We start from the raw sequence: 57671 nt of genomic DNA on the forward strand, positions 1-57671 counted from the left end.
TTTATTACAAGAAAGTTTATATAAAATTAAAAGGGATTAATTTTATTGAAAAAAGAGAATTTCTATTATGAGTAAAAAAATTCGAACTCCAACATTATTAGAAGCATCTTTACCAATCATAATTATGTTGTTTTTATTAGGTATAGGATACGCATTATTTAATTTACCTCCTGAACCACTGATGGTTATTTCCTGTATTTTTGCAGGAGGTCTAGTAAAATATTTGGGGCATAGTTACCAAGATATGCTAAATTCTATTTCTGCAAAAATTGCTAAAACAATGCCGGCTTTACTAATATTAATTACAGTAGGCTTATTAATCGGAACTTGGATTGCTGGCGGAACAATTCCAATGATGATTTATTATGGATTAAAGGTTATTAATCCTAAATTTGTTTATATTACAGCCTTGGTATTAACTTCTATAGTCTCTATTTGTACAGGTACATCTTGGGGATCTGCCGGGACAGTTGGCGTTGCTTTTATGGGCGTTGCTATTGGACTGGAGGCAAATCTTGCAGCTACAGCCGGAGCAGTCGTTGCAGGTGCTTACTTTGGAGATAAACTATCTCCATTATCTGATACAACAAATATTGCCTCTGCGGCGGCCGGAGTAGATTTATATGAACATATTACACACTTACTCTATACAACATTACCTTCTTTTATATTAGCTGCTATTGTATATACTGTATATGGAACAACAGGTAATCTTCAAGATGTTACAACTCCTGAAAAAGTGCTATCTATGATAAATGGATTAGAAAATATTTATCATTTTAACGTCCTAATGTTACTTCTTCCCGTCGTTATTATTTTGTGGGGTTCAATCACAAAAAAACCAACAATCCCCGTTATGCTATTATCTGCTGCAGTCGCAATATTTAACGCAATTATCATCCAAAATTTTTCATTACATGATGTAATTAATAGTGCTGTTAATGGATTTAACGTATCAATGTTGTCTGACAATACAGTGATAAGTAAAGATCTCGCGCGTTTATTAAATCGTGGCGGAATGAATTCAATGATGGGAACATTGTTAATCTGTTTCTGTGCATTATCCTTTGCCGGAATTCTCTCACTTAGCGGTGCATTGGAAGTAATTATTAATCACTTACTTAAATTCGTACAATCAACATTTTCTTTAATCTTCACTACTATTTTTTGTGGTTTAACAATGATTGGGGTAACTTGTAACGGTCAAATCTCAAATCTTATTCCCGGAGAAATGTTGAAAGAGGCTTACACTGAAAGAGGCTTACATCCTAAGAATTTAAGTCGAACAGTAGAAGATTCCGCAACAATTGTTGAACCCATCTTACCTTGGACTGCCGCCGGTGCATATATGGCAGGTACATTAGGAGTAGAAACTTTATCCTACTTACCTTGGGCTATTCTATGTTGGAGTGGTATCGTATTTGCAATGCTCTGGGGAGCAACAGGCTTTGGTATTGCTAAAATAAAAAAACGCCCTAAAAGGGCGTTACAGACCGCTGACAAACCTCTAGAGTTTGAGCGGTCTGAGGCTGAGTAATCAGTCTTTTTTTATTGGGTTATTTGGCGTTTGGAGTGCCGATAGGCAGTATGGCTTTTCCGTAGCTTTCGTTAATCACTTCCGCTGCGGCTAAGTAAAAGGCGCAAAGTGCGGTGATTAATCCTAAATATCCGCCGATGTTTACTATGCTGTGGTTGCCTGTGCTGTCGCCGATAGCGAGGGCATAGAAAGTTAAGGTGAGGAAGAAAAAGACTGCTTGTAATGCTTTTGGTTTATTGAAGGTTGCCAAAAACATCATTAAGGTGAATGTTCCCCAAATGGCTAAATACCAACCGATAAATTGCGGCGGCGTTTGACCTTTGAAAAAGAGGCTAAATAACGCCCAAGACCACCAAAATGAACCGTAGCTGATAAACGCGGTGAAACCGAAGGTGTTTCCTTTTTGAAATTCAAATATACCGGCGATAATTTGTGCGGTACCGCCAAATGCAAATGCCATTGCAAATACCATGCCAAGGCTTTGGGCGTCGAAAACGCCACCGTTAATTAACGATAGCAACCATGTAGTTAATGCAAATCCGCATAAGCCTAACGGAGCAGGATTGGCGAAGTTTTCTTTTCCTATTGACATAGTCCCTCCTTAATTTGAGATGAAAAGACGATGATATTATGTACGATTTTGCTTTGTAAATAAAGTAAATTGTTTGTTTTGTTTTTGTAAAAAAAATTGCATTTATTGGTAATGCCTTGTTAAGGCGGGTTTGGTTCCTTGTAATTAAAATAAAAGAGGATTTTTTTCTTTTGATCAAAATCATTCTTTTGCATTTTAAAAATGTAAATTTTAGGGGCTTTGGGCGGCTGTCTGAGTATAATTAATAGTCGTGGGAGGCAAGGCACACAGGGGATAGGAAAAAAAAAAAAAAATTTGGGCGGCTGTCTGAGTATAATTAATTTAGTTAAAAAAATTATTATTTTTGAAAAATTAGGAGAAATTATGATGAGTAACACTGTTGAAAATGCCGTCAGCCCTGCTCAAGCGGAAGTGAATGCACTGGTGGAAAACGGTTTAGTGGCGTTAGAGGCGTTTCGCCAATTAGACCAAAAGCAGGTGGATTATATTGTGGCGAAAGCCTCGGTTGCCGCCCTTGATCAGCACGGCGTTTTAGCAATGCACGCCTACGAGGAAACGGGGCGCGGTGTGTTTGAAGATAAAGCCACGAAAAACCTGTTTGCTTGTGAGTATGTGGTCAATAATATGCGCAATTTGAAGACGGTTGGGGTGATTAGTGAAGATGATGTCACCGGGATTACCGAAATAGCCGATCCGGTCGGTGTGATATGTGGGATTACTCCGACAACCAATCCCACTTCAACTGCCATTTTCAAAGCCCTCATTTCTTTAAAAACCCGTAACCCCATTATTTTTGCTTTTCACCCTTCTGCACAACAATCTTCCGTACATGCGGCGCGCGTGGTTTATGACGCTGCGGTTGCCGCCGGTGCGCCGAAAAATTGTATTCAATGGATTGAAAACCCATCCATGGAAGGGACGTCGGCATTAATGAAACATTCTGGCATTGCGACTATTCTTGCCACCGGCGGGAACGCTATGGTGGAAGCGGCTTATTCTTGCGGAAAACCGGCGCTTGGCGTGGGGGCGGGCAATGTGCCGGCGTATGTAGAACGCACCGCGGATATTAAACAAGCGGTTCATGATATTGTGATGTCAAAATCGTTCGATAATGGGATGATTTGTGCCTCCGAGCAAGCGGCGATTGTGGATGTGCAAGTGTATGACGAATTTGTGGACGAGATGAAATCTTATGGGGTTTATTTCGTGAACAAAAAAGAAAAAGCTTTGTTGGAAGCTTTTATTTTCGGCGCAAAAGCCAATAGTGCAAATTGCGCCGGTGCTAAATTAAATCCGAATGTTGTGGGTAAACCGGCGATGTGGATTGCGGAACAAGCGGGCTTTAGCGTACCGTCAAAAACCAATATTTTGGCAGCGGAATGTAACGAAGTTGGGGTGAAAGAGCCGCTTACACGTGAAAAATTGTCACCGGTATTGGCGATTTTAAAATCCAATTCTATCGAAGAGGGCTTTACTCTGTCCGAAGCAATGGTGAATTTCCACGGTTTGGGGCACTCCGCCGCAATTCATACGAAAGATGTTAACTTGGCTAAACAATATGGCGAACGGGTGAAAGCTATTCGTGTCATTTGGAATTCGCCATCTACATTCGGCGGTATTGGGGATGTTTATAACGCCTTTCTTCCTTCCTTGACCTTAGGTTGCGGTTCTTATGGTAAAAACGCTGTAGGCAATAACGTAAGTGCGGTCAATTTATTAAATATTAAACGTGTGGGAAGACGGAGAAACAATATGCAATGGTTTAAAGTACCTTCAAAAATCTATTTTGAGCGCGACTCAATTCAATATTTACAATCCATGAAGGGGATGGAACGCGTTGTGATTGTCACTGATCGTACTATGGTAGATTTAGGTTTTGTAGAAAAGGTGGCGAAACAAATTACCGCACGTGGCAATCATGTGACTTATCAATTATTTGCGGATGTGGAGCCGGATCCGAGTATCGAAACTGTGCGCCGCGGAGTTGATTTAATTCGTAACTACAAACCAGATACGATTATTGCGTTGGGCGGCGGTTCTTCAATGGATGCAGCAAAAGTGATGTGGTTGTTTTATGAACAGCCGGAAGTGGATTTTCGCGATTTAGTACAAAAATTTATGGATATTCGTAAACGTGCGTTCAAATTCCCGCAATTAGGGCGTAAAGCGCGTTTTGTCGGAATTCCAACAACCTCCGGAACCGGTTCTGAAGTAACACCTTTTGCGGTGATCACTGAGGGCGATAAAAAATACCCGATTGCCGACTATTCTTTAACGCCGACGGTGGCGATTGTAGATCCGGCGTTGGTTATGACCGTGCCTGCACAGGTGGCGGCGGATACGGGGCTTGATGTCTTGACCCATGCGACGGAAGCCTATGTGTCCGTTTTGGCGAACGATTTTACCGACGGTTTGGCGCTACAGGCGATTAAATTGGTATTTGAAAATTTGGAACGTTCGGTGAAAGAAAAAGACGAGTATGCGCGCGAAAAAATGCACAATGCTTCAACTATGGCAGGTATGGCGTTTGCGAATGCGTTCTTAGGTATGAACCACTCGTTAGCGCACAAAATCGGCGGGCGTTTCCATACGCCGCACGGTCGCACCAATGCGATTTTAATGCCACATGTGATTCGTTATAACGGAACGCGTCCGCAAAAAACTGCCACTTGGCCGAAATATAATTACTACAAAGCGGATGTGAAATATCAAGAAATTGCGCGAATGCTGGGCTTGCCTTGCGCTACGCCTGAGGAAGGTGTGAAATCTTTTGCGCAGGCTTGTTATGATTTGGCGCTCAAAGTGGGTATCAAAATGTCTTTTAAAGAGCAAAATATTGATGAGAAAACGTGGATGGAGGCTCGTCGTGATGTGGCGTTACTTGCTTTTGAAGACCAATGTTCGCCGGCAAATCCGCGGTTACCGTTGGTGGAAGATATGCAAACTATCTTGACCAATGCGTATTACGGCTATGATGCAAGTAAATATTAATGTATTGAAAACGTTGTAATAATTGACCGCACTTTGATCCTTTTATGACTTAAAGTGATCTGCTCCCATAAATTTGGACAGTTCATTAATTAACTTAAATATTGAGCTCTGTATTGCACAGGGCTCAAATTTTTTAAACTTGGTTTTATCCGTTTCTCATTATAGTAACGAATATGTTTATGTAATGCTTGTTCAAGTTCATCAACATTCGCATATTGATAGCCATAAAAACATTCTGATTTTAACACACTAAAAAAACTTTCAATCACCGCATTATCATAACAGTTCCCACGTCTGCTCATGCTTTGAATCGCATAAGGCGAGCCATCTTCTCTTATTAACATTTTTCGCCAACGCGCCAGTCCATACAAATACCCTTGCTCACTATGGATTATCGGTAAATCATCTTCGTTTAATTGGGAAAGTGTTTTCTTTAACATTGTGGCAACCAAAGCAAAATTAGGGCGACGGCTGATGTGATAAGCAATAATCTCTCGATTAGCTAAATCCATCATCGACGATAAATAAAGCTTTTCATTTCCTACTCTAAACTCCGTCACATCTGTTACAAGTTTTTGTTTAAGTTTTGTTGCAGTAAAATCACGTTCGAGTAAATTCGGTGCAATATGACTCGTTTTACCGTACTTTTTACGTCGTTTCACTTTCACACAAGAACGAATATTGAGGGCTTGCATATGAGCAAGAACCGTTTTTCCACTCATAAAAATCCCCTCAGCTTGCAATTTAGCACGAATAATTCGATAACCATCATGTCCCTCATTAGCTTGATGGAGAGCCAAAACCTTGGCTCTTATCGTTTGGTGAGCGACTTCTTTTGGAGAATAATAGAAAGTTGAACGTGGTAATGCCATGATTTTCAACAATAACGGTAATTTATGCTTTGATTTTAAGGCATTAACGATATCCCTTTTTTCCGCCTTTGTTTTTTCTCGTCCAACTCTTTGAGCTTTTTTAAGCAAGCATTTTCCGCTTCAAGATACTCAATTCGTCTTAGCAATTCATTGATATCATTTGGATTTCTCACCTTAAGTGAACCGTCAAATTTAGGTTTTGCCATTGTATGTTTCCGGTTAGGTTGTCGAATAAGCCCATTGATACCGCAATTTTTCGAATCGTTGCAACCACATCACGACTGAAGCGTGTGTTGGAATAGAGAAAAATTGTGCGACTTCACGACCCCCCATTTGGTGATTTAATACATATTGAATAACTTGAAATTTGAATTCTGTTGAATAATGTCTACCCATAAAAATCTGCACCTTATTTAGTTGATTTATTTGTCCAACTTTTGGGGGTGCAGATCAAAGTGCGGTTATTTTTGCTGAGATTTGTCATTATGTGGGGTGTGGCGCGATTTGTTTTCGGAAGTCTGTATGTCTAGATTGTTATTTTAGCCATTTTTCATTAAAATGTGTGCAAATTATTTAAGTGACTAAGGTAGTTAATATGGCGGAGTGGGACGGTAAATATATTAGCCCTTATGCGGAGCATGGGAAGAAAAGTGAGCAAGTCAAAAAAATTACGGTGTCGATTCCGATTAAAGTATTAGAAATTTTGACTAATGAGCGGACTCGTCGGCAAATTCGTAATTTGCGCCATGCGACGAATAGCGAGTTGTTGTGTGAAGCGTTTTTACATGCTTTTACCGGTCAACCTTTGCCAACAGATGAGGACTTGTTAAAAGAGCGTAGTGATGAAATTCCGGAGCAGGCGAAAGCCCTGATGCGCGAATTGGGTGTTAATCCGGAAACGTGGGAATATTAGACTGCACTTTTTGGTTTTTTTAAGAATTAATTGCGTGGAAAAGACTTGCGAGATGATAGAATTACTTGTATAATCTGCGAGCTTTTTATATGAAAGCCGTTTAATGTAATCATTTATTAAACGGGTGTTGCCACTCGGTAATACATAAACAATGTTCCCGATTTGGGAGCTAAAACAGGTTACTGCACTTCCCTTTCGATTTAATGTGTGAAAGGCGATGGTGTCAGTTTTATTATTAGCTAAATTTATTGGAGCTCTGGTCTAATGCAGAACCAAAGAATCCGTATCCGTTTAAAAGCATTTGATCATCGTTTAATTGATCAATCTACAGCGGAGATCGTAGAAACAGCTAAACGTACCGGCGCGCAAGTTCGTGGTCCGATTCCTTTACCGACTCGTAAAGAGCGTTTTACCGTGTTGATTTCTCCACACGTGAATAAGGATGCTCGTGACCAATACGAAATTCGTACTCACAAACGTTTAGTAGATATCGTAGAGCCAACAGAAAAAACTGTTGATGCATTAATGCGTTTAGATTTGGCTGCCGGCGTTGACGTGCAGATCAGCCTAGGTTAATTAAGAGGTTATAACAATGATTGGTTTAGTCGGTCGTAAAGTTGGTATGACTCGTATCTTCAATGAAGATGGCGTGTCTATTCCAGTTACCGTTATCGAAATCGAAGCCAACCGCGTCACTCAAGTTAAAACTCTTGAAAACGATGGCTATACTGCAATTCAAGTTACTACCGGCTCGAAAAAAGCAAGTCGTGTAACTAAGCCTGAAGCAGGTCATTTCGTGAAAGCAGGTGTTGAAGCTGGTCGCGGTTTATGGGAATTTCGTACTGAAGGTGAAGAGTTCACTTTAGGTCAAGAAATTAACGTTGACATCTTTACTGATGTTAAAAAAGTGGATGTTACCGGTACTTCTAAAGGTAAAGGTTTCCAAGGTGGTGTTAAACGTTGGAATTTCCGTACTCAAGATGCTACCCATGGTAACTCTTTATCACATCGTGTACTTGGTTCTATTGGTCAAAACCAAACTCCAGGTCGTGTGTTTAAAGGTAAAAAAATGGCAGGTCACTTAGGTGCTGAACGTGTAACTGTTCAATCCCTTGAAGTGGTTCGTGTAGATGCTGAGCGTAAATTATTATTAGTGAAAGGTTCTGTACCTGGTGCAACTAATAGTGATGTTATTGTTAAACCGGCAGTTAAAGCATAAGTCTAGGAGATAGAGATGGAATTACAAGTTGTAGGTGCAAACGCACTCACTGTTTCTGAAACTACCTTCGGACGTGAGTTTAATGAAGCGTTGATCCATCAAGTAGTTGTTGCTTATGCAGCAGGTGCTCGTCAAGGTTCTCGCGAGCAAAAAACTCGTGCTGAAGTGTCCGGTTCAGGCAAAAAACCTTGGCGTCAAAAAGGTACAGGTCGTGCGCGTTCCGGTGATATTAAATCACCAATCTGGCGTTCAGGTGGCGTAACTTTCGCAGCGAAACCACAAGATCACAGCCAAAAAGTGAACAAAAAAATGTACCGCGGTGCGATTAAAAGCATTCTTTCTGAATTAGTTCGTCAAGACCGTTTGGTTGTGGTGGAAAAATTCGAAATTGATGCACCAAAAACAAAAGTATTAGTACAAAAATTAAAAGATATGGCGTTAACTGACGCGCTTATCATCACTGCAAGTTTAGATGAGAATCTATTCTTAGCGGCACGTAACTTATATAAAGTTGATGTTCGTGATGTTCAAGGTATCGATCCGGTAAGCTTAATTGCTTTCGATAAAGTGGTTGTTACTGTTGATGCAGTGAAACAAATTGAGGAGATGTTAGCATGATTCAACAAGAACGTTTGCTAAAAGTGTTAAAAGCACCACATGTCTCTGAAAAAGCAACAAATAACGCTGAGAAGTCAAACACTATCGTTTTCAAAGTGGCTTTAGATGCAAATAAAGTTGAAGTTGCCAATGCGGTTGAGCAATTATTTGAAGTGAAAGTGGATTCTGTTCGTACTGTGGTTGTTAAGGGTAAAACTAAACGTCATGGTGCTAAAACAGGTCGTCGCAGTGACTGGAAAAAAGCTTATGTAACTCTTCAAGAAGGTCAATCACTTGACTTCGTTGAAGGTGCGGCAGAGTAATTACGGAGGAATAGAAAACTATGGCTATCGTTAAATGTAAGCCGACCTCCGCTGGTCGTCGTCACGTTGTTAAAATCGTAAACCCTGAATTACATAAGGGTAAACCTTACGCACCATTGCTGGATACTAAATCTAAAACTGGTGGTCGTAATAATTTAGGACGTATCACTACTCGTCATATCGGTGGTGGTCATAAACAACATTACCGTTTAATCGATTTCAAACGTAACAAGTTAGATATCCCAGCGGTAGTTGAGCGTCTTGAATATGATCCAAATCGTTCTGCAAATATCGCTTTAGTGCTTTATAAAGATGGTGAACGTCGTTATATTTTAGCACCTAAAGGTTTAAGCGCAGGCGATCAAATCCAAGCTGGTGTGAATGCGCCAATTAAAGTTGGTAACTCATTACCAATGCGTAATATCCCGGTTGGTACAACTGTGCATAACGTTGAATTAAAACCGGGTAAAGGCGGTCAAATCGCTCGTTCTGCCGGTGCGTATGTACAAATTATCGCTCGTGAAGGTAATTATGTGACTTTACGTCTTCGTTCCGGCGAAATGCGTAAAGTATTATCTGAGTGTGCTGCTACTATCGGAGAAGTAGGTAACTCAGAGCATATGCTTCGCGTACTTGGTAAAGCAGGTGCAAGCCGTTGGAGAGGTATTCGTCCAACTGTTCGTGGTACTGCAATGAACCCGGTTGACCACCCGCACGGTGGTGGTGAAGGTCGTAACTTCGGTAAACACCCTGTTACACCTTGGGGCGTTCAAACCAAAGGTAAGAAAACTCGTCACAACAAACGTACTGATAAATTTATCGTACGTCGTCGTGGCAAATAATATTCATTAATTAAGAGGAAAAGCCATGCCACGTTCTCTCAAGAAGGGTCCATTCCTTGACCTACACTTGTTGAAGAAGGTAGAGAAGGCGGTGGAAAGCGGGGATAAAAAACCAATTAAAACTTGGTCCCGTCGTTCAATGATCATTCCATCAATGATTGGATTGACCATCGCAGTCCATAATGGTCGTCAGCACGTTCCTGTTTATGTTTCTGATGAAATGATCGGTCATAAATTAGGTGAATTTGCACCGACTCGTACTTACCGCGGTCACGCTGCGGATAAGAAAGCTAAGAAGTAAGGGGTAAAAGATGGAAACTATTGCAAAACATCGTTACGCTCGCACTTCAGCACAAAAAGCTCGTTTAGTGGCGGATTTAGTCCGTGGTAAAAAAGTAGCTCAAGCGTTAGAAATTTTAACTTACACCAACAAAAAAGCAGCAGCTTTGGTGAAAAAAGTGCTTGAGTCTGCGATTGCTAATGCTGAGCATAATGACGGTGCAGATATCGATGATCTTAAAGTTGCGAAGATCTTTGTAGATGAAGGTCCAAGCATGAAACGTGTAATGCCACGTGCTAAAGGTCGCGCAGATCGTATTTTAAAACGTACAAGCCACATCACTGTGGTTGTGTCAGATCGTTAATCGTAGAGGAATAGCAAATGGGTCAAAAAGTACATCCACATGGTATTCGCCTAGGTATTGTTAAGCCTTGGAGCTCTACTTGGTTCGCGAATACACAAGATTTCGCTGATAATTTAGAGGGCGATTTCAAAGTACGTAAATTCTTAAATAAAGAATTGGCGAATGCTTCCGTGTCACGCATCACTATTGAGCGTCCGGCAAAAAGTATTCGTGTCACAATTCACACAGCTCGTCCCGGTATCGTTATCGGTAAAAAAGGCGAAGATGTTGAAAAATTACGTAACGCAGTAGCAAATATTGCAGGCGTTCCGGCTCAAATCAACATTGCTGAAGTGAAAAAACCTGAATTAGATGCAAAATTAGTTGCAGATAGTATCGCTTCTCAATTAGAGCGTCGTGTTATGTTCCGTCGTGCAATGAAACGCGCGGTACAAAATGCAATGCGCTTAGGTGCTAAAGGTATCAAAGTTGAAGTAAGCGGTCGTTTAGGTGGTGCAGAGATTGCACGTTCTGAGTGGTATCGTGAAGGTCGTGTACCTCTACATACATTACGTGCGGACATCGATTATAACACTGCTGAAGCTCATACTACTTACGGCGTTATCGGCGTTAAAGTATGGATCTTCAAAGGTGAGATTCTTGGTGGAATGGCTGCAATTGCACAACAACCGGAACAACAACCTGCCGCGCCTAAGAAGGCACCACGCGGTAAAGGTCGTAAATAAGGAGAATTGTTAAATGTTGCAACCAAAACGTACAAAATTCCGTAAAGTCCACAAAGGTCGTAACCGTGGTATTGCTGGTGGTACAGAAGTGAGCTTCGGTACTTTCGGTTTAAAAGCAGTTGGTCGTGGTCGTTTAACCGCACGTCAAATTGAATCTGCGCGTCGTGCGATGACTCGTGCAGTTAAACGTCAAGGTAAAATCTGGATCCGTGTATTCCCGGATAAACCAATTACTGAAAAACCATTAGAAGTTCGTATGGGTAAAGGGAAAGGTAACGTTGAGTACTGGGTAGCCTTAATCCAGCCGGGCAAAGTCCTTTATGAAATGGATGGTGTGTCTGAAGAAATCGCAAGAAACGCATTTGCATTAGCGGCGGCAAAATTGCCAATTAAGACCACTTTCGTAACTAAAACGGTGATGTAATGAAAGCTCAAGAACTACGTACAAAAACTGTTGAAGAGCTGAATGCTGAATTGGTTAACTTGTTAGGTGAGCAATTCAAATTGCGTATGCAAGCAGCCACCGGTCAGCTTCAACAAACCCATCAGTTAAAACAAGTGCGTCGCAGTATTGCACAAGTGAAAACTGTATTAACCGAGAAGGCGGGTGAGTAATGACTGATAAAATTCGTACCGTGCAAGGTAAAGTTGTTAGTGACAAAATGGATAAATCCTTCGTTGTCGCTATTGAACGTAAGGTTAAACACCCACTTTATGGTAAGTTTATCCGTCGTACAACTAAACTACATGTACACGATGAAAACAACGAAGCGAAATTAGGTGATGTTGTTGAAATTAGAGAGTGTCGTCCACTTTCTAAAACTAAATCTCACACTTTAGTTCGCGTTGTTGAAAAAGCAGTAGCTTAATCAACAGACTAATCTAATAAAAAACCCTAGTATTGTTACTGGGGTTTTTTTAGGGATGATGTTTTCTCTTTTTCGGTTTGATGTTTATTCTCTATTTCTTAAGCGAAAGTGCGGCTATTTTTGCATAATTTTTGTGTCAGAAAACTGCTTATCTTTCCCGATCGTCCACGCCAATCAGTAGATATTCTCCATTTTCATTACAAAGGCTGCGGAAACCGACATTGGTAACTTTAAACGGGGTTTTGTCGCAGAGTGGGAGATAGTCAAAGTTATCATGGTGGTGACCGTGAAATACATGACTGACGCCCATTTTCATTGCCAATGAATTGATGATTTGAAAACCGGATGGATGTGGTTTTGGGGCTTCATGACAGATTAAAATATCGGCTTTTTGTTGCTCAAGGCATTCGATATCTGATGGGAAAATTGATGTACGATGTCTTAAGGGGATACCACCGCGCCAGATTTTTTCTTGTGAACAATATTGACAATAGTGGATGGGATCCAAAAATAATGGTTTATTCGGCGGCATCCAAATTTGTCCTCGAAAAACGCCGCCAAGCCCGGCAATGCGCTTGCCTTGAATTTTCACTACGCGGTTGTGTAAATTGCGAGTTTTCCATTCCGACCCCCACAAGGATTCAAAAGCAGCGGTGGTTTTACTGTCGTGGTTACCATGAATAAACCAGAGATCACAATATTTTGCTAAATTATCTAGTTCGTCGGTATTGGTGAGTTGTAAATCGCCAAGTATGATCAGTGCCAAATCCTTCTGATTTTTAACAAAGGGATAGAGGTGCGCGTAACTTCCATGCGGGTCACCAGCAAACAAAATCATGCTTTATTTTACTCCTCAATTTTATGCTCTGTGTGTAGTTCGGGTAATTCTTCTTCGTTTAATATTTTTTCTACAATCGCTTTAACTTGGTTATAGCGCTCTAAGTAGCTTGGTGATTCAATTTCGATATAAGGGATGTTATGTTTATCCAGTAATTTTTTTAGTAACCCTTGGAAACGTTGGCGTTGTTTAGCGTTGCCAAGGCGACGCAACCCATCATTCACCCATTTGGTATTGTTATTAAGCAAAATGGTGACATCAAATGGATACTCTTTAATCATTGAATCCAGAAACGGATGCGATTTTCCTTCATATTGTATGCAAAAGGCTTGTGTGGTGATGAAATCGGTATCGACAAATGCGACTTTGGTGGCATGGCGGACTGCGTAATCAATGTATCGCTGGTGACCCAATGCCATTTGCGGATAATCGGAATATTGCATGGCTTGTTCATCACCACCTAATTTTTCAAATACGAATTCGCGTCCATATTCCCACGCCGAAGTGGTGTTGAATACACTGGATAATTTGTTGATCAATACCGATTTGCCGCTGCTTTCACCGCCTAAAATAGCAATGGTTTTAGCGAAGAACGGGCGCACTTCTTTTGGAATAAATTTCCAGTAATGAAACGGGTTATTGCGAATTTTGGTTGCCGATACATTAAAAAATCGTCGTTCCGGATCCACTAACTCCACTTCAAGATTTAGGTATTTTTCGTAAGGTGCTTTATCTTGAATTTCACTGCTGAAAACAATGGTGGGATTAAAATTTTTCTCTTTAAATAAGATTTTAACCCGTTCTACCCAGGCTTCCCAACCGTTCGGGTAGCTTGGTAAACCATCTTCGATAAGATGATGAATAAATATTTTATTTTGTTGATATTTAAATATTTGTTGCATCCAGCGCAGGCGATCTTGTTCAGTCGGCATACGTTTCATTTTGCTGTCGTAAAACAGTTTTAAATCCCGATCTGTATCGCTACATACGATCACATGAATTTCGTCCACTTTACTGAATGCTTCATAAATCATGTTGATATGACCGGTATGCACCGGATAAAATTTACCAAAAATTACGCCAACTTTTTTATCTTCCTGTTCGACGATTTGTAGTACTTTATGTAAGGCTTTTAGTTTTGTTGCGCTTGGATTTTTAATTTTGCCACTAACTAATTGGTTAAAATACGCGCGTGTGATATTCGCTTGTTGGCAAACATGATTGACTTTTAAATTTAATTGTTTGCGTTTTTGTTGCAAGTAAGCAAAAGCTGACATAGACTCTCCTTTTATGTCAAAATAGACCGCACTTTAGGGGGGGGATGAAAAGTGCGGTGGAAATTTGGTTAATTTCCAGTTTGGGCAAGATATTGTTCTAGGCGTTTTTCTAGGTCTGCCAATTTTTCTCGGGTACGTAGCAACACTTGTGTTTGTACATCAAACTCTTCACGAGTGACTAAATCCAATTTGGATAATTGCGCTTGTAACGTTTGCTTTAATTTTGCTTCGGCATCTTGCCCTAATTCTTTAATACCCTGCGGTAAGGTATCTTGGATTTGTTGAATGATTTGTTCAATTTTTTTTGGGTTAAGCATAAAAACCTCATATTTTCTTTACATTTTTATGATTCCTCTATTGTAGTCAATCTTATTATAAATAAAAACATTTTTTCTTCTCTGTAGATTACAAGATAGGAAGTTTTCGTTATAATAACGAGCAATTCTCAGGGCAGGGTGTAATTCCCTACCGGTGGTAAGTCAAATGATAAGCCCACGAGCGTTTACCTTTATGGTAAAGTCAGCAGATTTGGTGTAAATCCAAAGCCGACAGTGATAGTCTGGATGAAAGAGAATAAACAAGTCTTGTTCGCAAGACTTGCGCTTTTTATTTTGCTGTTAACTTCATTTCTTAACGGAGAAATAAAATTTCTCATCGCCCTGATTCTGGTATCTGTCATTAATTTTATATAAGGATTTTACTATGAATCAGTCAGTATTAGCGCCTTTCGGCGATTCAGAACAACGTGTTAAAAATGCACTTGAATCCTTCAAACAAGGAAACGGCATTTTAGTGTTGGATGATGAAGATCGTGAAAACGAAGGTGATCTTATTTTCCCAGCAGAAACGATCACGCCGGAACAAATGGCAATATTGATCCGTTATGGCAGCGGGATTGTATGTCTTTGTATTACGGATGAGTTATGTAAGCAATTGGATTTACCGTCCATGGTGCAGGATAATACCAGTACTAATAAAACCGCATTTACCGTGACTATTGAAGCGGCAAAAGGTGTGACTACCGGCGTTTCTGCGTCTGATCGTGTGACAACAATTCGTGCAGCCATTGCTGATGGCGCGAAACCGGGGGATTTACATAGACCGGGACACGTATTTCCATTAAGAGCACAAACTGATGGTGTTCTTGTTCGCCGCGGTCATACCGAAGCATCTATCGATCTTGCCCGCCTCGCGGGTTACAAACCTGCAGGCGTTATCTGTGAAATTACTAACGACAATGGCACCATGGCACGTGCTCCGGAAATCGTTGCGTTTGCCCGAAAATTTGGCTATCCCGTTGTTACTATCGAAGATTTAGTGGCATATCGTTTGAAATATTCGATTTGATTTTTTACTCAGCCTTACGTTGAGTCGAGAGAATAATTAAAATGTCCGTATCTGAATTGGTTTTTATCAGATACGGATGTTTGTTGGTTTATTTATAAGCCATTTCATTCCAATGTAATTGGTTTTTGAAGTCGCTTAATTTGGTTTCTGCATGAATATGTACAAATTCGACACCTAGGTATTCGGCGAACATCTGTAGCATTTCGGCGTCAATATCTAAGCTAAACACGCTGTGATGTGCGCCGCCGGCAAGTACCCAAGCCTGTGTGCCGATATCAAAATTTGGCTTTAATTTCCAAAAGGCGTGACCTACGGGTAATTTTGGCATAGCTTGTGGTTTTTCTACCGCTTCTAAATCAGCAACGATCATTCTAAACCGATTGCCCATATCGACAATTGTTGTATTAATAGCATTTCCGGATTTTGAGCTAAAAATCAGACGAGTAGGATCTTCTTTTCCTCCAATACCGAGTGGCTGAATATCAAGTAACGGTTTATCTTCGGCAATTGAGGGACAAACTTCTAACATATGTGCACCTAGTACCAATTCGTTTTGTTCATCTAGATTGTAGGTGTAGTCTTCCATAAAAGACGTCCCTTTTGTTAGACCATAACTCATCACTTTCAATGCACGGACTAAGGCAGCGGTTTTCCAGTCGCCTTCTGCACCAAAACCATAACCTTGTTGCATCAAACGCTGTATAGCTAATCCCGGCAATTGCTTTAATCCATTGAGATTTTCAAAGGTATCGGTGAAAGCGTGGAAACCGCCTTTTTCTAAAAAAGTTTTTAAACCGAGTTCAATTTTGGCACTGTCTAAAAGTGCGGTACGTTTTTTGCCATTTTCTTTAAGGTAATCGACCAGTTGATAGCTTTTTTCATATTCTGCGACCAATTTTTGAGCATCTTGTTCGGATACTTGATTGATATGTTCTACTAATTGATAAACACCATATCCGTTGACGCTGTAGCCAAATTTAATTTGTGCTTCAACTTTATCTCCTTCAGTAACAGCAACTTCACGCATATTGTCACCAAATCGCGCAATTTTTAGGTGTTTTTGATCGTAAATAGCCGTGATTACGCGCATCCAACGATCAAGTTTTTGTCTTACGCTTTCACTTTGCCAATGTCCTACTAGGATAGTTTTAGGTTTACGCAGCCTTGCGGTGAGAAAACCGAATTCGCGATCACCGTGAGCAGTTTGGTGTAAGTTCATGTAATTCATATCAATTTCCTTCCAAGGAATTGTTGGATAAAATTGAGTATGGAATTGTAAGAGAGGTTTGGTTAATTGTGATAAGCCGGCAATCCACATTTTTGCAGGTGAAAAAGTATGCATCCAAGCCATCACACCAATACAAACATCCGTATTATTGGCAGCTTGGCATAAACGTAAAATGTCATCCGGTGTTGTTGCTAATTCTTTTAATTTTATTTGTACAAAAAGGTGTTGTTGGTTTAGATATTGCGTGACTTGTTGTGCATGTTGTTGTACTTGTTTTAGTGCCTCCTCTCCATAGAGATGTTGGCTGCCAACCACGAACCATACTTCTAATTTTTTGATAAACTCCATTGCCTCATTCCTTCTTTTAACTAAAATATCATGATTTCCTACCGCACTTTTGCTGCCGCTTTTGCAACATGTAGCCCTTTTTGGTAGTGCTGTATAAATTTTTCATATCCTTTCACCATTTCTTGTACCGGATAAACGGTAATGACTTCGGCATTCTGGAAAATATGCCGATCTAAATATTGCTCCAATGACAAATCGTTGGCTTTATGGAGATAACTTGCGAGTAATGCAATTCCCCAAGCCCCCCCTTCTGTTGCTGTTTCCATGGTTGTTATTGGAATATTTAAAGCGGATGCTAAAATTTTTGAGGCGACATTTTGTGTTTTAAAAATGCCACCATGTGCCAAAATTTGTGAGATTTCGACTTTTTCTTGTTGAGTCAGAATATCCATACCCAATTTCATTGCACCAAAGGCACTATACAATAGTGAACGTATAAGATTGGCGAGGTTAAAAGCACTTTGTGTTGGGTGAATAAGTAGCGGACAACCGCTGGCTAAACCAAGACCATGTTCACCGGAATAGAATCCATAAGATAATACTTGACCACAATCTTCATCTCCGGCCAAGGCTTGAGTAAACAAAGTTTCATACAGCCGGGTTGACGTATGATGCATGCCAAAAGCGGTTAAACATTCACTAAATATTTTCATCCAAGCATTAATATCCGTCGTACAGTTATTGGCATGTGCCATAGCAACAGTTTTTCCTGCCGGAGTGGTCACCATATCTAAATTTTCATAAACTTGTGAGAGTTTTTTTTCCAATACAATCATAGCAAAAGCTGAAGTACCGGCAGAAATATTACCGGTTCTGGCTTTGATGCTGTTGGTGGCTATCATTCCGGTTCCGGCATCACCTTCCGGTGGACAAAGCGGGCAGCCTGCTTGAAGATTACCGCTTGGATCGATTAATCCCGCGCCTTTTTCAGTTAAGTAACCGGCATTTTCTCCGGCACGTAATACTTTAGGCAAAATATTAGCGATTTTCCATGAGTATTGTTTTTCGGCGATTAATTGATCAAATTTTTGTAGCATGGCTTGATCATAATCACAACTTTGTGAATTGATCGGAAACATACCGGAGGCATCGCCAATCCCTAGTACTTTTTGATCGGTTAAACACCAATGTATGTAGCCGGATAATGTTGTGAGGTAGTTAATTTGAGGAAGATGTTCTTCTTCGTTTAAAATAGCTTGGTAAAGATGTGCGATGCTCCAACGTTGTGGAATATTATGCTGAAAAAGAGCGGTCAAGTTTTTTTGCAGAATTTGCAGTAATATTATTACGCCAAGTCCGAAATGGTACGAGCAGTTTTTTATCACAATCAAAAGGCATATACCCGTGCATCATAGCACTAATTCCAATTGCGCTAACTTTTGTTATGGATGTGTGATATTTCTGTTGCACTGATTTCGCTAAATTGCGATAAGCTTCTTGCACACCAAACCAAATATCTTGTTGAGAATATGTCCAAATATTATCAATTAATTGGTTTTCCCAATCAAATCCGCCTGTCGCTAGAATTGTTCCACTCTTATCAATTAAGACGGTTTTAATTCTGGTTGAGCCGAGTTCTATGCCGATGGAAATATTTTCATTAATCATTATCCCTGTATTCATATTGCCTCCAAATCAAGCTTTATTAAATAATGTATTTTTTTGTAAAAATATGAATAAGATAAGCAATAAACCCCATAATATCATTGTGATATAACTACTTACCCCTAACATATTTAATCCACTTTCTATGATTTGTAATAAAATGAGCGCAAGTATAATGCCAAGAAAGCGCCCCCTTCCTCCATCAGGATTAAATCCTCCTAAGACGGTGGCAAGGATGGATGTTAGTAGATAAGAATCGCCATAAGAAGCTTTGGCAGAGTTTAGTTTTGACATCATTAGTAAGCCTGCAAAAACACAGAGAATAGCCGAAATAATATAAACATAAATTAAGATTTTTTTTGTGTTAATGCCGGAATAGAAAGTGGCTTTTTCATTATTTCCGATAAAGTAAATGGCTTTTCCTGTTGTGTTTTTTTCTAAGAAAATCCATGAAAATAAGAATAAAGCTAAAAATATAATGATCGGTAGAGGGATAAGAAAAAACGTAGATTCATTAATACTTAAAATTATGTTAGGATAATTAGCAATTGTTGAACCATTGGTTGCTAATATATTTAATCCATTTATTAATGTCATTGTTCCTAAGGTAGCTAGGATTGGTGATACTCTAATAACTGCAATTAGTGTGCCATTAATTATGCCAACAATTAATGCACATAATAAACTTATAATGATTCCTAGTATGATATAGCTATTATTTTCAAATTGAGTTGAAAAATAGGCAATTATTAGAGAGCAGGCATTCATTGTTGCAATAATAGATAAATTAATTCCTCCGGTTAATATAGTAATTGCCATCGCTAATGTTAATATCCCTAATACTGGTATTTGTGCGGCTATTGATTGAAAATTTGATATAGACCAAAAAATATCTGGTATTAATATGCTAAATGATATTATGGCAATAATAAATAAAATAAGTAAATACTTGATGGAATTATCAGTGATATTTTTCATATTTATTCCTTAATAAGAGAAACTTTTTCTGTTTGTTATTGCATTGAGACTAATACTGAGGCTGATAATACAGCCAGTAATAACCATTTGCCAATAAGAGGAAACATTTAATAAATTAAGCCCATTTTGAATTATAGCCAATAGCGCAACCCCCATAACTGTTCCTAGTAGTGAGCCTTTTCCTCCAGTTAAACTGGTTCCACCTAGAACAACGGCAGCTAATACAGTAAGTTCATAGCCTAAGAGAGAATCTGGAGCTACTGATTGTACGGTATAAGATTGTACAATACCGGCAAGTCCTGACATTAGCCCCATATATCCATAAGCAAATAAATGAAGTTTTAAAATACTAAATCCTATCCGAGAAGTTGCATCTTTGTTACCACCGAGAGCATAGATCTGTCTTCCGACAGTTAATTTGGTGATAATAATACCGGTTAATAAAATTGCAAATAAAGCAATAATAATTTGGAATGATAATCCATATGTAAAGCTATCTTCTGAAACAGATTTAAAGAAAATAATTTCTTCTTGAAACCATTCTGGGTAATCATATAACCATACACCTTTGGTAATATAAAGTAGCGCTCCATAGAATATATTAAGAGTAGATATAGTAATAATAATAGAAGGGACATTTAATTTATTAACAAGAATAGCAAAAAAAAAAAAAAAAATATTCGATGACTATTGTAATAGGCTTCTTCAATTTCATCTGTAACAAAAATAACAGAAATTCCTTTTATAATTAATTCTTTTATAATATTGAATATTTCTTCTTTATTTGCGATATCAACTCCAATTGTAGGGGAATCTAAAATGATAATTTGAGGTGAAATTGCTAACCATTTTGCAATAGATACTCTTTGAGCGTTACCGCCGGATAGTGTATTCACTGGTAAATCTGAGTTGCTTACTTTAATTTTTAGTGATTGAATTAATTGATTGCTTTTTTTAGATAAGAGATGGTTTTATTAATTAGATTAATTTTGTTTGTTATTTTATTAAAAATAGTAGAAATAATATTGTTATGAATACTTTCTTGCATGATTAAACCAGTTGTGAGGCGATCCTCGGAAACATAAGCAATTCCATTTTTTATTGCATCTCGGTTATTTTTAAATTTAATTTCTTTACCATTTAATAATATATCGCCTGATGTAGGATAAGTTATACCGAATAAGCTTAAGCATAATTCTGTTCTACCGGATCCTAATAATCCAGTTAGCGCAATGATCTCACCTTTTTTAAGTGAAAAATTAATATTTTTATATTGGGATGTTAGAGATAAATTTCTTACTTCTAGTATGTTAGGTTGATTTGATAGATTTACTTTGTTTAGCTTTTTGGGGGTGATTTCTAATCCGGTCATTAGAAAACCTAGCCTTTTTTCGTCAACTTCTGCTATAGGGTATTTCCCTACCACATTACCATCTTTTAATACAAGTACGTTATCTGAAACTTTCATTACTTCAGCCAATTTATGGCTAACAAAAATAATGCTGATCCCTTTGCTTTTAAGTTTGGTAACAACATTCAGTAAATCGTTAACTTCTTTTGCTGTAAGAGATGCTGTTGGTTCATCCATAATGAGTAATTTGGCATTTTGAGCAAGTGCTCGGCAGATAGCAACAAGTTGTTGTTGCGCTATCGGTAAAGTCTCTACTACAGCATCAAGGTCTAAATTTGCATTAATGCTTTCAATTGCTAATTTCGCTTCTTTTTTAGTTTTTGATGATTAACTACACCTAATTTTCGATAGGCATTGATAGTTATGTTTTCGCTTACGGTTAAATTAGGGAATAGGGCAAGATCTTGATAAATAACTTGTATCCCTTTGCGGATTGATTGTTCGGGTGTAAGTTTAGTATATTGGTTTTCATCAATTTGAATTTGAGCACCATCATCAGGTTGATAAACACCGGATAATATTTTAATAAGTGTAGATTTACCGCATCCATTTTGCCCAGCTAAACAAAGTGCTTCTCCATAACTTAGCTCTAGAGTGACATTATTTAATGCTTTCACTCCATGGAAAGTTTTACTAATGTTATTCATCGTAATAAAAGCCATAATACCTCCTAAATAAAAGAGTTCACCGCGTACCGGTGTAGTGAACTCTTAAATTAGTCGTGGGAGGCAAGGCACACAGGGGATAGGAAAAAAAAAAAAAAAATCCCCTGTGTGCCTTGCCTCCCACGACTGAAGTTATTACGAAGTAGTTTTTTCTCTGTATCTACTTTTTTAGCTTTACCTACAGTTGGAATTTCCATTCCATCTTCGATTTTTTCTCCTTTTAAGAGTTTAGCTGCAACAGCAGTAAGCGCATAACCTGCACTTGCCGGATCATAAGTAATTCCCATCGTTATATTACCTGATTTAATTAATGATGCAGCTTGTGATGGAATCATCATGCCAAATACGTTTAATTTACCTTTTAGGCGTTTTTCTTTGACAGCTAAGCCTGCCCCAATAGGACCTTGTGAACCAAAAGAGATTACTGCTTTGAGATCTGGATGAGCTTTAATAAGGTCGATTGTCGTTCTGCGTGCATCATCAATATTTTCTGCTACAGGCATACGAGTAGTGACTTCATACATATCAGGATAATGTTCTTTTTGATATTTAATGAATAGATCTGACCATAAGTTATGTTGTGGCACAGTTAAACTACCGACATAGAGGACATATCCCCCTTTTCCTCCTAGGGCTTTAGCAACTTCTTCAACATAATCTGCGGCAAATTGAGCATTATCAATAATCTCAATATCCCAGTCTGCGCTAGGTTGACCTACAGACTCATTAGTTAAAATTAAAATACCATTTTGTTTTGCTTTCTTCAATACTGGTTCTAATGCACTAGCATCATTTGGTACGATGGAGATTGCGTCAACTTTTTTTGCAATTAAATCTTCAATCAGTTTAACTTGTTGTGGTGCATCAGTATTGGATGGACCCACTTGATAGGCATTAACATTATTGTCTTTACTAGCTTGAACTACACCTTCCCCCATCCGGTTAAACCAAGGCATACCGTCAATTTTAGAAATGTTAACAATGTCTATTGCAAATACTGCATTTGAGCAAGTTAATGTAAAAAGCGTAGAAAGTAATAGATGTTTGAATGTTTGTTTTTTCATAATGTTATCCTCAATGAAAGAGTAAGATTAAGATCTAAGTACTACACAGTTAATGTATTACCTTGATAGGTATATCCATCTTATTAAACGACTTTTTGAAAGAAAAGGTAGGTTTTGGTTATATAATATGGAAAATCTTGCTATATCATAAAAACTGCGAGATGCGTCACATTATGCGGATTTCACTTTTTTATATTGCTCCCTAAATTGAGAGGGGGAAAGTCCAGTGTGTTTTTTGAATACTTTAGAAAAATATAATGGATCGCTGTAGCCAACGGTTTTAGCCAGCATAGCAATAGATCGATCGGAGAAATATAATGATTTTTTAGTTTCTAATATTCTTTGATTTTCTATCCATTGCATAATACTCATACCTACAATTTGAGAGAATAAGTGGGATAACCTTGATGTAGATAAATAAACCTGTTGTGCTAATTCAGTAATTGTCCAATTTTGGGATAAATCTTGCGTAATAAGATTTTGAATAGTGATAATTCTGCTATCTAAAACTTGAGAAACTTTTCGTTTTTCAGCAGAAATACATTTAATTAAAAGGTATTCTAATAAGCTAACTGCCATATTTTCTTTAAAAGCATTGTGAGATTGCGACTCTTTTTCTATTTGAGTAAAGATATTACTAATTTCATCAATATATTCCTGATCTTGGAGTTTAATTTTGCCAATATGCTGTTGGGTATCTGACCAATTTAGCCATTGCGTCCAACGTGGATTTGGGTAGAAATATATCCACTTATGTGACCAATATTTGCTTTCTTTACTTCTATGATAGTGGTGGATTGCTTGTGGGGAGAAAAGTAACAACTGTCCTTTTGTTGCATAAAATGAATTTTTTCCATCAAATACTGTACCTTCACCTAATGTTGTTAGGTGTAAAATATATCCTTTCATACCATGTGGGCGATCAATGGTAAAATCTAAGTAATTACCTTCCTCAATTTGTGTAATGCCTGCTACAAGTTCCAAATTAAATGGATAATTAGGTAGGAGTGGATTAGTATTTTCGGACATGTCATTTACCTCCCCTTCTTCACCCAATACCGATAAGGAGGGTGTTCCACTTCACTTTTTACCAACGTATGATCCATAAATTGGCAGAAGCCGGGGATATCCCGCGTGGTGGCGAGGTCGTCGGCGATAATCAGGAGGGTTTCGCTGGGTTGCATATGGCGGATTTGTTTGCGTACCAACATTACAGGTTCGGGGCAGCGCAGTCCGATGGTGTCTAAGATATGTTCTGTGGATAAGTCGGTCATTTTTGATTTATTATTTGTTTCAATAAGTTTGTGCGTATAATAGCGTGCTATGAGTTATAGGTCAAAATAAGACAGATTTATGCAATACTTTATTCCTAAAAGTGCGGTTGTTTTTGAAGAGGAAATTAAAAAAAGCCGCTTTATGACTTATTTGCGGCATACGCAAGGGCTTTCTCAAGCAAAAGCGTTTTGGGAGCAAGTTCGTGCGTTGCATCCGCAGGCAAGGCATCATTGTTGGGCACCTTTGAACCGTACCTTATCAAGAATCAAACCCGCATTACGTGGATGGATGAGCAGATTATTGCCTTATATGCCAAAGGGTTAAGTAATCCGGAAATCGTTGAGATGTTCAAGGAGCTGATGTGTCTACCGGTCTCATTTCTGGCGTAACGGATTCCGTTAAAGAACGTGTGCAGAAATAGCAAAATCGACCGCTTGATGCGGTTTATTCGATAATTTATTTGGATTGTATCGTGGTGAAAGTGCGCCAAGACGGGCGGATTCAATAAATCCGTCTTTGTGGCACTGGGCGTAAATCTTGACGGTCATAAAGAGCTGCTTGGGCTTTGAATAGCTGAAAATTAAGTTGAAATGGGTGTTTACACAGAATTTGGGATAGGCTCAAAAGATTTTGCAAAAAGTGAGTTAATACTTATCATAAGATACCAACTCACTTTCCTCTTTCTTCCTGCTTCTTCAAACTGAAACGGATTATAAACATAGCCCGCATTTAAATAGGCTTGAGTTAAATCTCGGCTTAACTGATTAAGACGGTTTTCATTTAAACATTCATAAGGTAAAGGAAGGAGAGGGGTAGGATCGATCAACGTTGTCCCGACAATCTGTAATCGCTGATATGGTAAACAGACATCAGACAAATTTTCTTCGATAGGCGCATTTTCGCTTGGTGGTGCTTGAAATTGATGTAACTCTAACCAGCGATTTTGTTGCTGACGTTGAAATTGTTGTAACTGCTGTTGGTTGTCTAGCAAGGTATTATTTGCCCAGCTTGATAAACAAAGTGTGCTTAAACAAAACGCGACTATTGATGATTTTATCATTGCCCATCCCTAATCATAAAAAAGAGTAGAAAAAGAAAGTCGACTGACAATTCCCTACTATTTTTAATAAATTAAGCTGTCAACCGAGATCCGGTAATCGCACTGAAAATCAGTCAACAGCCTAAGAAATTAACGAGCTCTACTGCGCAACAGAGTATTTAAAATAATACCGATAATTAATCCGCCAAATGCAAAAGGTATCCATTCCATTGAATAAGCTTTCAACGGTAATTGCTGTACCATAGCAAAACCGGAAACGGACAAAATAGAAATTATTGTGACCAAAATAATGGCTAATCGCTGCGCTAAAATCGGCAACGGAATAATCAAGTTAATTAATAACGTAATTAATGCAGTCATTGCAATCGGATAAAGGATTAACAACACAGGAATAGACTTACTAATTACGGCATTTAATCCTTGATTAGCCAAGCCAAAACTAATTGCAGTAAAAATCAGCGCATAAGTACGGTAAGATATTTTGGGAAAAATGCTGTTAAAATAGGCTGAAGTGGACACCACTAAACCGATAGCAGTGGTTAAACAAGCCAACGTAACAATCACGCCTAACAACGTCCGCCCTAATTCTCCAAAGGCTTGTAGCGCGGTTTCATTTAAAATATAGGTTCCTAAATTTTGCCCGCGTGAAATGACATCATTTGCCATCTCTGTTGATAATGGTATTTTATAGCCAATCCAACCAATGGAAATATAAATGACCGCTAAGAAAAAGGTAGCGACTAAGGCGGCATAAATCGTTTGTTTGACTAATGAAGCGGTACGATCCTTAGTTTTAGCCTTAATTCCATTGATCACCAACACAGAAAAAGCAAAAGTAGCTATCGCATCCATGGTTTGGTAACCATATAAAAAACCGCTAAAAAAAGGTGTTTCCATGGTGGAGGATTTGACCTGCTCGACATCAGAATACAACGTAAATGCACGAATGATTAAAGCAACAGTCGTGATTAATAATGCCGGAGTTAAAATGGCTCCAACCCGATCGATCATTTTACTCGGATTTAAACTTAGCCATAACACGATACAAAAATAAATGACGCTAAAAATCAATAATGACATTGTTCCCGGTGATTCCACAAAAGGAACAATTGCCATATCGTAAGCTGTTGCGGCTGTTCGCGGAATAGCGAAAAAAGGACCGATAGTCAAATAAATAGCGGTCAACAAAATGATGGAGATCCATGGGCTAATAGTGGATAACGCTTTTTTATATCCTCCCTCATAATGCGCGGCGACAATTGTTGTAAGCAAAGGCAAACCGACGCCGGTGATAATAAACCCGAAAATCGCAACCCAATAATCAAGACCGCTATTAAACCCTAATTCAGGCGGAAAAATCAGATTGCCTGCGCCAAAAAAGATAGCAAACAGCATAAAGCCTACAACAAAAATATTTTTATTCATATGAGTGATAACCTTTTGTTTATTTTGTTTTTTCTAAGTTTATTTTTTCCAATTTTTAAGGGCATCAGCAAATGCATTGCTCATAACCGCATTGTCCATTGGTCCACGTGATGATTTGGTTGATAAAGTGCGGTGATTTTTTTCTTTATTTTCCGTTGGACGTTCTTCTAAACGCATGGTTAACGCAATCCGTTTTCGCGCCACATCCACTTCCAATACTTTCACTTTTACAATATTACCGGTTTTCACCACTTGATGAGGATCTTCCACAAATTTATCCGACAACGAAGAAATATGTACTAAACCGTCTTGATGAACGCCGATATCTACAAAAGCACCAAAATTGGTGACATTGGTGACCGTGCCTTCCAAAATCATCCCGGATTTCAAATCGGCAATGTCCTCAACGCCATCCATAAAGCTCGCAGTTTTAAATTCACCGCGCGGGTCGCGCCCCGGTTTTTCCAACTCTTTAAAAATATCCTGTACCGTTGGCAAACCGAATTGCTCGTCGGTAAATTGTTTGGCATCCAATTGACGAATAGCACCGGCATTCCCCATCAAATCTTGAATAGATTGTTCAGTGGCTTGCAAGATTTTCTCTACCACCGGATAGGCTTCCGGGTGAACCCCCGAGGCATCCAGCGGATTTTTTCCTTGAGCAATGCGCATAAATCCCGCGCATTGCTCAAAGGCTTTTGATCCTAGACGCGCGACTTTCTTTAATTGCTCACGACTGTCAAAACGCCCGTTTTCATCACGATAAGCAACAATATTTTGCGCCAAGGTTTTACTCATCCCTGCCACGCGCGCCAATAGCGGAACCGACGCAGTATTTAAATCCACTCCAACAGCATTCACACAGTCTTCCACGACCGCATCCAATTTCCGCGCCAATTGCCTTTGGTTGACATCATGTTGATATTGCCCCACTCCGATAGCTTTTGGCTCGATTTTCACCAATTCCGCCAGCGGATCTTGCAAGCGACGTGCAATCGACACCGCACCGCGCAAGGAAACATCCAAATCCGGGAACTCGTGCGCTGCCAGTTCAGAGGCGGAATACACGGATGCGCCGGCTTCGCTGACCACGACCGTTTGCGGTTTCGGATTGGCAAATTGCTTAATTACCTCTTTGGCAAAACGTTCGGTTTCACGCGAAGCCGTCCCGTTACCAATAGCAATTAATTCCACACGATATTGCTTAATTAATTGATAAATCGCGGCAGCAGCGCGATCTTGTTGACCGGTATGAGCATAGACCGTATCGGTCGCCAACAATTTTCCGGTATTATCCACCACAGCCACTTTCACGCCGGTACGCAAACCCGGGTCAAGTCCCATGGTGGTTTTCGCGCCTGCCGGTGCCGCCATCAAAAGTGCGGTCAAATTTCGCGCAAAAACATCAATAGCTTCTTCTTCGGCTTTTTCCCGTAGCGCGGTCATTAATTCCGTTTCCAAATGTAGCGACACTTTAATTTTCCACGTCCAAGCAATCACTTGTTCACGCCATTTGTCCGCGGCTTGCTGATTAAAACGCACCGCTAAATGTTCACGAATAATCTCTTCGCAATAACTGCGGCGCGTGCTTTCTTCTTGTTTGGGATCAGCATTTAAACTCAGCTGCAAAAAGCCCTCGTTGCGCCCGCGAAACATTGCCAAGGCACGATGGGAAGGCACATTTCGTAACAATTCTTGATGATCAAAATAATCCTGAAATTTTTCGCCTTCTTGTTCTCTGCCCGGTAAAACTTTAGAAATCAGCACCGCACTTTGTTGTAAATATCGGCGTACTTTTGCCAATAACAATGCATCTTCGGCAAATCGTTCCATCAAAATATAGCGCGCGCCATCCAATACCGCTTTGCTATCAGCAAAGCCTTTGTCTGCGTCAATATAGGCTTGTGCGGCTTGTTCCGGATCGTTTTGCGGTTCGTTCCAAAGTAAATCGGCTAATGGTGCCAAGCCCGCTTCAATCGCAATTTGTCCTTTGGTACGACGTTTGGGTTTGTAGGGGAGATAAAGATCTTCCAGTTCGGTTTTACTTTGCGTTTGTTGAATTTGGCGACGTAATTCGTCGCTTAATTTGCCTTGATCTTCAATGGATTTCAAAATGGTTTGGCGGCGGTCTTCTAATTCACGCAAATAAATTAAACGGGTCTCGAAATGACGCAATTGACTATCATCTAAACCGCCGGTCGCCTCTTTCCGATAACGCGCGATAAACGGAATAGTATTACCATCGTCCAACAGTTGAATGGCAGCGGCAATTTGTTGCGGCTGTACCGTTAATTCCGCGGCAATAATCTGAGAAAATTGTTGATTTAACATAGAATCAAAAGAATTATCATGAAAATAAAATATCTTATAGCATACTGTGTTTAGTACCGTTGCTCAAATAGTTATTGCATAATTGGTTAAAATAGACGGTATTTTATGCAATATGTTACAATTCATATAAAATCCTAAGCCAATATTAAATTATGTCTAAATCAAACTATATTACCCGCGTCGGCTGGCAAGCCTTGGATCAAGAATTGAAATTTTTATGGAAAGAGGAGCGTCCGAAAGTAACTCAAGCGGTATCTGATGCGGCAGCATTGGGCGATCGCAGTGAAAATGCCGAATATATTTACGGTAAACGACGTTTACGCGAAATTGATCGTCGCGTCCGTTTTCTCAGCAAGCGACTGGAAGTCTTGCAAATAGTTGATTATGATCCGCGCCAAGAAGGGAAGATTTTTTTCGGCGCATGGGTCGAATTGGAAAACGAAGAGGGTGAGTGCAAGCAATATCGTATTGTAGGATGTGACGAATTTGATCCTGCGAAAAATTGGATTTCTATCGACAGCCCGGTGGCGCGTGCACTTATCGGTAAACAGATTGATGATGAAGTCAACGTTCATACCCCTTCGGGGCGGGTAACCTTGTTTGTGAACAAAATTTGGTATCAAAAATAAGGTTATGCTCCTTTTTAATCGAATGGTAACATTTAGTTGCCTATCTTTTAAAATCAAAAATTATTCTCATTTATATTGACATTTCTTAAATTATAAATATGATAACCATTCTCATTTTATACTGTTATTTAATTTCTAAGTTTAAAGGACAATTTATGAAAAAGATAGCGTTTGTGCAGCTGCCTTTTAGCAACATGTTTTGACCACCGGAATGAACTTTGTTAGAATGCGCTGTCAATTAGAAGTAATTCTCAATTTCAAATTTATGTCAATTTTTAACTACAACTAGGACGAATATATGTCGCAATTCTTTACCTTTTTACATGAATATATTGATTATATTATTCTCGGATTGCTCGGTTTGATGAGCTTTATTATGTTATGGTTTGCACTGGAACGCTTTATCTTTTTAAGCCGAGTTCAAGTTTCCCGTTATACCAATATTCATGAATTGGATATTGATTTAACGCGTAATTTAACGACAATTTCGACCATTGGTTCAAATGCGCCCTATGTCGGGTTGTTAGGAACCGTTATCGGTATTTTACTAACGTTTTATGAACTGGGAAATTCCGGTGGAGATATTGATGCCGCGGCAATTATGCTCAATTTATCTCTTGCCTTAAAAGCGACTGCGGTAGGGATTTTAGTCGCAATTCCATCAATGGTGTTTTATAACGGATTAACCCGTAAAGTAGAAGTCAATCGTTTGAAATGGAAAGCACTAAACGGACAAAAAAATGTAGGAGCCTAAGGTGAAAAAGTTTGATGAAATCAACATTATTCCTTTCATTGATATTATGTTGGTACTGTTAGCCATTGTACTAATTACCGCCAGTTTTATTTCTCAAGGTAAAATCCAAGTTAATGTCCCTAAAGCCAGTACAACGGTCGCTTTCAAATCCGATGATTTAGCTAAATTATTAACGGTAACCGAGGACGGTGATATTTATTTTAATGATCAACCGATTTCATTGGAAAAGTTGGAACAAGAAGTGACACAATGGGATAAAGCACAAAAAGTCACATTAAAAGTAGATGCGGGTTCAACATTCCAAAATTTTGTAACCATCACTGACTTAATGGCGAAATATCAAATTACCAATGTCGCCATTGTGACCATGAAAGAAAAAGGAAAATAAATGGTCAGTAAACGTTATTCTTGGGTTGGTTTTTTTCTCTCTTTGCTCTTTCATGCCACGCTCATTATTGCGATTTTCTATACTGTTAATCAGGATAGCGCCAACAGTCAAGCGGCTGAAGAACAAACATCTATTTCAATAGAAATGATGATGGGAACGGTGATGGAGGAACCTGAACCGGAACCGCAAAACGAGCCCGACCCAAAACAAGAAGTGATTGCTAAAGAAGAAGTCGCTGATCCTACAATAAAACCGGAACCGAAAAAAGAAACGCCGCCGGAAAAGAAACCGGAAAAACCGAAGGAAAAAGTTAAACCTAAAAAAAGAAAGACAAACCTAAACCGAAAAAACAAGATGATAGACCGAAAAGCGATCGAGTTGTCGATTCTGACGCTAAGATAAATGCGGTACGCTCCGGCAACGCGAATGTCACGACACTAAATCCGAATCTCACAGGAAACGGTAGTAATACTGATGAACTTAGTGCCTATCGCTCAGCGTTGAGACGCGAGATAGAACGACATAAACGCTATCCAAAACGCGCTAAAATGATGCGTCGCCAAGGGATTGTTACAATCGCTTTCACCATCGGCGCAGATGGTAGTTTAAGCAATGTGCGCGTTGTTAAAAGCTCAGGCACAAACGATTTGGATCAGGCTGCGTTAAATGCGGTTCAAAGTGCGCGCTCGATTGGACCTAGACCTAAAGGCATGAGCAGCGCAATTAATGTGCCAATTAGCTTTAAAATTCAGTAAGTTAATATTTCAAAGTTAATGTATCAAAAACCCAATCTTGTCTTGATAAGATTGGGTTTTGTTTTGTCCGATATGCTAAATAATTAAGAGCAACTATTTTGTCTACTATGCTTGGATTAAAACTATACTCTGTAATGGACGCTGCCTTGATTTTTTAAGAAAAGTTGAGTCTAAAATTCCTCAAAGTAACGATTATGGAACAGAGCGTTCTTTTGTTGGAATAGTATTTATTAACGCTTAAACAGTCCGCCGAGCCCGCCTAAGCTGCCCATATTTCCCATCATTCCTTGCATACCGCGCATCATTTTCGCCATGCCTCCTTTGCGCATTTTTTTCATCATGCGCTGCATTTCGTCAAATTGTTTGAGTAATTTATTGACATCTTGCACCTGCGTACCGGAACCTAAAGCGATACGACGACGACGGGAACCTTTGATAATTTCCGGATTGGCGCGTTCTTTTAAGGTCATGGAGTTAATAATAGCTTCCATTTTGACAAATATTTTGTCATCTACTTGATTTTTTACATGGGCGGGCAGATTTTTCGCGCCGGGTAATTTCTCCAACATGGACATCATGCCACCCATTTTTTTCATTTCAACCAATTGCTCGCAGAAATCGTCAAGGGTAAAGTGGTCGCCTTTTTTAAACTTCGCTGCCATTTTTTGCGCTTTTTCTTGATCGACGTTGCGTTGCAAATCTTCGATCAAGGATAAAACGTCTCCCATGCCTAAAATACGCGACGCGACGCGATCGGGATGGAATGGCTCAAGGGCATCCGTTTTTTCGCCAACCCCTAAAAATTTAATCGGTTTGCCGGTTATTTGGCGGATGGATAACGCCGCTCCGCCACGGGCATCCCCATCCACTTTGGTTAAGATCACGCCGGTTAAGGGTAGCGCTTGGTTAAAGGCTTTGGCGGTATTTGCTGCATCTTGACCCGTCATGGCATCTACGGTAAACAGAGTTTCGATTGGTTGAAGGGCGGAGTGAATTTGTTGGATTTCTTCCATCATTTCCCCGTCCACGTGTAAGCGACCGGCTGTATCCACAATCAAGACGTCGTAGAATTTTAATTTCGCTTCAGCAAGGGCGTTTTGGGCAATTTCTACCGGTTTTTGTTGGGTATTAGATGGGTAAAAAGCGACGCCAACCGCTTGCGCTAAGGTTTCTAGTTGTTTGATTGCCGCCGGGCGGTAAACGTCAGCTGAAACGACTAAGACTTTCTTTTTATGGCGCTGTTTTAAAAATTGAGCTAATTTTCCGACGGATGTGGTTTTTCCCGCCCCTTGTAAACCCGCCATCAAGATCACTGCCGGCGGTTGCGTGGCTAAATTTAATTGTTCGTTGGCTTCGCCCATGGCGTTTTCAAGCTCAGCTTGCACAATTTTGAGAAACTCTTGCCCCGGGGTGAGGCTTTTGTTGACATCTTCGCCGATCGCGCGGGCTTTGACTTTGTTGATAAAATCGCGTACCACCGGTAATGCTACGTCGGCTTCAAGTAACGCCATCCGCACTTCGCGCAGCGTCTCTTTGATATTTTCTTCGGTTAAGCGTCCTTTGCCCGTGATATTGCGCAGAGTTTTGGACAGGCGATCTGATAAATTTTCAAACATTATTGATCCTAACTTTATTCGATAAAATTGCCCTCATTATACTGAAATTCGGTAGATTTTCATCATTTGAAAGAAATTTATAGCGATTTTAGCAGAGCATCGCTAGAATAAACTGCTAATTTATATTCAGGGAGATAATTAGATGGAGTTTGCTTTCGTTTCGGTCTTGTTATATTTACTTAGTATTTTATTGATCGTGCCTTTATTGGTGAAAGCGCATAGCAGTGGGAGAATGGAGAAACGTAAGCAATATGTCTTTTTTTTAACCGCACTTTTCGCCCTTATCTGCCATCTTGTCAGTTTGCATACGTTAATTCATCATTTATTCAGCGGACAACGTTTTACTTTGATGGACGTTGGTTCGTTGCTTAGTGTGATCATTGCGGGATTGGCGACGGTTGCCATGATATTTCGCGTGAATACCCTTTGGGTATTGCTGCCGATTGTGTATTGTTTTGCGATAATCAATTTAATTTTGCAAGCGTTATTGCCGGGATCGATTGTGCAACATTTGGCGCAAAATACGGGGTTGTTAATTCATATCGGGTTGGCGCTTTTTGCTTATGCGCTTTGCTTTATCGCCACGCTTTATGCTATTCAATTGCGTTGGATTGATTATCAATTAAAGAGTAAAAAAATGGCACTTTCGCCGCTTATTCCTCCGTTGATGACCGTGGAACGGCATTTTTTCCGTTTATTGCTTACTGGCGAGATTCTGTTAACGTTGACTTTAGTTTCAGGCGCGATTTATTTGGCAGATTTTTTTGCGACGCAGAATATTCAAAAAGCGTGGCTATCGTTAATGGCATGGATGATTTTCGGGATTGCGTTGCTGGGACATTGGAAATTATATTGGCGCGGAAAAAAGATGATTGTTTATACCATTTCAGGTATGATTCTGCTGACTGTTGCTTATTTTGGCAGTCGGGTCATGTTTGCCCTATAACTATGGTAAAGTGCGGTTGAAAATCAACGAAAAATGACCGCGCTTTGATGATTAATCAATATAGGATTGCTTTATTTTGGATACGATTCCCCTTAGCTCGTTAGTGATTGCACTGGTCATTTTACTTATTCTCTCCGCTTATTTCTCAAGTTCTGAAACCGGGCTGCTTGCCGCCAATCGTTACCGGATGCGTTTTTTAGCCGAAAAAGGACACCGCGGCGCGAAAAAAGCGGAAAAATTATTGAAAAAAACCGATACCTTGCTTAGTTTGATCTTAATTTGTAATAACTTGGTCAATATTTCTGCCTCGGCGTTGGCAACTATTATCGGGATGCGTTTATATGGGGATGTTGGGGTAGCTATCGCGACCGGTGTATTGACCTTTGTGATGCTGATTTTTTCGGAGATTTTCCCGAAAAGTATTGCTGCGCTGTATCCGGAAAGAGTGGCGTTTTTTGCCAGCCATTTTTTGGCGCTATTGATGAAATTATTAAGCCCGTTAGTGTTCTTTATGAACTTGATTATTCGCGGCTTGATGAAATTATTCCGTTTAAACCCGGAAGCGAAAGCGCATTCGCTAAGTCCGGAGGAGTTGCGTGCTATCGTTAATCAATCGGCGCAATTTATTCCCGCTGCCCACCATGAGATGCTGTTGTCAATTTTGGATTTAGAAGCGGTGACGGTGGATGATATTATGGTGCCGCGTAATGATATTGGTGGGATTGATATTGATGATGACTGGAAAGCGATTATGCGCCAGTTAAATCATGCGGCTCATGGTAAAGTGGTGTTGTATAAAGGCAGTATGGATGAAAAAGTGCTGGGTGTTTTGCGTGTGCGCGAGGCGTATCGCTTGATGTTGGATAAAAATGAGTTTACTAAAGAAACCTTAATTCGCGCGGTGGATGAAGCCTATTTTATTCCGGAAGGTACTCCGTTGAATGCGCAATTATTAAATTTCCGCAACAATAAAGAGCGGGTTGGCTTGGTGGTGGATGAATATGGCGATATTAAAGGGTTGGTGACCTTGGAAGATATTTTGGAGGAAATCGTCGGCGAATTTACGACCTCGACTGCGCCCTCTATTGATGATGAAGTCACGCCGCAGCTGGATGGCTCTATGATTATTGAGGGTTCCGCCAATATTCGCGATTTGAATAAAGTGTTCGATTGGCATTTGGAAACGGAAGAGGCGCGTACCTTTAACGGATTGATCTTGGAACATTTGGAGGAGATCCCGGATGAAGGTACGGTGTGTGAAATTGATGGATTGCGTATTACGATTTTGGATGTGGCGGATAACGTGATTAAGCAAGCCAAAGTTGAGCGGGTTAAGTTTCTGGAGAAAGATGAGGAAAAGGCTGAGTAATCAGCCTCAGACCGCTGACAACCCCCACTATTTTTACAATCAATAAAAAATAGTGGAGTTGTTTTGTATTTGATGGCTTGTAAACTAATATTCTTGCCCTACTAATTTTAGAACGCTCATTCCAAGTATTCGGCGATATACCTCAATATATTCCCTTATCCAAGCCATAAAACAATATAAAATAGCTCGGATAACAAGGGCTATCTTCTTGATATTTTGGGCAGAACTACGTTCTACGGTTTCTTTGCCTCTTGCATAAATCACTTTTCCTTTTTCGCTTAGCCTTACTTCATTGGCTCTATCGACGCTTGCTTGATAAATATGGCGTGTAATGAGTTTTTGACCGGATTGGCTTTGACTACAAGGTTGTCCGGCCGGGCAATTAACACAAACCGCTTTATTCGACACATAACAGTGATAACCCTTTCGTGTCGTTGTTTGGTAAATAAGCGTTTCGCATTGTAGTTCCCTTTCTCATTTCGCAGTGCTACAATTATGTAATGTGTTGTAACGTAATAAAAAAGGTTGTAGTTCCCTTTCTCATTTCGCAGTGCTACAATTCTAAGCCCTGTTTCAAGTCAAAGGCAAGTGTTGTAGTTCCCTTTCTCATTTCGCAGTGCTACAATTAGGGTATTCACGACCAACCATTGCCCAAGGTTGTAGTTCCCTTTCTCATTTCGCAGTGCTACAATTGAAGATACAGGTTATAAGCGAATAGGTTTGTTGTAGTTCCCTTTCTCATTTCGCAGTGCTACAATGGATTAAGGCGGGAGGAATCGATTAAGTTTGTTGTAGTTCCCTTTCTCATTTCGCAGTGCTACAATGCTTACCAAGCGTTTTAATGTATGGTGCAAGTTGTAGTTCCCTTTCTCATTTCGCAGTGCTATAATAAAGGAGATTTAACTATGGATAAAGAAAAAGTTGTAGTTCCCTTTCTCATTTCGCAGTGCTACAATTTGACTGCATTTTCAAAAGACTCGTAAGCAGTTGTAGTTCCCTTTCTCATTTCGCAGTGCTACAATGCAAACTACGTCTTGCCGACACTTTCGTGGGTTGTAGTTCCCTTTCTCATTTCGCAGTGCTACAATAAGATGGGTATATTATTCACCAGACACTGCGTTGTAGTTCCCTTTCTCATTTCGCAGTGCTACAATTCTAAACAAATAATCATTTCTCACCTCGCAGTTGTAGTTCCCTTTCTCATTTCGCAGTGCTACAATGACATTAGCTGGCTTTTGCGTGGTAATGGCGTTGTAGTTCCCTTTCTCATTTCGCAGTGCTACAATCTCCCCCGCCCGCTCTATCTGTTTGTTTTGTTGTAGTTCCCTTTCTCATTTCGCAGTGCTACAATTTTCACGATTAGCATATAAGTGCGCAATGTGTTGTAGTTCCCTTTCTCATTTCGCAGTGCTACAATTCCGATGCGCTGGTGCCTTATTATTCAAGGCGCCAGCGCATTTTTGTTAGTAAAAAAATCGAGGAAATTATTTCAAAATATGCCTTTTTCGTGAAATATTTAGCAAAAAGTGCGGTTAAAATTTGAAAAGATTTGTGTAAAAAAAGAAGTTTTTGCTGAAATTTAGTAAAAATTTCTGTCTATAAAATAGTTAATCAAATCATGTGAGCGGTTAAATTTTGCTCAAAATAAATGAGGCATAAATTGTAACAAATACTATTTTTATCGCTAAAAAAGTAGCATTTGATTGGCATTTACTTTCTTCTCTTGAATTTTTAACTCGCCTAACAAAATCGTCATACCGGCAAATTGCTTTTCCGTTACTTCAAGACAACGGATGGCGCCCTCTTCAGGTAAATGTTCACATAAACGTTTGTGGTGTTTTTCCAGCGAATCTCGCCCTCGAACAATACGGGCATACACCGAAAGTTGTAACATTTGATAGCCATCTTTAAGCAAAAATTGCCGAAATTGATTGGCAGCTTTGCGTTTTGCTGCGGTCGTAACCGGTAAGTCAAAAAAGACGATCATTCTCATAAATTTTGCCTCATTCATATTCATGTTCCTCAAGTGGTAGCATTTCAGGGAGTTTTAACTGTTGGGCATTGCGGCTTATTAATGCGATTTGAAAAGACGAAATGGTACGATCAATTGCCGCCAGAACACTGAACGTTTGCTGATTGATGCCAATTTGATAATGCAATAAGCGGATCAATTGTTGCTTCGTTGCCGGGGTTAAGCCATCTTCAAGTTTTCCCTCTTGCCATAAGCGCCATACCATTAAATCCACTAACGGACGAAAAGGTTCAATAAAATCATCAGCAAGATTGAATGGATTTTGTTCATTATGATGAAACAACCCCAACGTCGGCAACCAGCCATATTGCACCAAGGCTCTTGCTACCGCAGAACGCAATACAGTATAGGCATAATTTAGATGGGCATTAATCCGGTTTTCTTGCCGGCGACGGAAATCTTTACCAAAGGCAGTTTGAAAATAAAGTAAAGCCGCTTGCGCTTCGATATTATCTTTATCACCTGATTTCACTTGATTTGCCATAGCATAAAGCATTTTTGCTTCTTTTACATGATAAGATTGAGTTAGCACAAATGCCTGATTACGAATTTTCTGTTGGATAATCACTTGCCATAACTGTTTTTTCTGCGGTTGGCTCATTTCAAGCTGTAATTTGAGTGTTTTTAATTGGCGGTGATATTGAGCAAAAGGTAGCCATTGCCCACAAGGTAAAAATTGCTCATCACAGGTCAGCAACGTGATACCGTATTGTGCAAGGGCAGAAAATAATGGAACCGTGATCACCGTTTCCCGACTTTCTATCACGATAATCGCAATGTCTTCCAGAGGAACGGTAAATTCATTTTCGTCCTGTTGAATTAACATCTGTTGGCGTTGTAAAGATAATTTTCCGCCATGACTAATTAAAATACTTCGCCAGCTCATCTTTTTCTCCTTGAATGACAAAAAATCCCTGTCTTCAACGGAAAACAGGGATTGGGATTAACGAACAGGTGGACGTTGTTTCATTCGGCGACAAGGTCGAATGTTTTTGCCGAGTTCATCTACTTGGTATTTTTGAACGGAAATTGCCGTTTTAACACCAATACCACGATGCAATCCAGCCTTGCCTTTTGAGCTTTCTAAATCGTGTTCTTTGACATTAATAGCTCCAGTTGCCCGATCTAAACCTGCATAATACCCAAAAAATCGCTCTTTTTTCGTTACAACTTCAACTAAATCATTTGGATAAAGTGCAAACTGGAATTGCGCTTTTTCGTCCATTACTTCCCATTCCTCTTCATCTCTCTTTGCTACTACCGCCTTATTCGGCAAAATCCCTTTTGCGACTTGCCAAGTATAAATTGGCACAAGGAAGTATTTTCCGCCTTTAATAAACACATCAACGCGTACCATTGAAGCATTATCCGCGACCCCATTTTCTTGACGCACCAGTACACCCGATTTTTGCACTTGCTCAACACGCACCGCTTTCACCGGTTGCCCACCTTTTTTGTAGAATGGTTCAGCAAAGGCTTTTGCCGGATCATTATTGGCTTGCTCCAAACGGGCTTTTAATGCCTCATAAAGCGCTTTTTCTCGCTCACGATTGACCATATTATCCAGATCTTTTAGCTTCAGCTGCGTTAATGGTACTCGAGAAACACTCAAACCCTCATCTAAACGTTTTGCGGATTTGATGGTTTCCATATGCCCTTGCCCGCTCATTTTGCGAGTTGGCGCACGCGAAACAAAGAGCGGTTGAATAAATTCATGATTTGCTTCGGGGCGATCAGGTAACGCAATCACCATATCTTCCGCAGGTGTTTCGCTAAAAACGCGAATTTCCACTTCTTGACGGAAATATCGCCAAGGTTGTGGAAAATGAAGCGTAATCACTTCTCCGGTTTCCCGATCAATGCTTTCACCGCTAAACACATTCATCTCTTTATAACGCACATAATCAGTGATTTTCTTTTGCAATGAATACGTAGAACAAGCCACCACAATCGCATCAACCGCATGATGCCGATCATTATCTTCACGTACTTTTTTAAGACCCCAACGGTGACGTAACAAAGCGGTAATTTGACCATTTGACGCAAATACCCGCTTTTTGCCTTTTCCAAGTAACAGCATATTTTCCTCAATAAAGCCACAAAGAAAACGTGCCACATAACGAGTATCATTTAAATTGCGCTCTTTAAAACCCTCATCATCCAACTTTTTGGTCAAAATTTTCTGTTTTTTGTGATAAGAAAAACGACTGCCGTTTACTCGTGCGAGAAATTCCCTCCACGCATCTGAGTTGTCCGCACCATGTAACCACTCATAAGGCGTTTGCTTGCCTTTATTTTGGTTTTCATTAGCAAGTACCAATACCTTATTATTAAAACTGTCGTCCCAAGTGCGCGAAAATGGCAAAGTGTGATCGACTTCCACATAACCTTTTTCTAATAAGCGATTTACATCTAACGCTTTGCCCGAATAAAGACATTTACCATGTTGTTGTTCGTACAAACGTATTTTGAGAATATCTTTCGCTTTCGGCTCACCGGCAAAATCCGGAAAAAATTCTTTAAATTTTTGTACCGCTCTTTCGCGTTCATTGCGATTTTCCTCTTGGCGTTTGGTGATGTCGTGGCGTTCGCTAATAGATTTTCCCACTTCTCGTCCGGTTTCAATATGCACACGGGCAGGCGAACCATATAATCGTACCACACCGTTAATCACTTTTCTTGCCTGTGAAAGCGTGCGCAGTACTACAGGATTACGGATTTCAGCAGCGGGAATTTGAGGTAAGAACCGCAGTTCTTTGTTCTCTTTATGACCATAATGATCGCCATAAACCTGTTTACATGCCTCGTCATAACGCAAACCTTGTTCCATCCGCGGTAATATTTTGCTTAAGCTTAACAGCGAGAGCTGAATAAACTTATTGAAATTTAAGTTTTCCAACAACGCATTCAAGACAACGGGCGACAGTTCGCCATCAAGATATTGGCTAATATCCTCATCAGTTTTATAAATCGAAAATGCCACGCCGATTTTATCCAGTAAATCAGGTTTGGTTTTCAACCCGTCCCACTCCGTTTTTAAGCCGTTGCTCTCTAAGGCTTTGCGAATAGCGTGCCACGCTTTCATCTCCATCAAGGTCGTATTTTCAGCATTCTCCTTGCCATAACGTAAACCTTTAAAAATCGCAAAATCCGATAGCTCCAACAATTTGCGAACTTGAGCATAAGTCAACTTCGCTTTTTCAAAAGGTTGATTAATTAATTGGTTACGCTCATCAACGGTTAATGCTCGTTCACTACCATTTTCCAAAATCCGCAAATTATTAAGCTTTGTCAACCAAACAAAATATTCCGCACTATAACTGTTTTTCGGCGCTTTATATTCCGTTGACTCAAAGGTGCATTTGCCCAACATTTTCAAAATCGCTTCACCCGCCAAAGCAGGTTTTTGCCACATCAATAATTCCGCAAAAGCCTGTTCCAACGATTTATCGGTATAAATGTTACCTAACGTGCGTTGTGCTTGAAAAAGTGCGGTCAATTCTGCGAGTAAATCTTTGCGATCGAAAGTATGGCTGTAAGCGCCTCGTTTATTGCGGATATGTCCTTCTTCTTGTTGGAATTTTTTGATAGCGATTTCCGCCGGTGTGGCATATTGATGATTTTGCAAAAGTTGGCGGTTTTCGCTTACACCTTTTAACAACGCACCAAACTCTTTATTATCCGTTTTACTTTCATTTTTACGTTGCGACAAATAGCCACGATGTTTTAACAAATGCAACAGTACTGCCGCCCATTCTGTGCGATTTAGTCGTTTCGTTAAACCTTGCACGCGCAATTCCCACGGATTATTAGGCAAAGGTTTTAAGGTTGAAGCGGAAATAAAATCTCCTGCAGACAACACACCCGATTGTTTTAATAACCGTTTCGCCTTTAACAAACGAAAAGCCCGGCGTTTAACCAGACGTCGCCCACTTCTCGCCAAACGCCGTGCCAACGCAAGAGAATCTCCCGTTTTAGGTACTTCCGCTCGTTCAAATGTCCGAACGCCTAAATCAATCAACCGCAAAGGATTTTCATTTTGATCGATTTCCACCACAGCCCAACCGACAGAGGCAATTCCTAAATCTAAACCCAAAATATAATTTAATGGTTTCATTTGAATAATCCTTTTAATAAAATGAAGTAATACTGTTATTTTTACCACAATTTAAAGGAAATATTGACAGGTTTTATTCAGATTCGTAGAATAGCCCACATATTGTTGCACTGCGAAATGAGAAACGTTGCTACAATAAGGCTTTTCTGAAAAGAATTGACCGCAATGCTCTGCCCCTTGTAATTTCGGTTGCCGGGGCATCATTTATCTGTCCTAAATCCCAACTCAAAGCAGCCTCATTAAGCTTATTTTAGTGATAAATGTGTATTTTTTTTAACCATACGCCAAATAGCGGAGAAAAGAAAGTTCTGTAATCAATTTTATGTAAAGCTCCCCTTTCTCTTTGTGCCAATTTAGCTAATGTTTCATTTTTAATTTATAAAGAATTAACTTATCAATTTTTCCTTTTGCCTTTTCAGTGAGTTTTTTTATTTTAAATATCCCCGTCCTTTAGGGCAGGGATATTTAAATATGATAGGTATTGATCTCCTTATTGGGTGTAAAGAATGTCTCAATTTTTAAACATTATTGAACTAGGCTACTGAAAATCTATATTTCAGACCGGATAAATTCTTTGGGGGCTGTAGTATCAGCTATGCTAATCTACTACAGCCCTAAAATGATGTTGTTAGCATCAAGCATGACACCGTTATTATTACTTACCACAATATTGAAACGGGTATTTAACCAGCTATTTTCCGTTGTCACGAAAAGTCGAATGAAAGACAATTTCAGATTTTATTTCTAATTAAACAATAGCAAAGTATAACCATTTTATCATATTGAAAATAAAGCATTTAATGTACACACTTTGGTTGGATTGTTGAGAAAGTTAAGCGACCGTATCGTGCAAAATTTAACGGATTTATGGTGAAGAACGTGCCAAATTCAGATAAAATGGCGCCCGTATTTATCGTGCTTGGCACAAAAGTACGGTGATTTTTTCATTTTTTTGAGGAACACTATGTCTGAATTACTAATTGCTGCAATCTTAGGGATTGTGGAAGGATTGACCGAATTTTTACCGGTTTCATCGACCGGTCATATGATTATCGTCGGTCATCTATTAGGGTTTGAAGGGAAAAAAGCGGCAACCTTTGAAGTGATTATCCAGTTGGGGTCGATTCTTGCGGTTGTCGTGATGTTCTGGCGTAAATTATTTGGTTTAATCGGCATCCATTTTGGGCAAAAACCGGATTATTCTCAACCGCACTTAAAGCTAGTGCATATTTTGTTGGGGATGATTCCTGCTGTGGTGCTTGGGCTGATTTTTCATAAAAATATCAAATCCTTATTTAGCCCTGAGATGGTGATGTATTCGTTGACCGTCGGCGGAGTTTTATTAATTATTGCTGAAAAAATGCGCCCGAAAGTGACTGCACACAGCGTGGATCAGATGACATATAAACAAGCCTTTAGCATCGGTTTATTTCAATGTTTAGCCTTGTGGCCGGGATTTTCCCGCTCCGGCGCGACGATTTCCGGCGGGTTGTTAATGGGCGTCGGGCGCCAAGCGGCGGCAGAATATTCCTTTATGTTAGCAGTACCAATGATGTTGGGGGCGACCGTATTGGATTTGTATAAAAGTTTAAGTTTTTTAACACTGGCTGATTTGCCGATGTTTGCGGTAGGATTTGTGACAGCATTTATTGTGGCATTAATTGCAATTAAAACGTTCTTAAATATTATCAAACGAATTTCGTTTATTCCGTTTGCAATTTACCGTTTTATCGTCGCGATTGCAGTTTATTTTGTATTTATTCACTAAGTTAATGCAATCAACAAAAAAGTGCGGTTAAAAATGACCGCACTTTTGCTCATGTTAACAAAGAGAAATAAAAAACCTTAAAATCTTCGTGGTTTTAAGGTTTTTTTATATGTTGATAATGGCGCCAAATTATACGGAGTGAAACGCACGGTTAAAATAAACCAAGCTTTTTCCATGTTGTACAAGCGGTAATTCCACATTTATTAGTTGCGTTGCGGTAGTAATCATATTAACTACAGCGCATTTTATTGAGAAAAATGCGCTTTTTTAATCTGATAAATTTCCCTTTTTTCCCGATCAATTTCTGCTTGAATGGAAAACGCACGCATTAAATTTTCTGGTGTTAATACGTATTCCGTTGCGCCATGGGCGATGATTGTCCCTTTTTCTAACAGGATAATTTCATCACAAAAACGGTAAGCAAGGGAAAGGTGGTGGATGGCGACAATACAGGTTTGTTTCGGCGTGAGGGATTTAAGTTGTTCCATGATGTCAATTTGATAGTAAGGATCAAGCGGCGCGATAGGTTCATCTGCCAGTAACAACGGTGTGTTTTTGATACAGCAACGTGCCAATTGTACGCGGGCTTTTTCACCACCGGAGAGCTGTTGAAAAGGCTTTTTTAGTAAATGAGTAATCGAAAATTGCGTAGAAATTGACTGCACTTTTTGTTGTTCTTCTACTGTTTTTAGTGGGTAAGGTAAGCCTAAGGCAATGACATCATAAACGGATAAATCCCAGTAAATCGGTATATTTTGTGCAAGATAAGCCAGTTGTTCACTGCGTTGTTTGGCACTCATTTGAGATAAGAGCTTATCCGCCAGCCAAATTCTCCCTTCGTTCAGCGACAAAATGCCAGCGATACTTTTCAGTAAGGTAGATTTTCCCGCTCCGTTAGCGCCCATAATACCGATTAATTTGCCTTTTGGGATTTGGCAATTGAGGTGGGACAAACCGTAGGCGAGGGTGACGTTTTCCAATTTAATCATTTGCCATTCTCCGTTGTTGCGTGAGTAAAATCCAAATTAAAAATGGCGCGCCGATAATGGAGGTGAGTGTGCCGATATAAATATGGGAAAAAAAAGGCAGATACAAAATGCATAGATCTGCTATCAAAAGCAACAGCGCGCCAATCAGGGCGCCGGTTAAATATAGTTGTGATGGGCGTTTTTTCAAGATAATGCGCGCTACGTGCGGGGCGATTAAACCGATAAATCCGATGGTGCCGGTTTGCGGAATGGTAGTGCCAACCAATAAGGCGACCCCGAAAGTAGTGATGAAAAAACTGTGTTTGAGGTTCATGCCCATGGTGGCGGCAGTTTCTTCGCCAAAGGTTAATACATCAAGATAGTGTCGTTGTTGATAAAGGCAAAATAAACCGACTGAAGCAATGGGGACGGAAATGAATAGGGTATCTAATTTTGCCCAAGCAAGTGAGCCTTGTAACCAGCGATAAAGCTCCGCTAGCGCCCAAGGACTTTCGGCGTTAGAGAGTAATAAGGCAATCGCCGAACCCAACAGCATATTGATTGCAATGCCACTTAAAATCATCATGGTGGTACCTCGATTTCTCGCTATCCAGTAAACCGGCAGAAAGCTGAATAACGCGCCTAAGACGCCGGCGATTAAGAGTAATGAAAACGGTACGGAAAAATAATACAGCATAAATACGCTGGCGGTTGTTGCGCCATTCGCGCTGCCTAGCAAGCCCGGGCTTGCCAGCGGATTTTGGAAAACTCCTTGCATGGCATTGCCGGCTATCGCTAAACTGGCTCCGGTGAATACTGCCAACAAAATGCGCGGCAGACGAATATCCCACAATACCAGCGGGCGCATATCGGTTAGCACGCCCTCGGCATTTTTTAAGGCAGAAAATTGATGCAGATCGTACCAGCTGGCTAGGCCTATGGTTGCCAGTAAAAGGAGTAAAAGTGCGGTGTTAAATGGCATTATTTTCATTTGATATTCTAATTTTTATTATCTAAAAGCTGCCCTATAGTGTACTACTTATCTTGATTGAGTTGCTGATAAATCTTTGCGGCAGCTTGCCAGATACCATGATCAAAACAGTAGGTATATTTTAAAGGAATAGTTGCAGTTTTTTGATTTTTAAATAAATTTTTTAGCAAAGGATGATGGAATAACTCTGCTTGTTGGCTGTAGCCTTGTTTATCGGTTAAGGAAATTAACCGATTGGGTTGGCTTAATAAGATTTTTTCTAAGGAAAAATTTTGCGCGGTCAGGGATGTTTTTAACGGGGTTAAGCCTAAAAGTTGCAAAAGGGTTTGATAATTTGGCAAATTACTTTCCACAACGCCGGTATCCGCTAAAATTAAGGTGTCGTTTACCATTTGATTTAATTGGAAATTTTTCGATTTCAACTGCGCAACCAATTGCTCGGCTTTGTCACGGTTATCGGTGAGCTGCCCCAGCTGCAAAATCAGCTTAAACAGCTGTTCTGCGGTTTGGGGGCTATCGTTAATCGGCAGTATTTTCACCTTAAGTTGCGTTAACGCGGTAACCAATTGCGGATAAAAGCGCTCGTTAATCAGAATCGTTTTGTCCAAATAGGGCAATAATTGGCTTAATCGCGGTTCAAGCGTCGGTTTATCTTGATTAATTTTATCCAACATCATCAAGGGATTTGTTGAGTAAGGCGACATGGCGGCAATTTGCTCTGGGCGTGCGATTTCTATCAGCAAGCGATCGCTGCACAAGGTCAGTGAAACAAATTGTTCCGTGTTCGCCTCAACTGTTGCAGAAAAAAGCCAAAGTGCGGTCAAAAAAGGGAAAGTTTTTTTCATCTTAAAATTAAACGGTGAGCAAATGCCCACCGTTTTTCCAGGTTAGAAGCTGCCTTTTAAGCCGACGTAAATATTACGACCGTCTTGCCCATAGCCAAGGACATTTTCGTATTTTTTATCAAAGAGATTATTTAAGTTGACATAAACATTGAGGTTTTTCGTCACTTGATAATTTGCCCCTAAATTGACTAAGGTATAGGATGGCATTTTCGCGCGATATGATGTCCGAGTTGCTTCGTCGTAATAAGTATCGGTGCGTTTGCCAACATGGGAAATATTGATATCGGATCCCAGTTTTTCGGTTACTTGGTAAGCGAGACCGGCATTCGCCATATGTTTTGGGCGACGTAGCAAATCTTGGTTTTGGCTATCGCGACTATTTGTGTAAGTATAATTGGCATAAGCGGTGAGATTATTGGTTAATTGACCGTTATAAGCCATTTCCACGCCTTTAATTTTGGTTTTCCCATCAAGATTAATGGCTTGTGTCCAAGCGGCATTTGTTGAAATGAAATTTTCGACATTCCGTGCAAAATAAGTAATATCCAGGCTGTGTTTTTTATCTGTGGATTCAATGAATAAACCAAGATCGCCACCAATACTTTTTTCCGGTTTCAAATTTGGGTTTCCGATAAAATTCCCAAAATAGCCAAAATATTCAATAAACGTTGGATTTTGAATTGCTTTACCAAAACTTGCGTGAGTACGGAAATTTTGAGATAAACGATAAGCGCCCGCAATTCGACCTGTCCACGCATTTTCATATTGCGAATTATCAATGTAACGCCCACCAATGGATAAACTATGATCATTTTCGCTAAATAAACGGTATTCCAATGCAGCACTTTTCTCAATGAGTTTTTTCTCATCAATATAATTATTGGCATCATAGTTTGATTTCTCATAATTCGCTAAGAGACTGATTGCTTGAGTGAGCGAGCCTTCACGATCAAAATTAATATCTAATTGATAATTTGCACTAAGGCGTTTTGCATCATTGGCGCGTTTCATATTCTCAAATTGAGAGGTATTATAGTTTAAGCTATAAGCGAAAGTATCAATATCTGTCTTTAAACGGCTTAAACTGAATTGCTGTTTAAAGCGTTGTTTTGTATTGCCGAGATAGCCGGTCAATTTAAATAACCCGTTACGAGTTCGGGTATAATCGTCATAAGCGGTTTCTGCCCGACCATTTGCGGTATCATCAAAATGTCCAGTTTTGCTGGTGTGTGAAGCTAATAACTCAAGCCCTTTTTGTTCATCAGCGTAGCCAAAACGGGCTGAAATATTATCACTATGGAATTTATCTCGTTCAGTTGCGCTGCCTGTAACAATCTCTTTTTTCCCATCTGATGACATATAGCGAAATTGATCTTCACTAAATGCGGAAATTCCACGAGTACGGTGGCTATCTCCATGGAGAGAATAATAAAATCCGTTGTGATAACCTGAAAGTGTCATAGAACCATCATAAGTACCATGGGAGCCTGTACCTAGGTCAAAATCGACATTAAATGGCTTATCTTTATAAAGCCCGCTTTTTGTCGTAATGTAAATGACACCGCCTAATGCATTACTTCCCCAAAGTGCGGATTGTTCGCCACGCAATATTTCAATTCGATCAATATGACTTAAACTCAGTCCACCAAAATCAAAGCCATCCCCATTAATTGGATTTGCTCTCACGCCATCAATAATGACGGTGGTATGATTGGAATCAGCGCCACGTAGAAATAAACTGGTTAGCGAACCTCGTCCACCATTTGCCCCTATTGCTACACCCGGTACGGTTTTCAGTACATCACTTACATAAGAGGCATTACGAGCGGCAAACTCTTTTTCCGTTAACACCGTCACGGAAGAAGCGGTTTTATCCTGATTTACCGGCGTTGCATAAGCGGAATAGACATTAATCGTGGATAGATTTTCCGTCGTAGAATCGGTTTGCGCGAGGATAAATGGAGTTGTGGTAAGAAGAATTGTGGTGGTAATAAGATTTTTTTTCATATTTGCTGTGTTCCTAGATGAAAAGTACGGTCGATATTATACACAAAAATCTAAGTGCACAAAGCCAGTTACGAATTGAACAACAAATAAGGGCGTGAAAAAAAATTTTATTTTACATGAATAAAATTCATAAAAAATGCGGTGACTTTTTAAAATATTTTAAAAATCCACCGCACTTTTAAGCGCTTTGAGCAGTTAGGCGAAATTACATCATGCCGCCCATACCTCCCATGCCGCCCATTCCGGCTGCACCGAGGTCTGCTTTATCTTCTTTTGGTAATTCAGTGACCATAGCTTCAGTGGTAATCATCAATCCGGCAATTGATGCAGCGAATTGAAGTGCTGAACGGGTTACTTTAGTTGGATCCAAAATACCCATTTCGATCATGTCGCCATATTGTTCGGTACCGGCGTTGTAACCGAAGTTTCCTTCGCCATTTTTCACCGTACTTGCAACCACCGACGCTTCTTCACCTGCATTTGCCACGATCTGGCGTAATGGTGCTTCCATTGCACGTAGAGCAAGTTTGATACCCACGTTCTGTTCTTCGTTATCGCCTTTGATGCTTGCAGCCACTTTAGTTGCAGCACGAATTAAAGCAACGCCACCGCCGGCAACAACCCCTTCTTCCACCGCAGCGCGAGTAGCGTGTAATGCATCTTCAACGCGGTCTTTTTTCTCTTTCATTTCCACTTCAGTCGCGGCACCCACTTTGATTACAGCCACACCGCCAGCAAGTTTCGCTACGCGTTCTTGCAGTTTTTCACGGTCATAATCGGACGTGCTTTCTTCAATTTGTTGACGAATTTGAGCCACACGACCTTTAATTTGTGCTTCTTCGCCGATGCCGTCAATAATGGTTGTATTATCTTTGTTGATCACAACGCGTTTTGCTTGACCAAGATCTTCTAAGGTGGCTTTTTCAAGTTCCATACCAATTTCTTCAGAGATCACGGTACCGGCAGTTAAAATCGCGATATCTTGTAACATTGCTTTACGACGATCGCCAAAGCCCGGAGCTTTCACTGCTGCAACTTTTACGATGCCGCGCATGGTGTTCACCACTAAGGTTGCTAAGGCTTCGCCCTCTACGTCTTCCGCAATGATTAGAAGTGGTTTACCTGCTTTTGCAACGCCTTCTAATACCGGTAATAATTCGCGGATATTAGAGATTTTTTTGTCCACTAATAAAATGAACGGATTGTCTAATTCAACGGTTGCGGTTTCCGGTTTGTTGATGAAGTATGGGGATAAGTAACCGCGGTCGAATTGCATCCCTTCAACTACGTCCAATTCGTCTTCAAGGCCGGTACCGTCTTCAACAGTGATAACCCCTTCTTTGCCCACTTTTTCCATTGCTTGCGCAATTAATTGACCCACGACGTTGTCAGAGTTTGCTGAAATGGTACCTACTTGCTCGATTTCTTTTGAGGTTTCGCAAGGTTTTGACAGGGCTTTTAATTCAGTGACAACAGCGGCAACTGCTTTGTCGATACCGCGTTTTAAATCCATTGGGTTCATGCCCGCGGCAACAGCTTTTAAGCCTTCGTTGACGATAGCCTGCGCAAGTACAGTTGCGGTTGTTGTACCGTCACCTGCAGCGTCATTAGCTTTAGAAGCGACTTCTTTCACCATTTGGGCGCCCATGTTTTCAAATTTATCTTCCAATTCAATTTCACGAGCTACAGATACACCGTCTTTGGTAATGGTTGGTGCGCCGAAAGCTTTGTCTAAAATAACGTTGCGACCTTTAGGACCTAAAGTCACTTTTACTGCATCTGCTAATACATTCACACCCGCTAACATTTTTACGCGAGCATCATTGCCGAATTTTACGTCTTTTGCTGCCATTTTGATTTATTCCTCTATTTCTGTAGGGACACACTATGGCGTCCGTGATTAAATTTATATGAGATTGATAGACACAGGTTGTGTGCCTATGATTATTCTACGATTGCTAAAATATCGTTTTCAGAGATGATCAAGACTTCTTCACCGTCAATTTTCTCTGATTTTACACCGTAACTTTCGTTGAAAATGACCGTATCGCCCACTTTAACATCCAATGGTTGTATGCTTCCATTGTCTAAAATGCGGCCTTTACCGACTGCTAATACTTTGGCGCGAGTGGATTTTGTAGCTGCCGAACCGGTTAAAACGATACCGCCGGCGGATTTGGTTTCAACTTCTTCACGTTTAATAATCACACGATCATGTAATGGACGAATATTCATTTTAATTTCCTTCTTAAAGTTAAAATTAGCGAAAAGCAAAATCTATATGGGGGATATTTTTTGCCTTTCAAGGGAAAAAAGTAAAATTATTTAACTCTTTTATCTTCATCAACTCGGCGTTCAAATTCCGCTTCAAATATCTCGCTGTTTTGAGATTGTCCGGTGTAGTTGGAGTAATAAGTGCGGTGAGTTTTAAAGAAGAATTTGGAACGAAATGCTCCCGTTTTTTTGCTGATAAAACGCTGTACCAATCCGCTACCGACAGGGCTTAATAATAACAACGCTAAAATGTCGGTAAGAAATCCGGGGATAAAAAATAAAATGCCGGCGAAGATCCGGCAACCGGATTTCAGCAAGGAGACGGTTGGTAATTCGCCTTGTGCTAATTGTTGACGCACGTTAAACAAGGTGTACCAGCCACGGGTACGAATTAAAAATAAGCCGAAAAAGGAGGATAAAACCAGCAATAAAATCACGTTGATGATGCCCAATGTGGATCCGAACCATACGATAATGGACAGTTCGGCATAAATAAAAGTAAAGGCGATCAAGCACAAAATTAGTAGCGGCATGAGTTATTCCTATTTCAATAAGACTGTTGTTCGTTATGGGGGATTATTTCTAAATTTCAAGAGAGTTAGCCCTAAAAAAACTAATGAATAGCATAAAATTAAAGTCGGTGAGCGACCTTGAAAATATGATCGGGATCACGTTTTTTGCTCAGTCACTTGCCTATAATGTCACCTACTGCAAATTTATCCATCTAGTGAAAGGAGATATATGATGACAACAAGAAAAGAAGTGGATTTACTGGGCGAACGCGAAGTGCCGGCGGAGGCTTATTGGGGAATTCACACATTAAGAGCGGTGGAAAATTTTAATATTTCTAATGTCACTATTTCAGACGTTCCCGAATTTGTACGCGGTATGGTGATGGTGAAAAAGGCGACCGCCCTTGCCAATGGGGAATTAGGCGCTATTCCGGAAGATATTGCTAATGCGATCGTTAAAGCCTGTGATGCGATTTTGGTGGATGGTAAATGTATGGATCAATTCCCATCTGATGTGTATCAAGGCGGTGCGGGAACCTCTGTTAATATGAACACCAACGAAGTGGTGGCAAACTTAGCGTTAGAAATTTTAGGACATAAAAAAGGTGAATATCAATATTTAGATCCGATGGATCATGTTAACGCCAGCCAATCTACGAATGATGCTTATCCAACCGGTTTTCGGATTGCGGTGTATAACAGTATTATGAAATTGGTGACCAAGGTACTTTATTTACAACAAGGATTTGAAAATAAAGCGAAAGAATTTGCCCATGTGTTAAAAATGGGACGAACCCAATTGCAAGATGCGGTACCAATGACCGTTGGGCAAGAATTTAAAGCTTTCTCTGTGTTGTTAGATGAAGAAGTACGCAATTTGACTCGCACCGCAGAATTATTGCTTGAAGTAAATTTAGGGGCAACTGCGATCGGTACCGGTTTAAATACACCGAAAGGTTATACCGAGTTAGTCGTAAAACATTTGGCTGAGATATCCGGATTACCTTGTGTGAATGCGGAAAATTTAATTGAAGCAACATCCGATTGCGGTGCTTATGTGATGATGCATGGTGCGTTAAAACGAACTGCGGTAAAATTGTCTAAAGTGTGTAATGATTTACGTTTACTTTCTTCCGGTCCGCGTGCGGGGTTGAATGAAATTAACTTGCCGGAATTACAAGCAGGTTCATCCATTATGCCGGCGAAAGTCAACCCGGTCGTGCCGGAAGTGGTAAACCAAGTTTGTTTTAAAATTATTGGTAATGATACTACTATTACGTTTGCTTCCGAAGCTGGCCAATTGCAATTGAACGTCATGGAGCCGGTGATTGGTCAAGCAATGTTTGAAAGTATTGATATTTTGACTAATGCTTGCGTGAACTTACGCGATAAATGTATCGACGGTATCACTGTTAACAAAGAAATTTGTGAAAACTATGTGTTTAACTCTATCGGTATTGTGACGTACCTTAATCCATTTATTGGTCATCACAACGGCGACATTGTGGGTAAAATTTGTGCAACCACAGGGCGCAGTGTACGTGAAGTAGTGTTAGAGAAAGGATTGCTCACAGAAGCGGAATTAGACGATATTCTTTCTGCTGAAAATCTAATGAATCCGACTTATAAAGCAAAATTGAAAAAATAATTAAATTTTACCCTATTATCCAAGAGCCGAAATTTGCGGCTCTTTTTATGCCTGAAAATGTAGCACTCTTATTTAATAATACTACTTTATAGGTATTTTCAGTATACGATGTAAATTTTCCTATCATCATTTAACTTTTTGAAAAGTTTAGAATTTAATTACCTCTTTAGAGTTATTTTTGTATAGTAAAATAATAATTATTAAGATAATTCAAGCAACATATTGATCGGGAGCAATAAATTATCAAATTATTAAGAAAAACTCTTTTTCCTCTGCTATTGTTAACATGAAATTCATCTATGTTTGTTGTGGGAATAAATAAAATACCTTTATGTAGCACAACAAGATAATTAAGCATGTTAATTTCTTAATTTGGAGTGATTATTGTGAACATTTTGAAAAAAACGCTATTTTCTCTTTGTGTGGTCGGTGCTATCGCGGCATTTTCGCATAATGCCTTGGCAGAGAATGGTGAAATAAAATTGGAAGGGATCGAAAAAGCCCCCGCCCTAGAACAGCTGGCTAAACCTACCGATATCAAGATTGAATCGGTAAATGAAAAATTTGCAAAGCGGTACGCAAGCCAATATAACAGCTGGAAAGCCACATCAAAATCTACAGAAATTGTGCCGGCAATTGAGGTTAATCCTCGCCTTATCGTCTTATGGGCAGGTTATGCTTTCTCAAAAGAGTATAACAAACCGCGCGGTCACTTTTATGCGATTACTGATGTGCGCAATATTTTGCGTACTGGGGCGCCGATGGATGAAACTTCCGGTCCGCAACCAATGGCATGTTGGACTTGTAAAGGTCCGGATGTGCCGCGTTTGATGGCAGAATGGGGTGAGCAAGGCTATTTTGATGGTAAATGGGCGAAAGGCGGTTCTGAAATTGTAAACCCAATCGGTTGTGCCGACTGTCACGATACGACCTCTAAAGAGTTTGCAGAAGGGAAACCGGCGTTGCGCATTGCGCGTCCAAACAGTTTGCGCGCCTTGGAAGCCTTGGGTAAAAAATTCAGCACCTTGGATAAAACCGACCAACGGGCGGCGATTTGTGCCAACTGTCACGTCGAATACTATTTCGATAAAAACGTCACTAACAACGTAGTATTTCCATGGTATAACGGAGTTGATGTGAAGGATATGGAAAAATACTACGACGATATCGAATTTAAAGACTGGGTACACGCCCTTTCTAAAGCGCCAATGTTAAAAGCACAACACCCGGACTATGAAACTTGGATGTTGGGTGTACATGGTAAAAATGGGGTAACTTGTATCGATTGCCATATGCCGAAAGTGCAAGGTGCTGATGGTAAAGTTTACACCGATCACAAAATTGGCAATCCGTTTGATGCCTTTGAAAGCACTTGTGCAAATTGTCATGATCAAAGTCAAGAAAAATTACAAGGTATTGTAGAATCCCATAAACATGACATCAAAGAAGTGATGACCCAACTTGAAGATCAGGTGGTGAAAGCGCACTTTGAAGCCAAAGCCGCGTGGGATGCAGGTGCTACTGAAGAAGAAATGAAAGACGCATTAAAATCCATCCGTCATGCGCAATGGCGTTGGGATTATTCTGCTGCCGGTCACGGCGGTCATATCCATGCGCCGGATGTGATCTTAAAAGTGATTGCCGGCGGTTTGGATCGCGCAGCAGATGCACGTGCGAAATTGGCAGTGATTTTAACCAAACATGGTGTGAAAACGCCACTTCAGTACCCGGATATCTCCAGCGCAGAAAAAGCATGGAAAGTGATTGGCGTGGATATTGAAAAAGAACGTGCGGATAAACAAAAATTCCTCAAAGAAATTGTGCCTCAATGGGAAAAAGAAGCAAAAGAAAAAGGCTTAATTTTGGATGCTCCGGCAAAATAGAGAAAAAATGACCGCACTTTTAATGGATAAAGTGCGGTTGATTTGAGCAACAAATTTGAGGGAAGAAAAATGAATGTGGTACTAAAAACAACAGCAAAATTGACCGCACTGGTAGGGCTGCTTATGTTGTCACTGCCGAGTTTGGCAAATGAAAAAGCCGCCGCAACAGAAAGTTTGTCACCGCTCACTTATGAGCCGACCTTAGAAAACCGGCGGGATCCGAATCGGTATTGTGCCGGCTGCCATAAATTTGACAGCAATGGCGAGCAATCTGGCGGCGAATTTCATTTTGGTAAATTCCACGGTCGACATTTACAGGAAAAAAATCCGAATAACGGGAAAGGCATTACTTGCGTCAGTTGTCATGGCAATATCTCGGAAGATCACCGTCGCGGCATGAAGGATGTGATGCGCTTCCAAAGCGATATTTTTGGCGATAAAAAACCAATGTTCACGGTAGAAGAACAAAACCAAGTTTGTTTTGCTTGTCACCAACCGAAAAAATTGCAGGAAAAACTCTGGGCGCATGATGTACACGCGATGAAATTACCGTGCGCAAGTTGCCATACCCTGCATCCGGAAAGTGATGCAATGAAAGGGATTGAACCGAAAGAGCAAGTAAAACTTTGCGTAGATTGTCACGGTGAGCAACAAAAACGTTTAGAGTCCGGATTGGCTGCCACACCGGCATTAAAACAAAAGGATTAACTATGACAGCTTGTACACGCCGAAATTTTGTTTCGGGCATGGGGGTGTTGATCCTGATGACCGGAACCTCAGCTAATGTCGTCGCGCAACGTGCGGCGGCGGAGAAAAAAACGATTCGTTATGCCATGCTGCATGATGAAAGCACTTGTATCGGTTGTACCGCTTGTATGGAGGCTTGTCGTGAAATCAATCAAGTACCGGAAGGCGTTTCTCGTTTAGAGATTATTCGTAGTCAACCCTATGGCGAATTTCCGAATGCACGGTACGAATTTTTCCGCCATTCTTGTCAACATTGTACGAATGCACCTTGTGTTAGTGTCTGTCCAACCGGAGCGTCTTATATTGATACATCCACGGGAATTGTGGATGTGAATAAAGATCTTTGTGTCGGATGTCAATATTGTATTGCGGTATGCCCTTATCGTGTGCGTTTTATTCACCCTATCCATAAAACTGCCGATAAGTGTAATTTTTGCCGTGATACTCACTTGGCAAAAGGTAAACAACCGGCTTGTGTTGAATCCTGCCCGACACACGCCTTAACCTTTGGCGATATTAACGATCCGCAAAGTGCGATTTCCTTGAAATTAAAACAAGTACAAACCTATCGCACTAAAGTGGAATTGGGTACGGATCCGAATTTATACCATGTTCCTGCAACCAAACCGGGGGAGATTAGACGATGAACAGCCCATTTCACTTTCCTTCTTTGGTTTGGGATCATACCATTGCGATCTATCTCTTTTTATTAGGGATTTCCGCCGGCGCAACAATGTTGTCAGTGATCTTAAAACGCAGCGGTTTAGCCGGAGAAGAGCTGTCACAAAACAATTTCTTACGTTGTAATGCGTGGTTGGCGCCAATTAGCATTATGATTGGTTTGTTATTGTTGATTTTCCACTTGGCGCGCCCTTGGACGTTTTGGTTTTTGATGTTTAATTACAGTCATACTTCTATTATGTCTGTCGGGGTGATGTTGTTCCAAGCGTACATGGTCTTTTTGAGCCTGTGGTTGGCGATTATTTTTAGAACCGTCGTATTAAACTATGTGAAACGTTTTGTACCGAAATTGGAAAATTTCGCGGCAAAAGGTATCGATATTGCCGCAAAGTTTATGAATTTAATCGAAATTGTCACCTTGCTTTGTAGCATTGCCTTAGGCGCTTATACCGGCTTCCTATTATCCGCCTTAGTCAGCTATCCAATGTTGAATAATCCAGTGTTGCCGATTTTGTTCTTGGCATCCGGAACTTCTTCCGGTATTGCGGCGTTGATTGTTTGTGCCTTGTTGTTTACCAAAGAATGCACCCGCTCAACATCTATGGCATTTTTGCATAAATTTGAGTTTCCGGTGGTATTGGCGGAAGCCTTCTTGTTGTTTGCCTTTTTCTTCGGTTTATACCTTGGCGGCGGACAAAAAACGATTGCCTTTGAGACCGCACTTTTAGGCGGCTTCTGGGCAAGTGTATTCTGGATTGGCGTCGTCGGTATCGGTATTGTGTTACCCTTATTACTCAATGCCTTTGCCAACGAGCAGCTAAAACACAAAAAAGGCTTCATGTTACTGATTGCCGCATTAACTTTAATCGGGGTATTCTGCTTGCGTTATTTCGTACTGTATGCCGGACAAATGACCCTTGCCTAATTGCAATGTGAGCAACAATTTTATGTTAAAATAAACAGGCGGGCGCAATGATACGCCTGCCTTATTTTTATCTACAGAAAAGGAATGGCAATGATCCCTGAGCTTGGTTTTATAGCCCTTATTTTTGCTTTTGTCAGCAGTGGCATATTAGCGCTGATTCCGCATTGGGCGATTTATCGACGCCGGCAGGGATGGATGCGATTGACGTGGAATTTGAGCTATGTATTTGGGCTGTTTACCACGATTTCCATTATCTGCCTTGCCTATGCTTTTGCCGTAGATGATTTCTCTGTGGCGTATGTGGCGCACCATTCCAATTCTCAATTGCCGATCTTTTTTAAAATCGCCGCAACTTGGGGCGGACATGAAGGTTCCATGTTGTTTTGGCTATTTGCCTTGAGCATTTGGGTGATGGCGTTTGCGTATTTTAGCCCTAAAATCGACCCTGTTATTGCGGCGCGTACCTTGGGGATTTTAGGCGCCATCTGTTTCGGTTTTTGCTTATTTATTCTGTTTTTTTCCAATCCTTTTGAGCGACAATTTCCTATTGTCACCGAAGGACGGGATTTAAACCCCATGTTGCAAGATGTCGGCTTAATTTTTCACCCGCCGCTCTTGTATTTGGGCTATGTCGGATTTGCGGTGAATTTTGCCTTAACCGTGGCAGCATTATTCAGCGGTTATTTTGATGCCGCTGTTGCGCGCTGGATGCGTCTTTGGGTACTTGGCTCATGGTTTTTTTTAACCTTAGGCATCATGCTGGGATCTTGGTGGGCATATTATGAATTAGGCTGGGGTGGCTGGTGGTTTTGGGATCCGGTGGAAAATGCCTCTTTGCTA

General features: G+C 40.2%; 57 protein-coding genes, 6 pseudogenes, 1 CRISPR repeat array and 1 riboswitch (1 of these 65 running past the window's edge). Of the genes and pseudogenes, 30 read left to right on the forward strand and 33 right to left on the reverse strand.

Features of this window, described 5'->3' with window-relative positions:
• Positions 1–67: 67 nt before the first annotated feature.
• Positions 68–1471: pseudogene (gene nhaC, locus CFY87_RS04710) on the forward strand (Na+/H+ antiporter NhaC); the annotation flags it as partial.
• 85 nt (positions 1472–1556) lie between these two features.
• On the opposite strand, the gene CFY87_RS04715 reads toward nhaC, so the two are convergent.
• On the reverse strand, positions 1557–2129 hold the full coding sequence (locus tag CFY87_RS04715; RefSeq protein ID WP_094946114.1) for an acetate uptake transporter: 573 nt from the start codon (positions 2127–2129) through the stop codon (positions 1557–1559).
• Positions 2130–2495: 366 nt separating this feature from the next.
• On the opposite strand from CFY87_RS04715, the gene adhE reads away from it, so the two are divergent.
• Positions 2496–5120, forward strand: a complete 2625-nt coding sequence (gene adhE / locus CFY87_RS04720) for a bifunctional acetaldehyde-CoA/alcohol dehydrogenase (RefSeq protein ID WP_094946288.1) — start codon at positions 2496–2498, stop codon at positions 5118–5120.
• Positions 5121–5209: 89 nt separating this feature from the next.
• Here the strand turns inward: adhE and CFY87_RS04725 are convergent, their stop codons facing one another.
• Positions 5210–6100 carry an IS3 family transposase gene (locus CFY87_RS04725; RefSeq protein WP_115610074.1) on the reverse strand — a complete coding sequence of 297 codons (891 nt, stop codon included), beginning with the start codon at positions 6098–6100 and terminating at the stop codon, positions 5210–5212.
• A gap of 111 nt (positions 6101–6211) precedes the next feature.
• Positions 6212–6388: a hypothetical protein gene (locus tag CFY87_RS12190; protein ID WP_236757359.1), complete on the reverse strand. Its 177-nt coding sequence runs from the start codon at positions 6386–6388 to the stop codon at positions 6212–6214.
• Positions 6389–6587: 199 nt separating this feature from the next.
• Here CFY87_RS12190 and metJ point away from each other — a divergent pair, with 199 nt between their 5' ends.
• The 12 genes from metJ (at position 6588) to rpsQ (ending at position 12124) form a co-directional block, all read left to right on the forward strand.
• Entirely contained in the window at positions 6588–6905 is a 318-nt protein-coding gene (metJ, locus tag CFY87_RS04735) for a met regulon transcriptional regulator MetJ (RefSeq protein ID WP_094946116.1), read from the forward strand.
• A 264-nt stretch (positions 6906–7169) separates the two neighbouring features.
• Positions 7170–7481 carry a 30S ribosomal protein S10 gene (gene rpsJ, locus CFY87_RS04740; RefSeq protein ID WP_001181005.1) on the forward strand — a complete coding sequence of 104 codons (312 nt, stop codon included), beginning with the start codon at positions 7170–7172 and terminating at the stop codon, positions 7479–7481.
• Between the two features lie 16 nt (positions 7482–7497).
• On the forward strand, positions 7498–8124 hold the full coding sequence (gene rplC, locus CFY87_RS04745) for a 50S ribosomal protein L3 (protein WP_094946117.1): 627 nt from the start codon (positions 7498–7500) through the stop codon (positions 8122–8124).
• Positions 8125–8139: 15 nt separating this feature from the next.
• The gene (rplD, locus tag CFY87_RS04750; protein WP_094946118.1) at positions 8140–8742 is read left to right on the forward strand and encodes a 50S ribosomal protein L4; all 603 of its coding nucleotides are present in this window, start codon (positions 8140–8142) and stop codon (positions 8740–8742) included.
• A complete protein-coding gene (gene rplW, locus CFY87_RS04755; protein WP_094946119.1) occupies positions 8739–9044 on the forward strand; it encodes a 50S ribosomal protein L23 in 306 nt (101 codons plus the stop codon). The genes rplD and rplW overlap by 4 nt, the downstream gene beginning before the upstream one ends.
• Positions 9045–9064: 20 nt before the next feature.
• Positions 9065–9886 (forward strand): 50S ribosomal protein L2, encoded by an 822-nt coding sequence (gene rplB, locus CFY87_RS04760; protein WP_094946120.1) that lies wholly within the window; start codon positions 9065–9067, stop codon positions 9884–9886.
• A gap of 25 nt (positions 9887–9911) precedes the next feature.
• Entirely contained in the window at positions 9912–10187 is a 276-nt protein-coding gene (rpsS, locus tag CFY87_RS04765; RefSeq protein WP_005539416.1) for a 30S ribosomal protein S19, read from the forward strand.
• A gap of 10 nt (positions 10188–10197) precedes the next feature.
• Positions 10198–10530 carry a 50S ribosomal protein L22 gene (rplV, locus tag CFY87_RS04770; protein WP_094946121.1) on the forward strand — a complete coding sequence of 111 codons (333 nt, stop codon included), beginning with the start codon at positions 10198–10200 and terminating at the stop codon, positions 10528–10530.
• A 17-nt stretch (positions 10531–10547) separates the two neighbouring features.
• Positions 10548–11255 carry a 30S ribosomal protein S3 gene (gene rpsC, locus CFY87_RS04775; protein ID WP_094946122.1) on the forward strand — a complete coding sequence of 236 codons (708 nt, stop codon included), beginning with the start codon at positions 10548–10550 and terminating at the stop codon, positions 11253–11255.
• A 13-nt stretch (positions 11256–11268) separates the two neighbouring features.
• A complete protein-coding gene (rplP, locus tag CFY87_RS04780) occupies positions 11269–11679 on the forward strand; it encodes a 50S ribosomal protein L16 (protein ID WP_094946123.1) in 411 nt (136 codons plus the stop codon).
• Complete coding sequence (rpmC, locus tag CFY87_RS04785) at positions 11679–11870, forward strand: 50S ribosomal protein L29 (protein WP_017805230.1); 192 nt, start codon at positions 11679–11681, stop codon at positions 11868–11870. The genes rplP and rpmC overlap by 1 nt, the downstream gene beginning before the upstream one ends.
• Positions 11870–12124, forward strand: coding sequence for a 30S ribosomal protein S17 (gene rpsQ, locus CFY87_RS04790; protein WP_094946124.1), 255 nt, complete (start codon positions 11870–11872; stop codon positions 12122–12124). The genes rpmC and rpsQ overlap by 1 nt, the downstream gene beginning before the upstream one ends.
• Before the next feature lie 148 nt (positions 12125–12272).
• On the opposite strand, the gene CFY87_RS04795 is transcribed toward rpsQ, so the two are convergent.
• From CFY87_RS04795 to ubiK, 3 genes are all read right to left on the reverse strand, one after another.
• Positions 12273–12962 (reverse strand): metallophosphoesterase family protein, encoded by a 690-nt coding sequence (locus CFY87_RS04795; RefSeq protein WP_094946125.1) that lies wholly within the window; start codon positions 12960–12962, stop codon positions 12273–12275.
• An 8-nt stretch (positions 12963–12970) separates the two neighbouring features.
• Entirely contained in the window at positions 12971–14239 is a 1269-nt protein-coding gene (gene nadR / locus CFY87_RS04800; RefSeq protein ID WP_094946126.1) for a multifunctional transcriptional regulator/nicotinamide-nucleotide adenylyltransferase/ribosylnicotinamide kinase NadR, read from the reverse strand.
• A gap of 68 nt (positions 14240–14307) precedes the next feature.
• Positions 14308–14556, reverse strand: coding sequence for a ubiquinone biosynthesis accessory factor UbiK (ubiK, locus tag CFY87_RS04805; protein ID WP_094946127.1), 249 nt, complete (start codon positions 14554–14556; stop codon positions 14308–14310).
• 120 nt (positions 14557–14676) lie between these two features.
• A riboswitch (FMN riboswitch) is annotated at positions 14677–14818 on the forward strand.
• A gap of 123 nt (positions 14819–14941) precedes the next feature.
• On the opposite strand from ubiK, the gene ribB reads away from it, so the two are divergent.
• Complete coding sequence (gene ribB / locus CFY87_RS04810) at positions 14942–15586, forward strand: 3,4-dihydroxy-2-butanone-4-phosphate synthase (protein WP_094946128.1); 645 nt, start codon at positions 14942–14944, stop codon at positions 15584–15586.
• An 88-nt stretch (positions 15587–15674) separates the two neighbouring features.
• Here ribB and araA read toward each other — a convergent pair whose 3' ends face one another.
• The 11 genes and pseudogenes from araA to tusA form a co-directional block, all read right to left on the reverse strand.
• Positions 15675–17162 carry an L-arabinose isomerase gene (araA, locus tag CFY87_RS04815; protein WP_094946129.1) on the reverse strand — a complete coding sequence of 496 codons (1488 nt, stop codon included), beginning with the start codon at positions 17160–17162 and terminating at the stop codon, positions 15675–15677.
• 38 nt (positions 17163–17200) lie between these two features.
• Positions 17201–18785, reverse strand: a pseudogene (locus tag CFY87_RS12445) (xylulokinase).
• 12 nt (positions 18786–18797) lie between these two features.
• A complete protein-coding gene (locus tag CFY87_RS04825) occupies positions 18798–19745 on the reverse strand; it encodes an ABC transporter permease (RefSeq protein ID WP_094946130.1) in 948 nt (315 codons plus the stop codon).
• Between the two features lie 9 nt (positions 19746–19754).
• Positions 19755–20423, reverse strand: a complete 669-nt coding sequence (locus CFY87_RS04830; RefSeq protein ID WP_419670247.1) for an ABC transporter permease — start codon at positions 20421–20423, stop codon at positions 19755–19757.
• A complete protein-coding gene (locus tag CFY87_RS12205) occupies positions 20384–20641 on the reverse strand; it encodes an ATP-binding cassette domain-containing protein (RefSeq protein WP_236757360.1) in 258 nt (85 codons plus the stop codon). The genes CFY87_RS04830 and CFY87_RS12205 overlap by 40 nt, the downstream gene beginning before the upstream one ends.
• A 41-nt stretch (positions 20642–20682) precedes the next feature.
• Positions 20683–21333: an ATP-binding cassette domain-containing protein gene (locus CFY87_RS12210; RefSeq protein WP_236757365.1), complete on the reverse strand. Its 651-nt coding sequence runs from the start codon at positions 21331–21333 to the stop codon at positions 20683–20685.
• Between the two features lie 42 nt (positions 21334–21375).
• Positions 21376–21450, reverse strand: a pseudogene (locus tag CFY87_RS12450) (hypothetical protein); the annotation flags it as partial.
• Positions 21451–21452: 2 nt separating this feature from the next.
• Complete coding sequence (locus CFY87_RS12215; protein WP_272896440.1) at positions 21453–21818, reverse strand: ATP-binding cassette domain-containing protein; 366 nt, start codon at positions 21816–21818, stop codon at positions 21453–21455.
• Between the two features lie 53 nt (positions 21819–21871).
• Positions 21872–22885 (reverse strand): substrate-binding domain-containing protein, encoded by a 1014-nt coding sequence (locus CFY87_RS04840; RefSeq protein WP_236757361.1) that lies wholly within the window; start codon positions 22883–22885, stop codon positions 21872–21874.
• A gap of 171 nt (positions 22886–23056) precedes the next feature.
• Positions 23057–23914, reverse strand: coding sequence for an arabinose operon transcriptional regulator AraC (gene araC, locus CFY87_RS04845; protein ID WP_094946131.1), 858 nt, complete (start codon positions 23912–23914; stop codon positions 23057–23059).
• Positions 23915–23919: 5 nt separating this feature from the next.
• The gene (tusA, locus tag CFY87_RS04850; RefSeq protein WP_094946132.1) at positions 23920–24159 is read right to left on the reverse strand and encodes a sulfurtransferase TusA; all 240 of its coding nucleotides are present in this window, start codon (positions 24157–24159) and stop codon (positions 23920–23922) included.
• Positions 24160–24238: 79 nt separating this feature from the next.
• Between tusA and CFY87_RS04855 the strand changes: the two are divergent.
• Positions 24239–24406 (forward strand): annotated as a pseudogene (locus CFY87_RS04855) (YigZ family protein); the annotation flags it as partial.
• Positions 24397–24726, forward strand: a pseudogene (locus tag CFY87_RS12220) (transposase); the annotation flags it as partial. The pseudogenes CFY87_RS04855 and CFY87_RS12220, both read left to right, overlap by 10 nt.
• A gap of 32 nt (positions 24727–24758) precedes the next feature.
• Here CFY87_RS12220 and CFY87_RS04865 read toward each other — a convergent pair.
• The 3 genes from CFY87_RS04865 to CFY87_RS04875 all read right to left on the reverse strand — a co-directional run bounded on the left by CFY87_RS04865 (position 24759) and on the right by CFY87_RS04875 (position 28976).
• A complete protein-coding gene (locus tag CFY87_RS04865; protein ID WP_094946134.1) occupies positions 24759–25220 on the reverse strand; it encodes a POTRA domain-containing protein in 462 nt (153 codons plus the stop codon).
• Between the two features lie 129 nt (positions 25221–25349).
• On the reverse strand, positions 25350–26645 hold the full coding sequence (gene brnQ / locus CFY87_RS04870; RefSeq protein WP_094946135.1) for a branched-chain amino acid transport system II carrier protein: 1296 nt from the start codon (positions 26643–26645) through the stop codon (positions 25350–25352).
• A 39-nt stretch (positions 26646–26684) separates the two neighbouring features.
• A complete protein-coding gene (locus CFY87_RS04875) occupies positions 26685–28976 on the reverse strand; it encodes a Tex family protein (protein ID WP_094946136.1) in 2292 nt (763 codons plus the stop codon).
• Between the two features lie 152 nt (positions 28977–29128).
• On the opposite strand from CFY87_RS04875, the gene greB reads away from it, so the two are divergent.
• The 4 genes and pseudogenes from greB to CFY87_RS04895 all read left to right on the forward strand — a co-directional run bounded on the left by greB (position 29129) and on the right by CFY87_RS04895 (position 31502).
• Entirely contained in the window at positions 29129–29605 is a 477-nt protein-coding gene (greB, locus tag CFY87_RS04880; RefSeq protein ID WP_094946137.1) for a transcription elongation factor GreB, read from the forward strand.
• Positions 29606–29903: 298 nt separating this feature from the next.
• Positions 29904–30359: a TonB-system energizer ExbB gene (gene exbB / locus CFY87_RS04885; protein WP_094946138.1), complete on the forward strand. Its 456-nt coding sequence runs from the start codon at positions 29904–29906 to the stop codon at positions 30357–30359.
• A gap of 1 nt (position 30360) precedes the next feature.
• Entirely contained in the window at positions 30361–30747 is a 387-nt protein-coding gene (gene exbD, locus CFY87_RS04890) for a TonB system transport protein ExbD (protein WP_094946139.1), read from the forward strand.
• Positions 30748–31502 (forward strand): annotated as a pseudogene (locus tag CFY87_RS04895) (energy transducer TonB).
• A gap of 230 nt (positions 31503–31732) precedes the next feature.
• Here CFY87_RS04895 and ffh read toward each other — a convergent pair.
• Positions 31733–33118 carry a signal recognition particle protein gene (gene ffh, locus CFY87_RS04900; RefSeq protein ID WP_094946140.1) on the reverse strand — a complete coding sequence of 462 codons (1386 nt, stop codon included), beginning with the start codon at positions 33116–33118 and terminating at the stop codon, positions 31733–31735.
• A gap of 142 nt (positions 33119–33260) precedes the next feature.
• Here ffh and CFY87_RS04905 point away from each other — a divergent pair, with 142 nt between their 5' ends.
• Together CFY87_RS04905 and CFY87_RS04910 are read left to right on the forward strand one after the other, a co-directional pair.
• Positions 33261–34064 (forward strand): cytochrome C assembly family protein, encoded by an 804-nt coding sequence (locus tag CFY87_RS04905; RefSeq protein WP_094946141.1) that lies wholly within the window; start codon positions 33261–33263, stop codon positions 34062–34064.
• Positions 34065–34140: 76 nt separating this feature from the next.
• Complete coding sequence (locus tag CFY87_RS04910) at positions 34141–35433, forward strand: HlyC/CorC family transporter (protein WP_094946142.1); 1293 nt, start codon at positions 34141–34143, stop codon at positions 35431–35433.
• 84 nt (positions 35434–35517) lie between these two features.
• Here CFY87_RS04910 and CFY87_RS04915 read toward each other — a convergent pair whose 3' ends face one another.
• From CFY87_RS04915 to CFY87_RS11675, 5 genes are all read right to left on the reverse strand, one after another.
• Positions 35518–35880: a transposase gene (locus tag CFY87_RS04915; RefSeq protein ID WP_094946289.1), complete on the reverse strand. Its 363-nt coding sequence runs from the start codon at positions 35878–35880 to the stop codon at positions 35518–35520.
• 11 nt (positions 35881–35891) lie between these two features.
• A CRISPR array of direct repeats spans positions 35892–36850; the repeat unit is 36 nt; unit sequence GTTGTAGTTCCCTTTCTCATTTCGCAGTGCTACAAT.
• Between the two features lie 267 nt (positions 36851–37117).
• Positions 37118–37444: a CRISPR-associated endonuclease Cas2 gene (cas2, locus tag CFY87_RS04920; RefSeq protein ID WP_094946143.1), complete on the reverse strand. Its 327-nt coding sequence runs from the start codon at positions 37442–37444 to the stop codon at positions 37118–37120.
• Positions 37437–38351, reverse strand: coding sequence for a type II CRISPR-associated endonuclease Cas1 (gene cas1 / locus CFY87_RS04925; RefSeq protein ID WP_094946144.1), 915 nt, complete (start codon positions 38349–38351; stop codon positions 37437–37439). The genes cas2 and cas1 overlap by 8 nt, the downstream gene beginning before the upstream one ends.
• Positions 38352–38408: 57 nt before the next feature.
• Positions 38409–41588 (reverse strand): type II CRISPR RNA-guided endonuclease Cas9, encoded by a 3180-nt coding sequence (gene cas9 / locus CFY87_RS04930; protein ID WP_094946290.1) that lies wholly within the window; start codon positions 41586–41588, stop codon positions 38409–38411.
• A 45-nt stretch (positions 41589–41633) separates the two neighbouring features.
• On the reverse strand, positions 41634–41786 hold the full coding sequence (locus CFY87_RS11675) for a hypothetical protein (protein ID WP_158216611.1): 153 nt from the start codon (positions 41784–41786) through the stop codon (positions 41634–41636).
• 760 nt (positions 41787–42546) lie between these two features.
• Between CFY87_RS11675 and bacA the strand changes: the two genes are divergently transcribed.
• The gene (bacA, locus tag CFY87_RS04935) at positions 42547–43350 is read left to right on the forward strand and encodes an undecaprenyl-diphosphate phosphatase (protein ID WP_094946145.1); all 804 of its coding nucleotides are present in this window, start codon (positions 42547–42549) and stop codon (positions 43348–43350) included.
• A 245-nt stretch (positions 43351–43595) separates the two neighbouring features.
• Here the strand turns inward: bacA and CFY87_RS04940 are convergent, their stop codons facing one another.
• The 7 genes from CFY87_RS04940 to CFY87_RS04970 all read right to left on the reverse strand — a co-directional run bounded on the left by CFY87_RS04940 (position 43596) and on the right by CFY87_RS04970 (position 50968).
• Positions 43596–44339, reverse strand: coding sequence for an ABC transporter ATP-binding protein (locus CFY87_RS04940; RefSeq protein WP_094946146.1), 744 nt, complete (start codon positions 44337–44339; stop codon positions 43596–43598).
• Positions 44332–45309 (reverse strand): FecCD family ABC transporter permease, encoded by a 978-nt coding sequence (locus CFY87_RS04945; RefSeq protein ID WP_094946147.1) that lies wholly within the window; start codon positions 45307–45309, stop codon positions 44332–44334. Before CFY87_RS04945 ends, CFY87_RS04940 begins: the two co-directional genes overlap by 8 nt.
• Positions 45310–45353: 44 nt before the next feature.
• Positions 45354–46154, reverse strand: a complete 801-nt coding sequence (locus tag CFY87_RS04950; RefSeq protein WP_094946148.1) for a substrate-binding domain-containing protein — start codon at positions 46152–46154, stop codon at positions 45354–45356.
• Positions 46155–46196: 42 nt separating this feature from the next.
• Positions 46197–48161 carry a TonB-dependent receptor plug domain-containing protein gene (locus CFY87_RS04955; protein WP_094946149.1) on the reverse strand — a complete coding sequence of 655 codons (1965 nt, stop codon included), beginning with the start codon at positions 48159–48161 and terminating at the stop codon, positions 46197–46199.
• Between the two features lie 205 nt (positions 48162–48366).
• Complete coding sequence (groL, locus tag CFY87_RS04960; protein WP_094946150.1) at positions 48367–50013, reverse strand: chaperonin GroEL; 1647 nt, start codon at positions 50011–50013, stop codon at positions 48367–48369.
• 92 nt (positions 50014–50105) lie between these two features.
• Positions 50106–50396 (reverse strand): co-chaperone GroES, encoded by a 291-nt coding sequence (locus CFY87_RS04965; RefSeq protein WP_094946151.1) that lies wholly within the window; start codon positions 50394–50396, stop codon positions 50106–50108.
• Between the two features lie 86 nt (positions 50397–50482).
• On the reverse strand, positions 50483–50968 hold the full coding sequence (locus tag CFY87_RS04970) for an FxsA family protein (protein WP_094946152.1): 486 nt from the start codon (positions 50966–50968) through the stop codon (positions 50483–50485).
• 208 nt (positions 50969–51176) lie between these two features.
• On the opposite strand from CFY87_RS04970, the gene aspA reads away from it, so the two are divergent.
• The 6 genes from aspA to nrfE form a co-directional block, all read left to right on the forward strand.
• A complete protein-coding gene (gene aspA / locus CFY87_RS04975; RefSeq protein WP_094946153.1) occupies positions 51177–52595 on the forward strand; it encodes an aspartate ammonia-lyase in 1419 nt (472 codons plus the stop codon).
• 476 nt (positions 52596–53071) lie between these two features.
• Entirely contained in the window at positions 53072–54478 is a 1407-nt protein-coding gene (gene nrfA / locus CFY87_RS04980) for an ammonia-forming nitrite reductase cytochrome c552 subunit (RefSeq protein WP_419670248.1), read from the forward strand.
• Positions 54479–54547: 69 nt separating this feature from the next.
• Entirely contained in the window at positions 54548–55186 is a 639-nt protein-coding gene (gene nrfB, locus CFY87_RS04985; RefSeq protein WP_094946155.1) for a cytochrome c nitrite reductase pentaheme subunit, read from the forward strand.
• 2 nt (positions 55187–55188) lie between these two features.
• Entirely contained in the window at positions 55189–55872 is a 684-nt protein-coding gene (nrfC, locus tag CFY87_RS04990) for a cytochrome c nitrite reductase Fe-S protein (protein ID WP_094946156.1), read from the forward strand.
• Positions 55869–56831 (forward strand): cytochrome c nitrite reductase subunit NrfD, encoded by a 963-nt coding sequence (gene nrfD, locus CFY87_RS04995; RefSeq protein WP_094946157.1) that lies wholly within the window; start codon positions 55869–55871, stop codon positions 56829–56831. Before nrfC ends, nrfD begins: the two co-directional genes overlap by 4 nt.
• Positions 56832–56921: 90 nt before the next feature.
• Positions 56922–57671, forward strand: the beginning of a protein-coding gene (gene nrfE / locus CFY87_RS05000; RefSeq protein ID WP_094946158.1) for a heme lyase NrfEFG subunit NrfE. Its footprint extends 1155 nt past the window's final position; 750 of the gene's 1905 nt are visible here — the first part of the coding sequence; it begins with the start codon at positions 56922–56924; the stop codon falls past the right edge of the window.

Origin of the sequence: Actinobacillus seminis (assembly GCF_002263215.1) — a bacterium.
Taxonomy (GTDB): Bacteria; Pseudomonadota; Gammaproteobacteria; order Enterobacterales; family Pasteurellaceae; genus Actinobacillus_B; species Actinobacillus_B seminis.

Coding starts and splice junctions, on each gene's coding strand:
- CFY87_RS04955 (WP_094946149.1), bottom strand. CDS start 48,161: ATGAAAAAAAATCTTATTACCACCACAATTCTTCTTACCACAACTCCA.
- CFY87_RS12190 (WP_236757359.1), bottom strand. CDS start 6,388: ATGGGTAGACATTATTCAACAGAATTCAAATTTCAAGTTATTCAATAT.
- CFY87_RS04950 (WP_094946148.1), bottom strand. CDS start 46,154: ATGAAAAAAACTTTCCCTTTTTTGACCGCACTTTGGCTTTTTTCTGCA.
- nrfC (WP_094946156.1), top strand. CDS start 55,189: ATGACAGCTTGTACACGCCGAAATTTTGTTTCGGGCATGGGGGTGTTG.
- rplP (WP_094946123.1), top strand. CDS start 11,269: ATGTTGCAACCAAAACGTACAAAATTCCGTAAAGTCCACAAAGGTCGT.
- CFY87_RS04875 (WP_094946136.1), bottom strand. CDS start 28,976: ATGTTAAATCAACAATTTTCTCAGATTATTGCCGCGGAATTAACGGTA.
- rpsC (WP_094946122.1), top strand. CDS start 10,548: ATGGGTCAAAAAGTACATCCACATGGTATTCGCCTAGGTATTGTTAAG.
- CFY87_RS04945 (WP_094946147.1), bottom strand. CDS start 45,309: ATGAAAATAATGCCATTTAACACCGCACTTTTACTCCTTTTACTGGCA.
- cas1 (WP_094946144.1), bottom strand. CDS start 38,351: ATGAGCTGGCGAAGTATTTTAATTAGTCATGGCGGAAAATTATCTTTA.
- rplC (WP_094946117.1), top strand. CDS start 7,498: ATGATTGGTTTAGTCGGTCGTAAAGTTGGTATGACTCGTATCTTCAAT.
- aspA (WP_094946153.1), top strand. CDS start 51,177: ATGATGACAACAAGAAAAGAAGTGGATTTACTGGGCGAACGCGAAGTG.
- rpsQ (WP_094946124.1), top strand. CDS start 11,870: ATGACTGATAAAATTCGTACCGTGCAAGGTAAAGTTGTTAGTGACAAA.
- greB (WP_094946137.1), top strand. CDS start 29,129: ATGTCTAAATCAAACTATATTACCCGCGTCGGCTGGCAAGCCTTGGAT.
- CFY87_RS04905 (WP_094946141.1), top strand. CDS start 33,261: ATGGAGTTTGCTTTCGTTTCGGTCTTGTTATATTTACTTAGTATTTTA.
- rplV (WP_094946121.1), top strand. CDS start 10,198: ATGGAAACTATTGCAAAACATCGTTACGCTCGCACTTCAGCACAAAAA.
- rplD (WP_094946118.1), top strand. CDS start 8,140: ATGGAATTACAAGTTGTAGGTGCAAACGCACTCACTGTTTCTGAAACT.
- rpsJ (WP_001181005.1), top strand. CDS start 7,170: ATGCAGAACCAAAGAATCCGTATCCGTTTAAAAGCATTTGATCATCGT.
- rplB (WP_094946120.1), top strand. CDS start 9,065: ATGGCTATCGTTAAATGTAAGCCGACCTCCGCTGGTCGTCGTCACGTT.
- tusA (WP_094946132.1), bottom strand. CDS start 24,159: ATGACCGACTTATCCACAGAACATATCTTAGACACCATCGGACTGCGC.
- CFY87_RS11675 (WP_158216611.1), bottom strand. CDS start 41,786: ATGATGCCCCGGCAACCGAAATTACAAGGGGCAGAGCATTGCGGTCAA.
- ubiK (WP_094946127.1), bottom strand. CDS start 14,556: ATGCTTAACCCAAAAAAAATTGAACAAATCATTCAACAAATCCAAGAT.
- rpsS (WP_005539416.1), top strand. CDS start 9,912: ATGCCACGTTCTCTCAAGAAGGGTCCATTCCTTGACCTACACTTGTTG.
- ffh (WP_094946140.1), bottom strand. CDS start 33,118: ATGTTTGAAAATTTATCAGATCGCCTGTCCAAAACTCTGCGCAATATC.
- exbB (WP_094946138.1), top strand. CDS start 29,904: ATGTCGCAATTCTTTACCTTTTTACATGAATATATTGATTATATTATT.
- CFY87_RS04965 (WP_094946151.1), bottom strand. CDS start 50,396: ATGAATATTCGTCCATTACATGATCGTGTGATTATTAAACGTGAAGAA.
- CFY87_RS04865 (WP_094946134.1), bottom strand. CDS start 25,220: ATGATAAAATCATCAATAGTCGCGTTTTGTTTAAGCACACTTTGTTTA.
- CFY87_RS12210 (WP_236757365.1), bottom strand. CDS start 21,333: ATGGATGAACCAACAGCATCTCTTACAGCAAAAGAAGTTAACGATTTA.
- CFY87_RS12215 (WP_272896440.1), bottom strand. CDS start 21,818: ATGGCTTTTATTACGATGAATAACATTAGTAAAACTTTCCATGGAGTG.
- CFY87_RS04795 (WP_094946125.1), bottom strand. CDS start 12,962: ATGATTTTGTTTGCTGGTGACCCGCATGGAAGTTACGCGCACCTCTAT.
- nrfB (WP_094946155.1), top strand. CDS start 54,548: ATGAATGTGGTACTAAAAACAACAGCAAAATTGACCGCACTGGTAGGG.
- nadR (WP_094946126.1), bottom strand. CDS start 14,239: ATGTCAGCTTTTGCTTACTTGCAACAAAAACGCAAACAATTAAATTTA.
- cas2 (WP_094946143.1), bottom strand. CDS start 37,444: ATGAATGAGGCAAAATTTATGAGAATGATCGTCTTTTTTGACTTACCG.
- bacA (WP_094946145.1), top strand. CDS start 42,547: ATGTCTGAATTACTAATTGCTGCAATCTTAGGGATTGTGGAAGGATTG.
- CFY87_RS04940 (WP_094946146.1), bottom strand. CDS start 44,339: ATGATTAAATTGGAAAACGTCACCCTCGCCTACGGTTTGTCCCACCTC.
- groL (WP_094946150.1), bottom strand. CDS start 50,013: ATGGCAGCAAAAGACGTAAAATTCGGCAATGATGCTCGCGTAAAAATG.
- CFY87_RS04715 (WP_094946114.1), bottom strand. CDS start 2,129: ATGTCAATAGGAAAAGAAAACTTCGCCAATCCTGCTCCGTTAGGCTTA.
- CFY87_RS04970 (WP_094946152.1), bottom strand. CDS start 50,968: ATGCCGCTACTAATTTTGTGCTTGATCGCCTTTACTTTTATTTATGCC.
- CFY87_RS04825 (WP_094946130.1), bottom strand. CDS start 19,745: ATGAAAAATATCACTGATAATTCCATCAAGTATTTACTTATTTTATTT.
- araA (WP_094946129.1), bottom strand. CDS start 17,162: ATGGAGTTTATCAAAAAATTAGAAGTATGGTTCGTGGTTGGCAGCCAA.
- brnQ (WP_094946135.1), bottom strand. CDS start 26,645: ATGAATAAAAATATTTTTGTTGTAGGCTTTATGCTGTTTGCTATCTTT.
- metJ (WP_094946116.1), top strand. CDS start 6,588: ATGGCGGAGTGGGACGGTAAATATATTAGCCCTTATGCGGAGCATGGG.
- rpmC (WP_017805230.1), top strand. CDS start 11,679: ATGAAAGCTCAAGAACTACGTACAAAAACTGTTGAAGAGCTGAATGCT.
- nrfD (WP_094946157.1), top strand. CDS start 55,869: ATGAACAGCCCATTTCACTTTCCTTCTTTGGTTTGGGATCATACCATT.
- ribB (WP_094946128.1), top strand. CDS start 14,942: ATGAATCAGTCAGTATTAGCGCCTTTCGGCGATTCAGAACAACGTGTT.
- adhE (WP_094946288.1), top strand. CDS start 2,496: ATGAGTAACACTGTTGAAAATGCCGTCAGCCCTGCTCAAGCGGAAGTG.
- CFY87_RS04840 (WP_236757361.1), bottom strand. CDS start 22,885: ATGAAAAAACAAACATTCAAACATCTATTACTTTCTACGCTTTTTACA.
- araC (WP_094946131.1), bottom strand. CDS start 23,914: ATGTCCGAAAATACTAATCCACTCCTACCTAATTATCCATTTAATTTG.
- rplW (WP_094946119.1), top strand. CDS start 8,739: ATGATTCAACAAGAACGTTTGCTAAAAGTGTTAAAAGCACCACATGTC.